47 protein-coding genes and 1 pseudogene are annotated in these 55031 nt (G+C 64.3%); 26 read left to right on the forward strand and 22 right to left on the reverse strand.

The window, feature by feature from the left end:
• The 3 genes from KAK09_RS14930 to KAK09_RS14940 form a co-directional block, all read left to right on the forward strand.
• Positions 1-2035 (forward strand): chromosome segregation SMC family protein (locus KAK09_RS14930; protein ID WP_418895540.1); only part of this gene is annotated, 2035 nt, incomplete at its 5' end.
• Between the two features lies 1 nt (position 2036).
• Positions 2037-2660, forward strand: coding sequence for a ribonuclease HII (locus KAK09_RS14935; RefSeq protein WP_210879783.1), 624 nt, complete (start codon positions 2037-2039; stop codon positions 2658-2660).
• 100 nt (positions 2661-2760) lie between these two features.
• Positions 2761-3876 carry a site-specific DNA-methyltransferase gene (locus KAK09_RS14940; RefSeq protein ID WP_210879743.1) on the forward strand — a complete coding sequence of 372 codons (1116 nt, stop codon included), beginning with the start codon at positions 2761-2763 and terminating at the stop codon, positions 3874-3876.
• A 538-nt stretch (positions 3877-4414) separates the two neighbouring features.
• Here the strand turns inward: KAK09_RS14940 and KAK09_RS19080 are convergent.
• The 9 genes from KAK09_RS19080 to KAK09_RS14985 all read right to left on the reverse strand — a co-directional run bounded on the left by KAK09_RS19080 (position 4415) and on the right by KAK09_RS14985 (position 20175).
• On the reverse strand, positions 4415-5686 hold the full coding sequence (locus KAK09_RS19080; RefSeq protein ID WP_210879744.1) for an ATP-binding protein: 1272 nt from the start codon (positions 5684-5686) through the stop codon (positions 4415-4417).
• Between the two features lie 4 nt (positions 5687-5690).
• Positions 5691-6386, reverse strand: a complete 696-nt coding sequence (locus KAK09_RS14950; RefSeq protein WP_210879745.1) for a response regulator transcription factor — start codon at positions 6384-6386, stop codon at positions 5691-5693.
• A 61-nt stretch (positions 6387-6447) separates the two neighbouring features.
• Entirely contained in the window at positions 6448-7953 is a 1506-nt protein-coding gene (locus KAK09_RS14955; protein WP_210879746.1) for a proton-conducting transporter transmembrane domain-containing protein, read from the reverse strand.
• 67 nt (positions 7954-8020) lie between these two features.
• Positions 8021-9595 carry a complex I subunit 4 family protein gene (locus KAK09_RS14960; RefSeq protein WP_210879747.1) on the reverse strand — a complete coding sequence of 525 codons (1575 nt, stop codon included), beginning with the start codon at positions 9593-9595 and terminating at the stop codon, positions 8021-8023.
• Positions 9596-9608: 13 nt separating this feature from the next.
• Positions 9609-11186, reverse strand: a complete 1578-nt coding sequence (locus KAK09_RS14965; protein ID WP_210879748.1) for a complex I subunit 4 family protein — start codon at positions 11184-11186, stop codon at positions 9609-9611.
• Position 11187: 1 nt separating this feature from the next.
• Positions 11188-13221 (reverse strand): proton-conducting transporter transmembrane domain-containing protein, encoded by a 2034-nt coding sequence (locus KAK09_RS14970; RefSeq protein WP_210879749.1) that lies wholly within the window; start codon positions 13219-13221, stop codon positions 11188-11190.
• An 11-nt stretch (positions 13222-13232) separates the two neighbouring features.
• Complete coding sequence (locus KAK09_RS14975) at positions 13233-17009, reverse strand: putative inorganic carbon transporter subunit DabA (protein ID WP_210879750.1); 3777 nt, start codon at positions 17007-17009, stop codon at positions 13233-13235.
• A gap of 85 nt (positions 17010-17094) precedes the next feature.
• A complete protein-coding gene (locus KAK09_RS14980; RefSeq protein WP_210879751.1) occupies positions 17095-18561 on the reverse strand; it encodes a complex I subunit 4 family protein in 1467 nt (488 codons plus the stop codon).
• 75 nt (positions 18562-18636) lie between these two features.
• Positions 18637-20175 (reverse strand): SulP family inorganic anion transporter, encoded by a 1539-nt coding sequence (locus KAK09_RS14985; protein WP_210879752.1) that lies wholly within the window; start codon positions 20173-20175, stop codon positions 18637-18639.
• Between the two features lie 248 nt (positions 20176-20423).
• On the opposite strand from KAK09_RS14985, the gene KAK09_RS14990 reads away from it, so the two are divergent.
• Positions 20424-20684 (forward strand): hypothetical protein, encoded by a 261-nt coding sequence (locus KAK09_RS14990; protein ID WP_210879753.1) that lies wholly within the window; start codon positions 20424-20426, stop codon positions 20682-20684.
• A 155-nt stretch (positions 20685-20839) separates the two neighbouring features.
• Here KAK09_RS14990 and KAK09_RS14995 read toward each other — a convergent pair whose 3' ends face one another.
• From KAK09_RS14995 to KAK09_RS15010, 4 genes are read right to left on the reverse strand one after another with little or no spacing between them, the layout of a single operon-like run.
• Entirely contained in the window at positions 20840-21892 is a 1053-nt protein-coding gene (locus KAK09_RS14995; RefSeq protein WP_336244468.1) for an MFS transporter, read from the reverse strand.
• Positions 21889-22896 carry an ArsJ-associated glyceraldehyde-3-phosphate dehydrogenase gene (locus tag KAK09_RS15000; protein WP_210879754.1) on the reverse strand — a complete coding sequence of 336 codons (1008 nt, stop codon included), beginning with the start codon at positions 22894-22896 and terminating at the stop codon, positions 21889-21891. The genes KAK09_RS14995 and KAK09_RS15000 overlap by 4 nt, the downstream gene beginning before the upstream one ends.
• A gap of 6 nt (positions 22897-22902) precedes the next feature.
• The gene (locus KAK09_RS15005; protein WP_210879755.1) at positions 22903-23745 is read right to left on the reverse strand and encodes a metalloregulator ArsR/SmtB family transcription factor; all 843 of its coding nucleotides are present in this window, start codon (positions 23743-23745) and stop codon (positions 22903-22905) included.
• 31 nt (positions 23746-23776) lie between these two features.
• A complete protein-coding gene (locus KAK09_RS15010; RefSeq protein ID WP_336244469.1) occupies positions 23777-24838 on the reverse strand; it encodes a LacI family DNA-binding transcriptional regulator in 1062 nt (353 codons plus the stop codon).
• Positions 24839-24950: 112 nt separating this feature from the next.
• Here KAK09_RS15010 and KAK09_RS15015 point away from each other — a divergent pair, with 112 nt between their 5' ends.
• From KAK09_RS15015 to rpsA, 8 genes are all read left to right on the forward strand, one after another.
• The gene (locus KAK09_RS15015) at positions 24951-25127 is read left to right on the forward strand and encodes a hypothetical protein (protein WP_210879756.1); all 177 of its coding nucleotides are present in this window, start codon (positions 24951-24953) and stop codon (positions 25125-25127) included.
• 24 nt (positions 25128-25151) lie between these two features.
• Positions 25152-26300 (forward strand): TRAP transporter substrate-binding protein, encoded by a 1149-nt coding sequence (locus tag KAK09_RS15020; RefSeq protein ID WP_210879757.1) that lies wholly within the window; start codon positions 25152-25154, stop codon positions 26298-26300.
• A gap of 110 nt (positions 26301-26410) precedes the next feature.
• Positions 26411-26917: a TRAP transporter small permease gene (locus KAK09_RS15025; protein WP_210879784.1), complete on the forward strand. Its 507-nt coding sequence runs from the start codon at positions 26411-26413 to the stop codon at positions 26915-26917.
• Positions 26918-26927: 10 nt separating this feature from the next.
• On the forward strand, positions 26928-28259 hold the full coding sequence (locus tag KAK09_RS15030) for a TRAP transporter large permease (protein ID WP_210879758.1): 1332 nt from the start codon (positions 26928-26930) through the stop codon (positions 28257-28259).
• A 9-nt stretch (positions 28260-28268) separates the two neighbouring features.
• Positions 28269-29576, forward strand: a complete 1308-nt coding sequence (hisD, locus tag KAK09_RS15035; protein ID WP_210879759.1) for a histidinol dehydrogenase — start codon at positions 28269-28271, stop codon at positions 29574-29576.
• 1 nt (position 29577) lies between these two features.
• A complete protein-coding gene (locus KAK09_RS15040) occupies positions 29578-30333 on the forward strand; it encodes an SDR family oxidoreductase (protein WP_210879760.1) in 756 nt (251 codons plus the stop codon).
• Positions 30330-31310, forward strand: a complete 981-nt coding sequence (locus KAK09_RS15045; protein WP_210879761.1) for a zinc-dependent alcohol dehydrogenase — start codon at positions 30330-30332, stop codon at positions 31308-31310. Before KAK09_RS15040 ends, KAK09_RS15045 begins: the two co-directional genes overlap by 4 nt.
• Before the next feature lie 221 nt (positions 31311-31531).
• On the forward strand, positions 31532-33211 hold the full coding sequence (rpsA, locus tag KAK09_RS15050) for a 30S ribosomal protein S1 (protein ID WP_210879762.1): 1680 nt from the start codon (positions 31532-31534) through the stop codon (positions 33209-33211).
• Between the two features lie 67 nt (positions 33212-33278).
• Here rpsA and KAK09_RS15055 read toward each other — a convergent pair whose 3' ends face one another.
• Positions 33279-34208 (reverse strand): FkbM family methyltransferase, encoded by a 930-nt coding sequence (locus tag KAK09_RS15055; RefSeq protein ID WP_210879763.1) that lies wholly within the window; start codon positions 34206-34208, stop codon positions 33279-33281.
• 154 nt (positions 34209-34362) lie between these two features.
• On the opposite strand from KAK09_RS15055, the gene KAK09_RS15060 reads away from it, so the two are divergent.
• The 3 genes from KAK09_RS15060 to KAK09_RS15070 all read left to right on the forward strand — a co-directional run bounded on the left by KAK09_RS15060 (position 34363) and on the right by KAK09_RS15070 (position 36664).
• Positions 34363-34677, forward strand: coding sequence for a hypothetical protein (locus KAK09_RS15060; protein WP_210879764.1), 315 nt, complete (start codon positions 34363-34365; stop codon positions 34675-34677).
• A gap of 70 nt (positions 34678-34747) precedes the next feature.
• Positions 34748-36142 carry an adenosylhomocysteinase gene (gene ahcY / locus KAK09_RS15065; protein WP_210879765.1) on the forward strand — a complete coding sequence of 465 codons (1395 nt, stop codon included), beginning with the start codon at positions 34748-34750 and terminating at the stop codon, positions 36140-36142.
• A gap of 180 nt (positions 36143-36322) precedes the next feature.
• On the forward strand, positions 36323-36664 hold the full coding sequence (locus KAK09_RS15070; RefSeq protein WP_210879766.1) for a DUF2853 family protein: 342 nt from the start codon (positions 36323-36325) through the stop codon (positions 36662-36664).
• 6 nt (positions 36665-36670) lie between these two features.
• On the opposite strand, the gene KAK09_RS15075 is transcribed toward KAK09_RS15070, so the two are convergent.
• Positions 36671-37147 carry a MarR family winged helix-turn-helix transcriptional regulator gene (locus KAK09_RS15075; RefSeq protein WP_210879767.1) on the reverse strand — a complete coding sequence of 159 codons (477 nt, stop codon included), beginning with the start codon at positions 37145-37147 and terminating at the stop codon, positions 36671-36673.
• A 232-nt stretch (positions 37148-37379) separates the two neighbouring features.
• Here KAK09_RS15075 and ectA point away from each other — a divergent pair, with 232 nt between their 5' ends.
• Genes ectA through KAK09_RS15095 form a run of 4 tightly spaced genes read left to right on the forward strand, consistent with a single transcriptional unit; the run spans position 37380 to position 41122 of the window.
• Positions 37380-37910 carry a diaminobutyrate acetyltransferase gene (ectA, locus tag KAK09_RS15080; protein ID WP_247651313.1) on the forward strand — a complete coding sequence of 177 codons (531 nt, stop codon included), beginning with the start codon at positions 37380-37382 and terminating at the stop codon, positions 37908-37910.
• A 48-nt stretch (positions 37911-37958) separates the two neighbouring features.
• Positions 37959-39251 carry a diaminobutyrate--2-oxoglutarate transaminase gene (gene ectB / locus KAK09_RS15085; RefSeq protein WP_210879768.1) on the forward strand — a complete coding sequence of 431 codons (1293 nt, stop codon included), beginning with the start codon at positions 37959-37961 and terminating at the stop codon, positions 39249-39251.
• Positions 39252-39256: 5 nt separating this feature from the next.
• A complete protein-coding gene (locus KAK09_RS15090) occupies positions 39257-39649 on the forward strand; it encodes an ectoine synthase (protein ID WP_210879769.1) in 393 nt (130 codons plus the stop codon).
• A 33-nt stretch (positions 39650-39682) separates the two neighbouring features.
• On the forward strand, positions 39683-41122 hold the full coding sequence (locus tag KAK09_RS15095) for an aspartate kinase (RefSeq protein ID WP_210879770.1): 1440 nt from the start codon (positions 39683-39685) through the stop codon (positions 41120-41122).
• A gap of 45 nt (positions 41123-41167) precedes the next feature.
• Here the strand turns inward: KAK09_RS15095 and KAK09_RS15100 are convergent, their stop codons facing one another.
• From KAK09_RS15100 to KAK09_RS15125, 6 genes are all read right to left on the reverse strand, one after another.
• The gene (locus tag KAK09_RS15100; RefSeq protein WP_210879771.1) at positions 41168-41638 is read right to left on the reverse strand and encodes an Hsp20 family protein; all 471 of its coding nucleotides are present in this window, start codon (positions 41636-41638) and stop codon (positions 41168-41170) included.
• Between the two features lie 135 nt (positions 41639-41773).
• On the reverse strand, positions 41774-42568 hold the full coding sequence (locus tag KAK09_RS15105; protein ID WP_210879772.1) for a trypsin-like serine peptidase: 795 nt from the start codon (positions 42566-42568) through the stop codon (positions 41774-41776).
• A complete protein-coding gene (locus KAK09_RS15110) occupies positions 42565-43362 on the reverse strand; it encodes a trypsin-like serine peptidase (RefSeq protein ID WP_210879773.1) in 798 nt (265 codons plus the stop codon). The genes KAK09_RS15105 and KAK09_RS15110 overlap by 4 nt, the downstream gene beginning before the upstream one ends.
• Positions 43363-43428: 66 nt before the next feature.
• Complete coding sequence (gene glcF / locus KAK09_RS15115) at positions 43429-44751, reverse strand: glycolate oxidase subunit GlcF (RefSeq protein ID WP_210879774.1); 1323 nt, start codon at positions 44749-44751, stop codon at positions 43429-43431.
• 10 nt (positions 44752-44761) lie between these two features.
• Positions 44762-45871, reverse strand: a complete 1110-nt coding sequence (glcE, locus tag KAK09_RS15120) for a glycolate oxidase subunit GlcE (RefSeq protein ID WP_210879775.1) — start codon at positions 45869-45871, stop codon at positions 44762-44764.
• A gap of 62 nt (positions 45872-45933) precedes the next feature.
• The gene (locus tag KAK09_RS15125; protein ID WP_210879776.1) at positions 45934-47367 is read right to left on the reverse strand and encodes an FAD-linked oxidase C-terminal domain-containing protein; all 1434 of its coding nucleotides are present in this window, start codon (positions 47365-47367) and stop codon (positions 45934-45936) included.
• 118 nt (positions 47368-47485) lie between these two features.
• Here KAK09_RS15125 and KAK09_RS15130 point away from each other — a divergent pair, with 118 nt between their 5' ends.
• The 7 genes and pseudogenes from KAK09_RS15130 to fdhF all read left to right on the forward strand — a co-directional run.
• Positions 47486-47896, forward strand: a complete 411-nt coding sequence (locus KAK09_RS15130; protein WP_210879777.1) for a CopD family protein — start codon at positions 47486-47488, stop codon at positions 47894-47896.
• A gap of 3 nt (positions 47897-47899) precedes the next feature.
• Positions 47900-48616 carry a DUF599 domain-containing protein gene (locus tag KAK09_RS15135; RefSeq protein ID WP_210879778.1) on the forward strand — a complete coding sequence of 239 codons (717 nt, stop codon included), beginning with the start codon at positions 47900-47902 and terminating at the stop codon, positions 48614-48616.
• A 47-nt stretch (positions 48617-48663) separates the two neighbouring features.
• Positions 48664-49011 (forward strand): hypothetical protein, encoded by a 348-nt coding sequence (locus KAK09_RS15140; RefSeq protein ID WP_418895541.1) that lies wholly within the window; start codon positions 48664-48666, stop codon positions 49009-49011.
• 80 nt (positions 49012-49091) lie between these two features.
• Complete coding sequence (locus KAK09_RS15145; protein WP_210879780.1) at positions 49092-49979, forward strand: LysR family transcriptional regulator; 888 nt, start codon at positions 49092-49094, stop codon at positions 49977-49979.
• A 91-nt stretch (positions 49980-50070) separates the two neighbouring features.
• Positions 50071-50535, forward strand: a complete 465-nt coding sequence (locus tag KAK09_RS15150; protein WP_210879781.1) for a formate dehydrogenase subunit gamma — start codon at positions 50071-50073, stop codon at positions 50533-50535.
• A complete protein-coding gene (locus tag KAK09_RS15155; protein WP_210879782.1) occupies positions 50532-52040 on the forward strand; it encodes an NADH-ubiquinone oxidoreductase-F iron-sulfur binding region domain-containing protein in 1509 nt (502 codons plus the stop codon). The genes KAK09_RS15150 and KAK09_RS15155 overlap by 4 nt, the downstream gene beginning before the upstream one ends.
• 100 nt (positions 52041-52140) lie before the next feature.
• Positions 52141-54903 (forward strand): annotated as a pseudogene (gene fdhF, locus KAK09_RS15160) (formate dehydrogenase subunit alpha); the annotation flags it as partial.
• A 30-nt stretch (positions 54904-54933) separates the two neighbouring features.
• Here fdhF and KAK09_RS19145 read toward each other — a convergent pair.
• A partial coding sequence (locus KAK09_RS19145; protein WP_210879786.1) for a transposase domain-containing protein occupies positions 54934-55031 on the reverse strand: 98 nt, incomplete at its 5' end.

A 55031-nucleotide genomic window follows, 5' to 3' on the forward strand; every position in this document is an offset into this window, starting at 1 on the left:
CGAGGCCGAGGCGCGCGCCGCGCGGTCCGAGGCCGAGGGCGAGACGGGTGCGCTGCGCGCCGAGGCTAACGCGCTTGCGCGCTTGGTGGACCGCGACACCGCCGAGGGCGGGCAGATCATGGATCGCCTTCAGGTGCAGCAAGGTTTCGAGAAGGCGCTTGGCGCGGCGCTGGCCGACGATCTGCGTGCGCCCGAGGTGGCGGCGGACGGGCCTTCGGGCTGGGCGCTTTTGCCCGGCTATGCCACGCCGCAACCGCTGCCTGAGGGGGTCACGGCATTGTCCAACCACGTCTCGGTGCCCGAGGTGCTGGCGCGGCGAATGACGCAGATCGGCCTTGTGGAGCCGGAAGATGCCCCCCGCCTGCAACATCTTCTGAGGCCCGGTCAGCGTCTGGTCAGCCGGGCAGGCGATCTGTGGCGCTGGGATGGATTCCGCGCCTGGGCCGAGGATGCGCCGTCGGCCGCCGCGCTGCGGCTTGAGCAACTCAACCGGCTGGAGGATCTCAAGCAGCAGCTCGAGCACGCCACGGCACGGGCCGATGGCGCGGCGCGCGCGCATGAGGCGCTGCGTGCCGATCTGGCGGCGTGCACCGAGGCTGACCGCGCCGCCCGCGAGGCACGTCGCGAGGCCGATGGCGCGGTCAACGCCGCGAGCCGCGCACTGAGCCGCGCCGAGGCCGACCGCAACCTTGCGGCGTCCAAGCTTGACTCCTCGGGCCTTGCCGTGACCCGCCACGAGGACGAGGCGATCGCCGCGCGCAAGGCATTGGCGGAGGCCGAGGCGGTGCTGGCGGGTCTGGGCGATCTGGCGGCAGCGCGCGCTGGTCTTGACGATATCCGCATCACCGTCGAGGCGGCGCGCATGACGATGATGACGCGACGCTCGGCGGCGGAGGAATTGCGCCGCGAGGGCGAGCGGCGCACCGCGCGCCGTCAGGAGATCGCGAAGGAGGTAAGCGGCTGGCGGCACCGGCTGGAGACGGCGGAGAAGCGGGCCGCCGAATTGGCTGGGCGCAAGGCGGACTCGGAAGCGGAGTTGAGCGAGGCGCGCGGGGCGCCCGAGTTGCTGGCCGCCAAGCGCGCGGAACTGTCCGACGAGATTGCCCGCGCCGATGCGCGCCGCGCGGCGGCGGCCGATGCGCTTTCGGCGGCTGAGGGCGCAGCGCGGCAGGCGGCGAGCGGTGAGCGCGAGGCCGAGCGGCTGGCATCGGAGGCACGCGAGGCCCGCGCGCGCGCCGAGGCCCGCGCCGAGGCCGCCCGAGAGACCCGCGATCTGGCGGCCGAGCGCATCGCCGAGGCGGTCGGGATTACCCCCGAGGCGCTGCTTGACAGCCTTGGGGCAGACCCTGACACGCTGCCCGCCTCCGACACGATCGAGGCCGATGTGGCGCGGCTGAAGCGGCAGCGCGAGGCGCTGGGCGCGGTCAACCTGCGCGCCGAGGAGGACGCGAAAGAGGTCGAGGCCGAACATGCCACGCTCGTCAAGGAAAAGACCGATCTGGAAGAGGCGATCCGCACCCTGCGCAGCGGCATCGCCAGCCTCAACCGCGAGGGGCGCGAGCGGCTTCTGACCGCGTTCGAGCAGGTTAATTCCAATTTCACGCTGCTGTTCCGGCACCTTTTCGGCGGGGGCGAGGCCAATCTGGTGCTGGTCGAAAGCGACGATCCGCTGGAGGCGGGGCTGGAGATCATGTGCCAGCCGCCGGGCAAGAAACTTTCGACGCTCTCGCTTCTGTCGGGGGGCGAGCAGACGCTGACGGCGCTGGCGCTGATTTTCGCGGTGTTTCTGGCCAACCCCGCGCCGATTTGCGTGCTCGACGAGGTGGACGCGCCGCTTGACGACGCCAATGTCACGCGGTTCTGCGATCTGCTCGACGAAATGTGCCGCCGCACCGCGACGCGGTTCCTGATCATCACCCACCACGCCGTGACCATGAGCCGGATGGACCGGCTGTTTGGTGTGACCATGGCCGAGCAGGGGGTGAGCCAGCTTGTCTCGGTCGATCTGCGCAAGGCGGAACAGATGGTTGCCTGAGGTGCCGCGCGCCCCGGACTTTACCCATGAGGCGGCGGCGCTGGCGCTTGGCCATACCCGCATCGCAGGCGTGGATGAGGTCGGGCGCGGGCCGCTGGCGGGGCCGGTAACGGCGGCGGCGGTGGTCCTAGATCCCGCGCATATCCCCGAGGGGCTGAACGATTCCAAGGCGTTGAGCGCGGCGCGGCGCACGGTGCTTGCCGCGCGGATCCGCGAGGTGGCGGAGGTTTCGGTCGCTCATGCCTCGGTCGAGGAGATCGACCTGCTCAACATCCTGCGCGCATCGCATCTGGCGATGGTGCGCGCGCTTCATGGTCTTTCGCGCCCTGCCGGTTTCGCGCTTATCGACGGCAATCGCTTGCCCGAGGGGCTGGCCATGCCCGGCCGCGCGGTGGTGCGCGGCGACGCGCTTTGTCTCTCGATCGCGGCGGCCTCTATCGTGGCCAAGGAGGTGCGCGACGCGCTGATGCGGGATTTGGCGCAACAGTTTCCCGGCTATGGCTGGGAACACAACGCCGGTTACCCGTCAAAGGCGCATAAACAGGCCCTTCTAGATTTGGGGATAAGCCCCCATCATAGGCGTTCGTTCCGCCCCATCCACAATATCTTGTATCAAGATAAATAACTAACCTAATGATTCAAAAAAGAAATTGACCGCGAATCGTGTTTGACTCATTCTCGGGGCCAACGACCAGAGCGCCAAAGCGCCGGGACAGAGGCAGAGAATGACGACAATGACCAAGACCAAGGGCGCAGCCGCGCTCCCTCTCAACACGATCATGGCTGGCGATTGCATCGAGGTGATGAATGGCCTTCCCGAGGCGAGCATTGACCTGATCTTTGCCGATCCACCCTATAATCTTCAGCTCAGGGGCGATCTGCACCGGCCTGACAACAGCGCCGTTGACGCGGTGGATGACGCCTGGGACCGGTTCGACAGTTTCGCCACCTATGACCGGTTCACGCGCGACTGGTTGGCAGCGGCGCGGCGGGTGCTCAAACCCAATGGCGCGCTCTGGGTCATCGGCTCTTATCACAACATCTTTCGGGTCGGTGCGGCGTTGCAGGATGCCGGGTTCTGGATCCTCAACGATGTGGTCTGGCGCAAGGCCAATCCGATGCCGAACTTTCGCGGCAAGCGGCTGACTAATGCCCATGAGACGCTGATCTGGGCCAGCCGCGAGGAAGGGGCGAAATATACCTTCAATTACGAGGCGCTGAAATCGCTTAACGAGGGCGTGCAGATGCGCTCTGACTGGGTGCTGCCGATCTGCACCGGGCATGAGCGGCTCAAGGATGCGAAAGGCGACAAGGCGCATCCGACGCAAAAGCCCGAGAGCCTGTTGCACAGGGTGATCGTGGGGACGACCAATCCGGGCGACGTGGTGCTTGATCCGTTCTTCGGCACCGGCACGACCGGGGCCGTGGCCAAGATGCTGGGGCGCGACTATATCGGGATCGAGCGCGAGGCGTCCTATCGCGTCGTGGCCGAGAAGCGGTTGGCAAGCGTGCGGCGCTATGACCGTGAGGCGCTGATGGTGTCGGCCTCGAAACGCGCGGAGCCGCGTGTGCCGTTCGGTACGCTGGTCGAGCGCGGGATGCTGCGGCCCGGCGAGGTGCTGACCTCGATCAACGGCAAGGCGGCGGCCAAGGTGCGCGCCGATGGCACGCTGGTGGCCGATGGCGTCAACGGCTCTATCCATCAGGTCGGCGCGCATCTCGAAGGCGCGCCCTCGTGCAATGGCTGGACCTACTGGTGCTTCAGGCGCGACGGCAAGAGCGTGCCCATCGACGTGCTGCGCCAGCAGATCCGTTCGGAAATGGGCGAGCGGCCCAACTGATCCGGAAACACTGCCGATGTCCGGGGCCTGACTTCCCGGGCATCGTCACCTCACCCCGTCGCGCCGGTCGTGACGGGGCTTTTTCGTGGCCTCAGACCGTGCTCAGCCGCCGCGCGGCAAGCCAGCTTGCCAGCGCCATGATCCCGGCGGTGGCAAGACGCGCGGGTTGAACCTAGAGGACACCCGGCTGCAGATCGCCGCAAGCTCAGCCTGCTGCTGGCCATCGCAGCCCTCGCCATCACCTGGACCAACAAGACCGCATCCGCGCTCATCGGCAGGGCAACGCTGAAACGCAAGACCCATGGTCATTACGCCAAGTCCTGGTTCCGGACCGGTTTCGACGAGGTTCGAAGGCTCCTGAGAAGCGACCCACTGGCCGCATTCGATCCATGGCCATCAATCCCAAAACGAAAGAGAGTCGTGTAGTGTGGTGAATGAATTAAGGGCTGCGCGACACCAGTCGAGCATGCAGAGCGTGCGTTCGATCCGACCGATTTCACCCAGAGCGAGGTACAACCGGTTTTGCAGGTCGCTACACCTACTTTCCAACAATCACACAAAACTGCGTGCCGCCACCTTCGCGGCTAGTGACGTCGATCTCCCATCCGCAGGCCTCGCAGACCCGTTTGACGATGGCAAGCCCCAGCCCAAGGCCAAATGTGCCCTCTTCGGCGGCACGCCCCGCACGAAAGAACGGCCGGAATATGCGTTGCTTATCTTCCATCGAGATGCCGGGACCACTGTCGGTGACGGTAATCCGGCCTGAAGTGTAGGAAAGTTCGATTACGCCCGGATGCCCGCCGTGGCGTATGGCGTTGCGCAAGAGGTTCGACACCACAATTCCTAAAGCTTCGCGTTGTGCCTCGACCGGAAGTTTATCGCATGAGCCCACAATGATCTCGACCCCACCTTCCATTGCTTCATGGCTGTGAAGGGCGATCATCTCGGCAAAAACCTCCGCGATCCGGACCTGCGTCATCGCGCCATAATCGCCCTCGCGCGCCAAAAGCAGAAAGCTGCCAATCGTCTCGTTCATATGGTCGAGTGCTGTGATCATCTGCGTCAGCCTGCGGGCGTGACGACTCTGCATTTCGGGCGCGGCGGCGATGACCTCGCATCCCGATCGCACCAGCGTCAGCGGGGTGCGCAGTTCATGCGCGATATTGGCGATGAATTCGCGCGAGCGTTCCGCGGGATCATAGAGCAGGCGCACATATTCGGTATAAGTGCGCGCCAGTGTCGAAATGGTGGCATCTTCGGTGCGAAAGGCTTCGCGCGTCGCATCGGTCATTTGCTGGCCGAAACGACGGCGCACAACCGGATCATGCCGCAACAACAGGCCTGCCCACCACGGTGACAGCGCGACCGTTGCCGCCACCAGCACAAGCGCGGCCCCGCCCAAAAGCCGCAAGAGCGTGCCGCGTTGTTCAACATGCGGGGCGCTGCCGTAAAGCACGATGGCGCGCCGGTCGCCGTCAAGGGGGCGCACAACGGCATGAACCGGACCATCCTCGCGCGTCAAAAGGTGATGACCGGGCTGCAACAGGACAAGTTGCGCGGGCGCGGGCGGGGTGGTTCCATCGCGCGGGGGCACCACCCAGGCGACGCCGTCGATCCGGTCAAGCCCACCAATCAGCGCGTCCATCAACGTGTCGGCCCGCCGTTCGGCCTTGCGGTATTCAAACGCCTGTTCCGAACGCAGAACCACCAGATAGGCCGTTGTCACCGATACCAGCACCGCAAAGACGACGAACAGTGTCAACTGCGTGGCCAGCCGCGAGCGTGGGATGGTCAGTGCCTTGCGATACACCGGCTCAGCCCTCTGGCCCGGCCATGAGGTCTGGCGAAAGCCGGTAACCCAGACCGTGCAATGTCTGGATCGCGGGTGGCCGGCCGTCCATGGTCAGGGCGCGGCGCAAGGTTGACATATGCGCGCGCACCGCCTCCGATCGCATCTCGTCATTGCCCCAAACGATGCGCTCTATCTCGGATCGGCTGAACGTTTTTTGCGGGCTTCGCAGCATTGCAATCAGGATCTGAAGGCACTTGGGTTGCAAGATCACCTCCTGTTGCAAGACCTGAACGGTTTGCGATTGCGGGTCATAGCGGATCGGCCCGGCGCACAAAGCGCGTTGGGTGACCGCTCCGATGCGTCGGTTGACAAGCGCTTGAAGCCGCGCCCACAGTTCCTCCAACGAGAACGGCTTGACCAGGTAATCATCGGCACCCGCGCCAAAACCGGTTACCTTGTCCGTCACGCTATCAAGAGCGGTCAACATCAGGATCGGCACGTCGACCTGACGTTCCCGCCGCAGAATCCGACAGACCTCAAGCCCGGACAGACGAGGTAACAGCAGGTCAAGCACGATGACGTCGAACTCCTCGGCCTCGCAGATGCCAAGTGCGGCATAGCCGTCTTGCACCCAGTCAACCTCATTGTCCTTCGCTTCCAGAAAGTCAAAAAGGTTCGTGGCGATGCCTTCGCTGTCTTCGACGATCAGGATCCTCATTTGGCGCGCTTTCCATACTCGTGACCTGTCTGCATACGCGGGTCAGGTCGGATGCCCCAGCCTAGCGCGCAAACACCGCCTCTGTCACCTGAGACAACAGCGGCAACGCCGCCTGTTCGGGCAGAATGCCAAGGCCCACGGTCGCCGCCGCACAGGCAAGCATGGGCCACAGGATCCGCCCGTCCACTTCGCGCCCAAGCGCCGGGGGTGGCACGAACCCTCCGGACGTCGCCCCGCACCGCCACCCCATGAACACCGCAAGGGTGCGCAGGTAATAGGTCGCCGCCAGCAAACTCGACAGGATAAGCGCGATCACCGCGACCAGACTGCCCGCACCCTGCGCGCCCGCGAAGAGATACCATTTGGAGATGAACCCCGCCGTCAGCGGTAATCCGATCATGCTGAAGGCGCCCACCGCGAAGGCCAGAACCGTCAGCGGCATTTCACGCACCAGCCCGTGCATTTCCGAGACGTATTTCTTGTGGGTGACCACATAGATCGCGCCCGCACACAGAAACAGCGTGATCTTGGATACCCCGTGATTGAGGATATGCAACATCCCGCCCATCGTGCCCTCGGCATTGGCAAGCGCACCGCCCAGCACGATATAGGCCAGTTGACCAATCGTCGAAAACGCCAGCAACGCCTTGAGATTATCAAGCCGCAGCGCATAAAGCGACGCCGCCACCACGGTGAACGATGCCAGCCAGATCCCGATCTGATCCAGTCCAAGCCCGGTCATCAGGCCCGGGCCGAACACATCGGTCATGACCCGCAGGATCCCGTAAGCCCCGGCATTGACTACCGCCACCGCGTGCAACAGCGCCGATACCGGAACCGGCGCCACCATCGCGGCCGGAAGCCAGCCATGCAACGGCATCAGCGCAACCTTGGCACTGCCCCCCAGAAACAACAGGAAAGTCACGATCAAAAGCGCGCGATGAGCTTTCATGTCCAGCCCGCCAAAAACCCCGCCGGGCACAAATTCCAGCGTTCCCGCCAGATGCCATGTCAGCCCGATCGCGGGCAGCAGGAAGGCAATCGAGGTGCCAAGATGATAGGCCAGATAGCGCCGCCCGCCGGCATGGGCCTCATCGGTGTCGTCATGGGTAACAAGGAAATAGGTCGCCACCGTCATTGCCTCGTAGAACAGATAAAGAGACAGCAGGTTGGCGGCAAAGGCCACCCCGACCGTAAAGGTGATGGTCAGCGCGAACAGGGCCTGGAACCGTGTCTGATTGGGCGAGGCCAGAACATCGAGATACCCGAACGAATAGATCGACGTGGCGAGCCACAGCACCGATGCAATCAGCGCGAATGTCAGCCCCAGCCCATCGACCCGAAAGGCAAGGCTGGCCTCGGGAAAGAAGGTGGAGACCTCGTAGATCATGACCTGCCCCGCCGCCACGGCGGGGATCATACTGGCCAGAACCAGCATTTGCACAATGGCCGAACCGATGATCAGCCCGTTGCGTAGGCGCGCGCCATTGCGGGCAAAACCCATGGCCGCAACCCCCCCAAGCGAGACGATCAAGGCCAGAAACGGCGAAAAGGATGCAGCGATCATTGGGGCGCACTCCGTTGCATTGGAAAACCGGGCGGAAAGGGATAGAAACCAGGAACTTGAAACATCGTCACATGTCCTCCCTTCCCGCCGCGGTCTCTGGCATCGCGGCAAGCATGATGGATGCTGCCTGCCGGTCTGCCAGAAGGGTTGTCTGCCGGTCGATCTGTGCGGCGACCGTGGCGCGGGTCAGACTTTCGGGCACGCCCGGAAACAGCCCGGTCCCGACGATCAATACTATGATGCCCGCGCCAAAGATGCGCTCTCGTCCTTGCAGATCGGGGGCGGCGGCAACCGCTGGCCGTGCCGCGACCCCAAGAAAGCCGCGCTGATAGGCCGTCAGAAAATACCCCGCCCCCAGCACAACGCCGCTGACCGCCAGCAGACCAAAGCCCCAGCCGGCATCGAACACGCCCTTGAGCGACAGGATCTCGCCGACAAAACCGCTGGTCCCCGGAACCCCGATAAGCGCAAGACCTGCAACGAACACCACCGCTGTCAACCGTGGCGCCGAGGCGATCAGCCCGCCCATGGCGCGCACATCGGCATGACCCAGCCGTCGCTCTATCATCCCGATACAAAGCGCAAGCCCGGCCGTGGCAATGCCCGCATTCAGCATCATCATGATCGCCCCGCGCCAGCCATCCGCCGTACCTGAAAACGCCGCCGCCGTCATCAGCCCGACATGGCCGATCGAGGAAAACACTAAAAGGCTGCGCAGGTCGCGACGACCAAGCGCGATGAGGCCCGCATAGAGAATGGCAACAACCTCAACGCCGATGACCCAAGGCGCATACTCCGCCGCCGCGCCGGGTGCCAACGGGATGACGAACCGCAAGAACCCGTAAGTGCCAAGCTTGACCCCCAGAAGCCAGGCCATCATCGACACCGGCGACGCCGCGACGCTTGCGCCAACCCACAGATGCAGCGGCAGCGCCGGGGCCTTGATGGCAAAGCCGAAAGCCAGAAAGGCAAAGACCGCCAGTTCGGCGCCCTCGGGTAGGGCAAACCGCGACAAGGCGGCCATGTCGAAGCTTAGCTGCCCTGTCACCTCAGCCGCGCCCAGCCCGGCCATCACCAGCCCGGCGAGTACCGGCAGCGACCCTAGGAGCATGACCACCATGTAATTACGGGCGGCGCGTGCCGGATCGGGTGCGGTGCCCGACAGCTTGATCAGGAAATACCCCGGCACCAGCGCCATCTCGAAAAACACAAAGAACAGAATCGCATCGGTTGCGGCAAATGCCCCAAGGGTGGCCGAGAGCAGGATCAACAGGTTTATGTCCACCCAGCGATTACGTTTCTGTGTCGCCTCGGGCGCGACCCACTGAATCGCCAGAAACACCAGCGCCGTCATCGGCAGGAACAACACGCTGATGCCGTCGATCCCCAGCGCATAGTCGATCCCGAGCGAGGGCAACCATGCCAGCCGCTCGGTCATCTGCATGCCCGCAAAATCCGCCCGAAAGGCCACCAGCGCTACAATCGACAACACAAGGCTTGTCGCCGCTCCGGCCTGTGTCGTCTTGCGCGCCTGACGCGGATCGCGCATCAGGGCTGCGGCCACGGCGGCAAGAAGCGGCGCGAGGATGATCAGGCTCAGGATCGGAAAGCCGGGCGCGCTTGAAAAGGTCATGTCCTGCATGGGTCCGGTTCCTTCAGTTGTCGGTTTCGGTTGTGGCGATGGACGCATGATCGAACGCACGCCCCGCCATGGCAGGGGCGTGCGGCACCTGCGGCACACGTTCGACGATGACGGTTACGCTGGCGCGGGTCAGGCCGATGAACGGGCCGGTGTAAAGCCCGACGATCAGCACCATCGCGGTCAGAGATCCGGCAATGGCGCGCTCGATTCCGGTCAGATCGTCAAAAGCGTGGTCCTTCGCCTCAGCCTGTGCGGGGTTCATGAAGGCGCGTTGGAAGAACCGCAGCAGATAGGCTGCCGTCAGAACCGTCGAGGCCCCCACAAGAAACGCGAAGCTCCAATGTGCCTCATAGGCGCCGATCACCACCAGATGCTCGCCATTGAACCCGGAGGTGCCTGGCATACCCACTGCCGCAAGCGCGATCAGAAGGAACGTCCCCGCCAGCCACGGCGCCCGCGACACCAGCGCGCCCATATGGCTGATGTCTGGGCGCGGCACCCGCGTGGCGATGAACGCCCCCAGGATGTAAAGCCCGGCCATCGCCATGCCGATCGACAGCATCTGCAACAATCCGCCCTCGATTCCATGCGCATTGAGCGAGAACAGCCCGATCACGATCACCCCCATATGGGCAATGCTGGCAAAGGCCAGCAGGCGGCGCAGATCGGTCTGAACAAGCGCCATCACGCCGCCATAGATTGCCCCGATCCCGCCAAGTGCCACCAGCACCCAGCCATGCGCTGCGGCCGCCTCGGGCAGGGGCGCGATGACAAAGCGCAAAAACCCGTAGGTGCCGATCTTGAGCCCGACCAAAAACACCCCCAAGCCCATGATCGGCCCGTTGTCCAATACCCTCGGCAACCAGCCATGCAGCGGAAACAGCGGCGCGCGAATGGCAAAGGCCAGTGCCAGCAGTACGAAGATCACGGTTTGCGCCGAGGCGGGCATAGACGCCTGCGCCAGCAGTTCCAGCCCCGCGCCGCCCAGATGCCCGATCAGCAATTCCAGCCCGATCAGCGACAGGCCTGCCGCCATGGCCATGATCACGGCAAAGTCACGCGCCACCCCGTTGCGCGACCGCCCGCAGTGACCAAAGCGGTGCAGCAGATACCAGGCCGGAACCCCCTCCAGCGACAGAAACACCCAAAACAGCCGGATATCAGCGGCGATGAATGCGCCCGTCAACCCCGCTGACAGCGCTAGCAGCGCCGCATAGTAATGGCGCTCGTCGCTGTCTTGCGGCACGCCCTCCTGCGCGCCGCGCCAGTCGCGCGGGCCAGAGGCAAGCAGGCAAAGCAGGGTCAGAATCGCCGTAAGCGGCAGGAAGAGCACACTGACCCCGTCAATGCCAAGGCGGTAGAGGCCCAGGCTTTCGACCATTTGCAAACCGTCATGCGCGCTTTCGAACGACAGCGCGATGGCGAAGGTTGCAAGCACCTGCACCGCCGCTGCGGCAAGGGCGAACTGGCGCACGACGACGCCCGCCCGCCCGGTCCAGAGCGCTAGCGCGGCCAGTGCCGGGGCCCAAAGTGCAAGCGAAAGCACCGGAAACCCGATCTGTTCCATTGCGAAAAGGTTGGTCATGTCCATCTCACGCTCCTGCCAGGGCGGCGAGCGCCACCAGAATGATCAACCCGATGCTGACGACCGGACGGCCAAGCGCGCGTTCCACGAGAATGGCCGCGTGACCCAGACGGGTGGCGGCACGGTCCACCGTCGCTTCAAATCCGGTGGTCGCTTGCGTCTCCACATGGCGCGTGGCCTCAGCCAGATGCAGCCCCATGGCACCGGGCAGCGCTTCCGCCGCGCGCCGCGGCACGGTATCAAGCCAGGCCACCGCATCGCCCGCGCGCGCCGCGCCATTCGCCGCGCCGCCCAGCGTGCCGCGCGAGAGCCGCAAATCAAGCCGCGCCAGACGCTCTGACAGATCAAACACAAACGGCAGAATGCGGGCCTGTATCACCGCGTCGATCCACAGCCGGTTCGAGGCCGCTGCATAAAGCGTGCGCAACAGCGGATGAGAGCCAAGCGCCGCCTCGGGTGCCGCGCGCGACAACAGCAGCGTCGAAAGCACCGAATGCGCTGCCAGAACCGCCAGCATCAGCGCCAGCAACACCGTCAGGCCAGGCGCGCCGCCCAGGGCCGCGCCCTGCGGCAGGCCCAGGAAGGCATGAAACCAACTGCCATCCGCGCCCCCCGGCAACAGTTGCAACAACGCCGCGCCCGCTGCCGCGATCAGCACCGTGATCACCGCGCCCCCCGCCGAACCGAGGCCGGTTGAGGCCTGCGCCTCCTGCGCGTGATCGTGCCCGCCTGCGTGATCCGCGAGCGCATCGTTCACCGACGAGATCGCCATCCACCCCAGCAACGTGACCGCTAGCAACGCCGCCCCGGCAAACACCGCAAGCGCTGCGCCCATCGTCAATTCAGCCCCCGCCAACGCCAGCACCGGTGGCGTCAAGACCAACGCGACCGCCACCAGCAATGCCACGCCGACACCGCTTGGCAAGGGCGCGGGATCGGTGCGGGTCTCGAAATCAAGCTTGCCGTGCAGGTGGTGCAGGATCGAGGGCGCGGTCAGGAACTGATAGGCTTTGTAGAATGCGTGGGCGACGATGTAGAACACCGCCACCCCATACGCCCCGAGGCCGCAGATGACGAACATCAGGCCAAGATGCATACTTGTTGAATTTGCCAGAACCCCCTTGATATCCGTGGCCGCCTGACCGCCAAGCGCGCCATAAAGAGCCGTCACCGCACCGATCAGACCGGCAAGGACAAGCACGGCCGGCGCCGCCTCGAAAACCGGGTGCGCGCGCACCACCAGATAAACGCCCGCCGTCACCATCGTTGCCGCATGGATCAGCGCCGATGAAGGGGTTGGCCCCTCCATCGCCTTGGCAAGCCAGCCGCCCAATGGAACCTGAGCCGATTTGCCAAGCGCCCCCACCAGAAGACAGGCCGCCGCAGCCGGGGCAACCCAAGCGTCCGCCGCCGCCATCGCCTCGGGCAGTTCGCTGAACCGCACGGTGCCCGCACCGGCATAAAGGACAAGGATGCCCAGGATCAGGCCGGCATCACCGACCCGGTTTGCCACGAACGCCTCGGTCGCCGCGCGCCCCGCCGCCGCGCGCTGCGTGTAATGCCCGATCAGAAGATAGGAACACAGGCCTACCCCTTCCCAGCCAAGGAACATCAACACAAGATTGTCCGCCAGCACCAGCACCAGCATCGCCGCGACAAACAGCACATAGGCGGCGAAATACCGGGTAAAGCCGATCTCGTTGTGCATGTAGTTGATTGAGAACCGGCAAATCACAAAGCCGAACACCGTCACCATTGCCGCCATCACCGCCGACAAGGGATCAAGTCGGAATGCCAGATCAACCGCTTGCCCGCCCATCTCGAACCAGGGCATGACCGTGACCGTACGCACGGCGGGCGTGGATATGGTTGCGACCAGCAGCCAAAGACCGGCAAAGGCTGCAACCCCGGTGGCGGCGAAGGAAATCGCCTGCACCTGACGCCAGGACAGCCATTTGTCACCGGCATAAAGACTGGCGGCAAGCAACCCGGCGGCCAGAAGCGGCGGCAGCAGCATCAATGCAATCAATACGTTATCCATCAAACTCTCCATCAGCTCCGCCCCGCATCCCAGCGGGCTTTTGGTTCACGAATGCGGGCGGGCGGCAAAAAGCAGTCATGCTTGCCACGGATCCACTCATAACTGTCATCGACCTCGGGCAGAGGCGTCAGGGGCTTGTCCCATTGCACAAAGCCTACGCCGGGGACAAAGCGATGAAACGTGCAGGTGTCGGGATCATGGGCAATCAGATGCACCCATTGCCCGTTGAGCAGTTCCTGAATTCCCGGCTGACGGCCATAGATCTCGCCCAGCACGGCAAGCGGTGCGTCAACGATCAGTTGCAGACGCATCGCTTCGTGCACCTCGGTCATTTGTCGTGGCAGTCCGGTGGCCAGATCGCCCTGCGCGCCGGGCATCACCCCAATCATGCTGACCACATTGTGCGGAACCTTGGTGCCCGATCCGTAGCCGTCGGGATTCACCGTCGAGAAATAGTATTCAAGATTGATCCCCGCCCCGACCGGCCCCACCGCCAGCAGGATCCGTTCAAGGATGGTGCCATCATCATCCTGCGTGGGATCGTAGGAGATGATGAACCCGCGCCGGTCGAAAAACAGCCCCTGCGTCACCGCTCGACGACCCACAAGAGCGAAGGCGTTGGTTGCGTGCCCCCATTCGGGCCGCACTTGGCTGAGATCCTGTGACCGGGCCTTGACATGTGCCCACGACCGCTCAGGGCTTGCATCCTTGGGCGCGGACCGGAAGCGGCGGCAGCGCTCGCGCGCGGCGCGGCGCGAAGTTTCGTCCAGGTCGCGGCGCACCATCGCCCAGTCCTGATGCAGGGCGGCGGGGATGTCCTCGATGTCGAAACACAGGAAATCGTCGTTGCAGGTATTGTGCTCGGCCCCCACGAACCAGGTGTCTTCGGGAATATCGATGCCTCGGGCGCGCAATTCGCCGCGCACCGCCGGATCATTGGCCAGCGCCGCGAAAAGCCGCGCATTGACACCACCGGGTTTGCCCGAACAGGCGCCGCAATCATGCGCGTTCTCATGGGGATTGTTGACGCTGAAGGACCGGTGCGAACAGGTGACGACGATGCGCGCGAAATTATGGGTCAGCCCCCAGTTCCGCAGCTGGGCCTCGATCCGGTCGGCCCCTTCCAACACGTCGAACCCGTAGGGAAGACCGGCCTCGTGGAGGCCGTAACGGTCCAGCTCCTGCGCCTCGATCCGCGCATGGGTCAGGCGCGTGGGCACATCGGGAACAACGCGCCCCACCGCCGTTTCCGCCATCCGGTGATACCCGAGCGGTGCGAAGATACGCCCCACCAGCGGCACCGCGTGGAAAAGCCCGGTAACCTGCGTAGTCAGGAACGCCACGACCGGATTGCGCTTGGTCTCCCACATGACCTGACCAAAGGCGTCGATCAGGCCGTTGCGCCGTCGCGCGATCGGCCACACCGTGTCCAGCGCGGCGTCACGCGGCACCTCGGCGGTGCGATGGCCCGGTGTCGCCACAGCGGGACACAGCGGTGTTATGTCGTGATCCCCCAGCCCGCTATGAGCAATCGCCACGCCAAAGAAGCCGGCAGCGCCAAGGGTCTCGTATTCGGGGTCGAGCTCTCCGAAATAGCGGTGGACGTTTTCTTCGCGCTCGTCGATGCACAGCACCAGCTGTGCGCGGGGGCGGCGGGTACGTCCGGCGATCCAGCGCCCGCGCCCGCTGTTTTGCGCCAGCGCATTGAGCACCTCATCACGATAATGCGCCTCGTAAGCCTCCAGCCAGATGCGGCTGATGGTGCGCGGCGTCAGGGCGTCGATCTCTGTCAGCAGCACCTGTGCAAGGCCGGGGTTCTCCGCAAAATCCGCAGGGCTAAGGCCCAGATGCACCGCCACCCGCGTGACGCGGTCTATGTCCTGCGCCGCAGCCTCGCGCGCCGCCTCGGCACTTGCAACCAGCCAGTGCCGCCGCGCAAGTGCTGCGATACGCTCGCGCTCTGCCCGTGTCGGCGGGCGCATCGACAAGACTAGCGATGCCGCCTCGGCCAGATCGGGAGCCAGCGTCCCGCGATGCAGCGCCAGACGCAAGAACACCTCTGGGGCATTGCGCCCCGACCAATCCGCCAACGCGGGCAGGTTCGCGCCTATGCCGCAGATCTCTTCAAGAATACGGTCGAGAACCGCCATTTCGGTGAAAAGCCTGATGGCAAGATACTGGATAGTATCCGCCGGCTGTTGTTTTTGCTTGTAATGCGCGGGATGAATTTCCATCCAGAACATCATCCCGGCCCAGCCCTTGAGCTGTGCAAGGCACCGCCCCAGATACACTTGCCAATCCTCATCGGGAATGCCCATCCGGTCAAGGATGGATACCAGCGCCTCGGCCGGATCTTCCGGCAGCGCGGCCAGCATGCCCTGCCAATTGCCGCCACCTTCAAGGCGCAACAGCGGATCACTCAGCACAGCCAGCCGCCACGCGGCAAACAACCCCTTGTGCCGACGCGGCATTCGTAGCGAAGCAAGCCCTTCATCGGTAAAAGCCGACAGGTGGCGGATCATCGCGGCATTAACCTTGGTCACGACGTTGATTCCCGTCAGATCCTGCACCACATCCGCAAGGTTGCGCCCGCCGCGCAAGGCGTCACCCAATCCGGTTGTCGCATCCGCACAGGCCGCGTCGAACGCGGTTTGCGCATCCCGCGCAAGCAATGTGCGCAGCGCGCGCCTGAGGTCGGTATCCTTGATGCCGTCGGCAAGCCCGCGCAGCGTGGGTACGATGGCCTCCGGAAGCGCCCCGCGCGACCGGGTCTCACGCAACCCGGTCAGAAGCTCGGGCGGCACCTTCGCGCCGAGCGTGTCCAGAACCCGGCCAATCGTAACGCGTTCGACCAGCCCGACCGGGATGGCATCCGCCACCTCCTCGCCGGGTGCGGGGCGCGCGGACATCGTGACCGGATCGAACGGCCCGAGCGGTTCGTCGAGCCGCAGATCGCGCCCGATTTCCGCTCGCAGGGCGCGCAGCCCCGTACCTGCGGGTTGAGCCGCGAGGCTAACCGATATTGAACCCAGATCACCGCGTCGGAAAATCAGGTGTTCGGCGATCCGGGAGACGATCCGCACCTCTATGCCAAGCGCCTCGTCGGCCTTGTCGCCCCAAAGCTGCGCGGCGCGCTCTCGATAATTGCTCCACCTTTCCGCCGGAATGCCCATGGCGGCCAGTGCCTGTTGTCCCTTGATCGCACCGGCGGGCAAGGTCTGACTGGCACAGGTATCCGAGATCACGCGCACTACGGGCAAGCCAAAATGCGCGCCGAGCCATTCCCCCAACGTCTGATCGCGTCCGACGCTTGCGCGCATACCCTCGATCACACCCTGCCCCATCGCGGCCAGTTCGGTGCGCAAACGCTCGGTTTCCGGCCCCAAATCAAGATTGCCCACCTCGGGATCGAAGGCGTTGTCAAGAACGGCCAGCGGGCGCCGTGGCGCGGCATCGCTGCGCAATATCGCCTTGAGTACGTCACCCCGGCTGATCTCGCGCATGCCCACCGTGGCAATCCCGGCCCCGATGCCAAGATCGGGTTGCATGGCCAGACTGTCATCAAGGTCGGCCTCGGTGATCCGCCCAGCGGCAAAGGCGGCCAGATACTGGTGATCAGGCAGGTAGCCATCAAGGCCAAGCGCATGACGCGATGTCTCTATCGCGTCGTGGAAATGCTGCTTTTGCAACCCCAGCAACGTATTGTTGTGCACGAAGGTGATGTTCATCGGCCCCTGCTCGCTCAGCATATGGGCGGTGTGGTGGATTGCGTGACGGAGATGAGTCACGCGATCCGCCTGTGTGATTTGCTCTTGCGTATCGGTTTTGCGCGCTTTGGCCTTTGTTGTAGTCGCCATCGTGTCCTCCGATCGTTCAGGGATGCAGGGCGGCAGCGATGTCCGCAGCCACAAGGGTGGAAATCAGGCCCGGAAAAAGCCCGAGTATGAGCATGAGTGCAGCAAGCGGCAGCACCGCGGCCAATTCGAGCGTGCCAAGATCGCGCAGCACTGCGCTATCACGCGGTACTGGCATGAGAACCATCCTGCGAAACACTCGCAGCGAAAACGCGGCCGTCAAAATCAGACCGATCCCGGCAAGCGCCGCCGTCAGACCCCACCGTTCAATCCCGCCCATGAACACCTGAAACTCGCCGACAAAACCCGAGAGGCCCGGCAGACCCATCGACGCCAACAGCGTCATGGTCAGCAGCACGCTGAAGCGCGGGGCATTGCGCGCCTGCCCCGTAGACCGGATCAGGCTGCGGCTGTGGGTCTGGGCATAAACAATCCCCACCAGCAGAAAAAGCGCCGCCGTCACCAACCCGTGGCTGAACATCTGCACCGCCGCGCCGCGCAATCCGATCTCGGTCAGCGAACCGATGCCCAGCACCACGAACCCCATATGGCTGACCGAGGAATAGGCGATCATCGCCTTGAGGTCGTCCTGGCGGAACGCCAGCACCGCGCCGTAGACGATGGTCAGCACACCAAGCGCCAGAATGATCGCCCCGAAGATCTCGAACGCGCCGGGCACCATATCGGCCAGCCGCAACAGGCCATAGCCGCCCATCTTCAACAAAATCCCAGACAGCATGATGGAGGCGGGCACCGGCGCCTCGACATGGGCGGTCGGCAACCAGCCATGCAGCGGCACAATCGGCACCTTCACCGCCATGCCCAACGCCACGCAGACGAAAACGAAGCTTTGCAGTTCAATGGGCGCGTTGCGCATTACCTCGGCGATCACCGTCATCTCGAAACCATGAACCGCGCCCTGCGCGACCGCCTCAACATAGGCCGCCATCAGGCCGATCAGCATCACCACCGATCCCGCCAGCGTATACATGAAAAACGAATACGCGGCCTGCGCCCGGCGAGTGCCGCCCCAGATGCCGATCAGGAAAAACATCGGAATGAGCGCGAGCTCCCAGAAGACATAGAACAGGAACCAGTCGCGCGCCGCGAACACTCCCATCACCGCAGCCTCAAGCAGCAGAAACCAGATCAGGAACGGGCGCTCGGCCCTGGTCATCGTTGCGGGAACCACCATCAGCGCGATCAGCGTCAACAGCCCAGTCAGAACCGCCAGTGCCAGCGCCACGCCATCAAGGCCAAGGTGAAACACCACGCCGATTTCCGGCACCCAGGGCAGTCGCGTGGTGAACTGTTCGCCCCCCGCCGTGTCGAACCGCAAGGCCAGCGCAAGCGTCAGGATCAGCGTCGCACCAGCCGCCCCGATGGCAACCTTGAGCGGCCCACGCCCGTCAGCCCCCGCCGGAACAAGCGCTGCGGCCAAAGCACCAAGCACCGGAAGAACGAGCAAAAGTGTCGAAGCGCCCATGTCGGCATTCCTTTTCGATGGTCGGATCAAGCCAAGGTCGTGCCGCAGGCCGAGGGCCCGCGGCACGCGCCGTGATCAGGATGTCGCGCGCAGCGCGGCGACATGGCTTTCGGCAAGGGATTTAAGCCGGTCCTTGCCAATCACCCGCACGCTGCCCCCGGTGCGGGCGTATTCGCCTTCGAAGTCATGCAATTGCTCATGCACCGTGTGATCGATGTAGCGCACCTCGGACAGATCGAGCGTCAGCGCCTTTCCAGGCGGCAGGTCATCCAGAACGCCGCGCAGCGACAGGAAGTTGAGGAACCCATGCGCGCCGCGCAGCTTCAACGTCACTTGCTCTCCGGCGTCAGTGATCTCGGTCGGGGCCTTAACCCCGCGAACCCCGCGCACGGCATTGATGACCAGTGCCAGTACAAAGCCCGCGATCACGCCGATCAGCAGGTCCTCGACCACCACCAGCACCGCCGTCACCGCCATGTAGAAAACCTCTTCGTTTCCGGTCTTGGCGGCGTGGATAAACTCTTTGGGGTGGGCCAGACGAAAGCCGATGAACACTAGCATCCCGGCAAGGGCCGCAAGCGGGATCATGTTGAGCAGCTGCGGAATGGCAACCACAGCCACGGCAAGAAACACCCCATGAAAGAAGTTGGCCCAACGGGTGCGCGCGCCGTTCATGATATTGGCGGAAGAGCGCACCACCTCGGCGATCATCGGCAAACCGCCGACAAAGGACGACAGCGTATTCGCGGCCCCCTTGCCGATCAGTTCGCGGTTCATGTCGGACCGACGTTTCCACGGGTCCATCTTGTCCATTGCCGCGGCGGTCAGAAGCGATTCGAGACTGGCCACGAACACATAGGTGACCACGAATTTCCAGAACAGCGGCGTCGCCACCTGGCTCCAGTCCGGTGAAAGATAGGCGTCGGCAATGTTGGTCGGCACGCTGACCAGAAATGCGTCGGGCACGGACAGCGCCTTGCTAAGCCCGATCGCCACGATGACAACCGCCAGCGGGGCCGGCACAAATTGCGCGATCCTGCCCAGCCGGGGCCACAGGATCATCAGTCCGAGGCTGATGCCACCGATCAAGGCTACCGAAGGCACCATATTGGCGAAACTTGCCGGAATTGCCGCGATCGTCGCAATCATTCCCCCCGAGAAATCCACGCCCACCGCAAGATGAACCTGCTTGGCCATGATGATGATGCCGATCCCCGCGAGCATCCCATGCACCACATTGAGCGGGAATATATTGGTCATCTTGCCAAGCTTCAGCAGTCCCATGCCGATCTGGATGATCCCGCACACGACCCCGACGGCAAGCGCCGCACGAAAGCCCCGGATCAGATCCACATCGCCAGTGGCCGGATCGAAACCCAGCCCGTTGACCGCACCGTAAACGATGGCAATCAGGCCCGCCGCCGCCCCGTTGATCGTCACATGCGATCCGCTGATCAGCGCGCCGATCACCCCGCCGATCACGGCGGTGATCACCCCGGCAATCGGTGGCGCACCCGATGCAATGGCAATGCCAAGGCTCAGCGGCAAGGCGATCAGGAAAAGAATGAATCCCGCCGGCAGATCGAATCGCAAATTCTCAATCAGGCCCGGCACCCAGTCTTTTGGGACCGGGCCCGGATTTTGCGGCGTGTCTGTTGCCTTTTCGGCCATGTTTGTTTCCTCCCTTAAGGTGTCTTGGGTCACGGTTTTGTGCAGGCCATGTGAAAAGTCATATGTGCGTCTGCGCAAATGCGACGGAATTATTCGTGAAAAAAACGCAATGCGCCCTGTTCTCCGACGAAGCCCCATGATAGGAAACGATCAGCCGGTTACCGCCGCACACCTTGCACAGATCATTCGTGATGAACGCCACAAAATCCGACACCGTGATATTTGCGCTTGTAATCGCCTTGGGCGGAACGCTGGCATTCATGTCGGCGATACTTATGAGAAGCACCTCAGTAGGACCTGAAGCCGCGTTTGACACCTTGGTAGGAGTAGGTCTGATCGCTTGGCTCTATGCCGCGATTACCGGGTTGGAAATGGTCAGTCGCCGTACATTTTTGCATGTCTGCACGGCCGCCTTCATCACTGTTCCGATAGCGGTATTGTTGTTTCTCTGATCTGACTTTCAAGAAGGAACTTCGGGGTCCGGTGCAATTACTGAGATGCCGTAATGGGCGAGTCGCTCCCGGGCCCGGCGTAGTGCTGCGTTGTTTTGTTGATTGTCACTGAGAACTGACCCGGCATTTTCATCGAGATCTGACCCACCCAGTCGTTATGATCTTCTGATGGCATTGATGATGTGACCGCCCCCCGACGGCATCAATGTGCCAGGGTGGGTCTGCGATGATCCACAAAGGAGGACGGTCATGTCGGAGATTATCACCCTTCGCGGTTTGGGCGAGCTGAAAACGTAGAGCCCCGCCCAAAGGATCGCGCGCGCGGTGATCGCGGATTCGGGCCGTGTTTGTGCCCCCAGAAGCCGTGGCGCGAGCGCCTGCACCGCGCCATAGGCGATGATCCAGAGCGCCATGAAGCCGCCCACCAGAAAGAACGCCTCTCGCCGCCCCGCATCGGTGCCGTCCGACAGAACCATCTGGAAATAGACCGGGATGCCCACTACAAACCACACGTCACGGGCACCGAACAGGAACATCCGTGAAAGGCTGAGCCGGTTGACGCGGGCATCGCGCGAGCGCCAGCCGCCCCAGGCCTCGGCGGGCTTCATGCGTCCCGGCAGTCCTGCGGGCAGGAACAGCACCACCGCCGCGAGAATAACCGCCAGCACCCCCGCCATGCTCCAGACCGCCGCGTGAAACCCCGCAAGGCCCAAAAGCGCCGCGCCGAGGAAGAAGCCCGCGCCCTTGACCGCGTTCTTGGAGCCGGTGAGGGTGGCGACCCAGCGGAAAAGTCCGCCAACCCCGGCGGGAGCGAGCAGCTTGACGGCGGATTTCGAGGACATCTTGGCCAGATCCTTGGCCACGCCCGACGCGCCCTGCACCGCCATCACGAAGGCGACCGAGGCGGGAATGCCCCACTCTGGGTCAAGCTGCGCCAGCGCCACAAGCGCCCCGATCTGAAGCGCGAGCCCGCCATAGAGCGTCGCGGCAAGCCCGAAGCGCGCGGCAAGCCAGCCGGCGGCGAGGTTGGTGACAATCCCCGCCACCTCATAGAGCAGGAAGAGCCACGCGAGTTGCACCGGCGAAAAGCCGAGCGTGTTGAAATGCAGCAAAACCAGCATCCGCAGCGCGCCATCCGACAGCATGAAGGCCCAATAGGCCGCCGTGACGGCACCGTAAGCGCGCAGCGGATTGACGGCTTCCGTCACAGCGAGGTCGCAACCATGCGGGCGATGTCGCCAAGCCGACAGGCATAGCCCCATTCGTTGTCGTACCAGGCGTAGACCTTTACCTGTGTGCCATTCACGACCATGGTCGAGAGCCCGTCCACGATCGAGGAGCGCGGATCGTTGGTATAATCGGACGAGACGAGCGGGCGCGTCTCGAACCCGAGGATGCCCGCAAGTGGGCCCTCGGAGGCGCCCTGGAAGAGCGCGTTGACCTCTTCGACACTGGTGGTGCGGTCCATCTCGAAGACGCAATCGGTGAGCGAGGCGTTGAGCAGCGGCACGCGCACCGCGTGACCGTTCAGCCGCCCGGTGAGTTCGGGATAGATCAGCGTGATCGCCGTGGCGCTGCCGGTCGTGGTGGGGATGAGGTTCGTCAACGCCGAGCGCGCGCGGCGCATGTCACGCGCGGGCCGGTCCACGATTGTCTGGGTATTGGTCACGTCGTGGATCGTGGTGATCGCGCCGTGGCGGATACCGATGGCCTCATGCAGCACCTTGACCACCGGCGCGAGGCAGTTGGTGGTGCACGAGGCGGCGGTGATGATGGTTTGCGAGCCGTCGTAGAGGTGATGGTTGACGCCATAGACAAGGTTGAGCGCGCCGCCATCCTTGACCGGGGCACTGACCACGACCTTGCGGACCCCGGCCTTGAGATAAGGCGCGATCTTGTCTGCGGTCTTGAACACGCCTGTGCAGTCGATCACCAGATCGACACCGAGTTCGGCAAGGGGCAGCGCGTCGATGGTTTTCTCATGGGTGAGACGGATAGCCTGGCCATTCAGCACCAGCGCGTCGGGCGCATGGTCCACGGGCGTTGGCCATCGGCCATGGACCGAGTCGAACTCCATCAGAAGCGCGTGCTGTTCGGCATCGCCGACGGGATCATTGAGCAGCACGATTTCGCCGTCGCTGCCGCTGTCGATGAGGTCGCGCAGCACGAGTTTTCCGATTCGGCCAAGGCCGTTGAGGGCAATCCGGGTCATGGTAGGTCAGGCTTTCTTTTCCGCGGCGGTGTCGGTGCCGATCTCGTCCACCCGCGCCTGAAGCGCGATGCGGCCGAGGCTCTCGAAGGGCAACTCGACGAAGGCGGCGATGCGGCGGCGCAGGGCGGCATAGGTCTGGGCAAAGACCAGTGCTTTTTCCGCCTCGGTGCCGGTGGCCTTGACCGGGTCAGGCAGGCCCCAATGGCCGGTGATCGGCTGGCCGGGCCAGGGCGGGCAGTCCTCTCCGGCGGCCGTGTCGCAGACGGTAAAGACGAAATCCATCACCGGCGCGTCCTCGTCCTGAAACTCCGACGTGTGTTTGGAATGCAGCATTTCGACTTCGTGCCCGTTTCGGCGCAGCAGGTCGAGCGCGAATGGATTCAGCGCGGAATTGGGCCGCGTGCCAGCGGAGAAGGCGTTGAACTTACCCTTGCCCAGATCGCGCAGCAACGCCTCGGCAAGGATCGAGCGGGCGGAATTGCCCGAGCAGATGAAAAGCACGTTGAAACCTGTATCAGCCATGGTCCTGTCCCTTGTGGCGAGGAGGGTGGCAACAAGATCGGGGCGCGCGCGCCCCACATCGAGCGCGAGGTAGCCGATCAGTGCCTCTGCGGCGTCGAGATCGACGGAATAAAGCAGCGCGCGCCCCTGCCGCTTGGCGCGGATCAACCCGCAAGCGGCGAGGTCGGAAAGGTGATGGGAAAGAGTGTTCTGTTTCAGGCCAAGCGTCGCCGCGATTTCGGTCGGGCGCTGGCCATGCGGCGCAAAGCGCATCAGAAGCCGGAAGACGGCGAGGCGGTCCGGATGACCGAGGGTTGAGAAGGCATGAGCGGCACAAACGATTTCCATATTTCCAGAATAATGGAAATATATGGCCGCCTCAAGTGAAGGTTTGGTGACAGGCCGTTCCCGGTGGTGGCCTGAGCGAGGTGCGGCAGGTGATGGTGGTCTCCAGTTTCACACTCGGCCCCGGATCGGCGCCCGCGCAGAGCGCCACAAGCATCTGCGCCGCGCGGCGGCCCATCTCTCGATGCGGCACATGCACCGTAGTGAGCGCGGGGGTGACGATTCCGGCCAGTTCGATATCGTCAAAGCCGGTGACAGACACATCGCCGGGCACGGAAAGACCCATCTCGCGGGCCGCCATGAGCGCGCCCGCTGCAAAGACATCGTTGCCGCAGAGCACAGCGGTGGGGCGAGGCGCGCGCGCCATCAGTCGCCGGAACGCCTCTGCGCCGTTCTCGATGGAATAGGCCATTTCCTCGACCTGCAAGCGCGCGGTATCCAGCCCCCTCGCGCGCATCGCCGCCTCTATCCCTTCAAAACGTGCGCGGGCGCGATCATTGTGCGCGCGCGGCGCGGTGATCGCGCCGAGGTGCCGGTGGCCCAGCCCCAGAACCTTGTCGGCAAGCGCCTGCATGGCGGCGCGGTTGTCAAAGCCGATGGAAAGGCGCACCGAGGCGGGATCGTGCACCCATGCCGCAAGGTAAGGGATGCGCCGCCGGTCCAGAAGCTCATAGGCTGCCTCGGTCCGGTCATGCCCGATGAGCAGGAGCGCATCGGCCCCGCGCGCGACGAGGGCGCGGATCTGCTCCTCTTCCAGGGCGGGATCATAGGATGAACTGGCCACCAGAAGGGTGATGCCATTGTGGCCAAGCTCTTCCTGAAACGCCTGAAGCCCGCGAGCAAAGATCGCGTTCTCCATCGTCGGGATGATCGCGCCAAAGGTGTTGGTGCGTTTGGCGGCCATGGCGCGGGCGCCGAAATTCGGCGCATAGCCAAGCGCCTCGACCGCTGCCATCACCCGTTCGCGCGTGGCGGCGCTCACCATGCTGGGGGTGTTGAGTGTGCGCGAAACGGTGGCGGTGGACACGCGCGCGCGCGCGGCGACATCTTCAAGTGTCGGCGCGGCGGTGGTCGGGACATCTCGCAGACGTGGCACCTTCTGTCATCCACTTTCAAGCCATTGTGTCGACTGTAATGTAAAAGCTTGCAGTATGCAATGTAAGCCATTACATTCATCGGGACTCATGTCTGCACTGGGAGGAGAAGACATGGCCCTTGTGATTGCCGCGCTGCTCTTTGCGGGCTTCGTGCTCGATGTGGCGCTTGGCGCGCTGGCGGGCGCGGCGTTCCTGAGCGACGTGCAGGCCATGCTGCTGTTGCTCGCGGCTTCCGTCGCCTTCGTCGCGGCCATCCTGCAACGTGAGGCCCAATCAAGAAAACAATGAATTCGCTCAACAGGGAGGAGCACCATGACACCGATCGAAAACGGGCTGGCGTCCGAGGAACGTCGGAATTTCCTGAAGTTGGCCACAAGCGGCGGCTTTACCGCCGCGATGGTGGCCGGGGCGGCGGGGGTTCTGTGGTCGTCCGAGGTGGCGGCGCAGACCCAGCAGGAGGAGCGCGCCCGCGAACAGGCCGCCGATCATGTGATGACGCTGGCCACGGCCTATGTCCTGGGGGCATCGCGCAGCTATCCGATCATGCAGCTCGACCTCAAGGAGAACATCCAGAACGCCACCAACGGCAAGGTCTATGTCAAGCTTGCTCCGGGCGGTCAGCTTGGCACGGGCGGCGCGCTGGTGCAGGCGGTGCAGGGTGGCACGATCCAGTGCGCGCAGCACTCGCTGTCCAACTTCGCGCCCTTTGCCAGCGCGGTCGATCTGATCAACCTGCCCTATTTCTGTGGTTCGAACCAGCGATTCACCAATCTGGTGAGTTCAGAGGCATGGAAGCGGGAGGTGCATCCCAAGATCGAGGCCGCAGGCTTCAAGGCTCTGTTCTATGTGGTGATCGACCCGCGCGTGGTGGCCGTGCGCAAGGGTGGCGCGGGCGCGGTGCTGACGCCGGGCGATCTGCGGGGCGTCAAGTTCCGCGTGCCCGGCTCGCAGATGCTCCAGCAGTATTACCGTATGGTCGGGGCGAACCCGACGCCGGTGGCCTGGGGCGAAACGCCCTCGGCGATCAAGCAGGGCGTGGCCGATGCGCTCGATCCGTCGGTGGGTGCCCTCTTTGTCTTTGGCTTCAAGGATATCCTGAGCCATGTGACCTTTACCCAGGCGGTGCCTGACAGTCAGGTTTATTCGATGAACCTCGAATGGTTCAACGGCCTGCCCGGCGACGTGCAGGAGGGGATCGAATGGGCGGGTGAGATGACTGCGCATCAGAACCTTGCCAAGGTGCCCTCGGCGCGCGCCTATGCCATGGCGGAACTCGACAAGGCAGGGGTGGAGTTCCACAGTCTCAGTGATGATCAGCTTGCCGAATGGCAGACGGCGGGTGGCTATCAGCGCAGTGAGTGGGACGCCTTCAAGGTTGATCTGGCCGGGTCGATGGAGACGTTCGCGCGGCTTGAGGCAGCGGCGGGCACGCAGGGCAGGCACATCGTTCACGACGCCTGAGGCCGGGGCGGGACCGGTGCGGACCGGCCCCGTCTTCCGACCGTGATCGACTGCAACCGACCGCCGGGGCATGGCCCCAAGCGCGGCTACAGGAGGAGCGTGCCGTGAAACTGCTCAAGGCCTTGGACCGCAACGCCGAACGCTGGGCGCTTCTGGTGTTCTATACCTTGCTGGTCGTCACGATGTTCATCGAGGTGCTGCGGCGCGAGCTTCTGTCATATTCCTCGATCTGGGGCGAGGAGATCGTTCGCTATGCCTTCATCTATCTCGCCTGGATCGGCGCGGCGGCGGCCGTGCGAGAGCGCGCCCATATCCGCATCGACGTGATCCTCGAATATGTCGGGCGGCGGGTGAAGGCGGCGCTCTACATCCTTGGCGATCTGGTGATGTTCGCGGTCGCCTGCGTGGCGTTCTACTGGTCGCTGGAGACGGTGCTCGTCTCGGCCAAGTTCGGCTCGGTCACGCATGGGCTGCGGATCAGCCAGGTCTGGTTTCTCTCGGCGGTGCCCATCGGGTTCGGCCTTGTGATGCTTCGTCTCGTGCAATCCTTCCTGCGCGACCTGCACGACCTTCGTCACGGGAATCCCGTCTACGAAGGCGGCAAGATGTTCGACTGAGGGGCGCGCCATGTTCTGGAACCAGATGCAGGAACAGACCATCGAGCTTGGCTGGGATTTCTACGGCCCGGTGATCCTGTTCGTTCTGCTGGTGGCGCTCGCCGTGCCGGTCTGGGCGGCGATCGGGGCGGCGGCTATCGTGATGCTTCTGGTCTCGGGGGCGCTGCCGCTCAGCCTGGTGGGCGAGAGCCTGTTTCACGGCATCGACCATTTCGCGCTGACCGCCGTGCCGCTCTTCATCCTGACCGGTGACGTGCTGGTGCGCACGGGACTGAGCCGCAAGTTCCTTGATGTGGCCGAGGCGCTGACGCAGTTCGCCAAGGGGGGCTTCGGCTCGGCCACGGTGCTGGTCTGCGGGATGTTTGCCGCCATCTCCGGCTCGGACGCGGCGGGGGCGGCGGCGGTGGGGCGCATGACCATCAACCGCCTTGTGGAATCGGGCTATCCGCGCCCCTATGCCTGTGCGCTGGTGGCGGCGGGGGCCTGCACCGGCATCCTCATTCCGCCCTCCATCGCCTATATCGTCATCGGCCTCGTGCTGGGCATCTCGGCCTCGACGCTGTTTCTGGCGGCGGTCATTCCCGGCCTCGCCATCCTGCTCTCGATTCTTGCGACCAATATCATCATGAACCGGCTTCATGGCTGGGAGGGCGGCGGCAACATGTCGTTTGCTGAATGGGCCACGCGGCTCTGGGCGGCGCTCAGGTCGGGCTGGTATGCGTTCATCGTGCCGGGGATCATCTTCTACGGTATCTTCTCGGGGCAGTTGACGCCGACCGAGGCGGGGGCGACGGCGGTGGTGGTGACGATCATCCTCGGTTTCATCCTCGGCACGCTGAAGCTTAGCGATTTCCCGTCGATGCTGATCTCTTCGGCCAAGGTCAACGGGGTGATCCTGCCGATCATCGCCTTCTCATTGCCGCTGGCGCAGGCGCTGGCGATCCTCGGCGTGCCGCAGGGCTTTGTTGCTGCCGCCACCTCGGTGAGCGAGGAGCCATGGGTGCTCATCCTGATGATGGTGCTGATCCTCATCGCGGCGGGGCTGGTGATGGAGACGACGCCGAATATCGTGATCCTCGCCCCGATCCTCAAGCCGCTCGCCGACAATATCGGCATGAACGAGATCCAGTTCTGCATCATGATGATCACCGCGCTTGGCGTGGGCTTCATCACGCCGCCCCTGGGTCTCAACCTTTTCGTTGTCGCGGGGCTGACGGGCGAATCGATCCTCAAGATCGCCTATCGCGCGATACCCTTCGTTCTCTTCATGCTCGTGGTGACGCTGTTCATCGCCTATGTGCCGGCGGTGTCCACCACGCTTCTTCCCGATATCTACAAATAGGACTGGACCATGCCGCGAGATTATCTCAAGAAAGCGACCCTTCATTCGCGCAGCGATTCCTCCGAGACGCGCAAGATCGTTCGCGCCATCCTCGACGATATCGAGGCGGGGGGTGACAAGGCGGCGCTCGACTATGCCGCCAAGTTCGACAAATACGAGGGCGAAATCCTGCTGACGCCCGAGGCCATAGCGGCTGCGACCGCGCAGGTGCCCGAAAAGTTGCGTCGCGATATCGCGTTCGCCCATGCCAATGTCAGGAAATTCGCCGAGGCGCAGAAATCTACCGTGGCCGATTTCGAGGTGGAGGTGGTGCCGGGGCTGATTGCCGGGCAAAAGTCGATCCCCGTGCATGCGGCGGGTTGTTACGTGCCCGGCGGGCGCTACAGCCATATCGCCAGCGCCATCATGACCGTTACCACCGCCAAGGTGGCGGGTTGCCAGAGCATCACCGCCTGTTCGCCGCCGCGCCCAGGCGTGGGCGTGGCTCCCGCGATCATCTATGCCGCCCATATCTGCGGCGCCGACCATATCCTTGCCATGGGTGGCGTGCAGGGGGTAGCGGCGATGACCTTCGGCCTGTTCGGCCTGCCAAAGGCCAACATTCTTGTCGGTCCCGGCAATCAGTTCGTGGCCGAAGCCAAGCGGATGCTGTTCGGGCGCGTGGGGATCGACATGATCGCGGGGCCGACCGACAGCCTGATCCTTGCCGATGCGGGTGCCGATCCGATGATCGTGGCGACCGATCTCGTGGGGCAGGCCGAGCATGGCTACAACTCGCCCGTCTGGCTGGTCACGGATGACCGGGCGCTGGCCGAGGAGGTGATGCGCCTCGTGCCGCTGCTCATTGACGATCTGCCCGAGGTGAACCGCGACAACGCTGCCGCCGCCTGGCGCGACTATGCCGAGGTGATCGTCTGCGCGGACCGCGAGGAAATGGCCGCCACCTCTGACGCCTATGCGCCCGAACACCTGACGGTGCAGGCCGCCGATCTTGACTGGTGGCTGGGGCGGCTGACCTGTTACGGCTCGCTGTTTCTGGGCGAAGAGACCACCGTGGCCTTTGGCGACAAGGCGTCGGGCACCAATCACGTGCTGCCCACCTCAGGGGCGGCGCATTATACCGGGGGGCTGAGTGTCCACAAATACATGAAGATCGTCACCTGGCAGCGCGCCACCCGCGAGGGGGCGAAACCGGTGGCCGAGGCGACCGCGCGGATCTCGCGGCTGGAGGGGATGGAGGGGCACGCGCGCACCGCCGATATCCGCCTGCGCAAGTATTTCCCCGGCGAGAATTTCGATCTCTCGGCAGAGGGCTGACGTGGCGGGCGATCTGTTTTCCGTCGCGGGGCGCGTGGCCTGCGTGACCGGCGCAAGCTCGGGCCTCGGTCGTCACGCGGCGCTGGTGCTGGCGCGCGCGGGGGCGCGGGTGGTGGGCGTGGCACGGCGGCGCGCGGCGCTGGAGGCGTGGCAGGAAGAGGCCGGGCCTGATGCCGTCGCAGTCGTGGGCGACGTGGCCCTGCGCGAAAGCCTGCCCGATCTGGCGCGCCAGATCGCCTCGCGCTTCGGCCCGCCCGATATCGTCGTCCATGCCGCCGGTCTAAACACGCGCGAGCCGGCGGATGAAGTGACGCCGGAGGGGTGGGAGGCGACGCTCAATGTCAATCTCACCGCGCCGTTCTTCCTGTCACAGGCACTGGTGCCCGCGATGCAGGCGCGGGGCTGGGGACGGATCGTCAATTTCGCCTCGCTGCAATCCTTTCGCGCCTTTCCCGGCGGCATCGCCTATGGTGCGTCCAAGGGCGGCGTGGCCCAGATGACCCGCGCCATGGCCGAGGCATGGTCAGCCTATGGCATCACCACCAATGCGCTTGGACCGGGGTTTTTCCCGACCGAACTGACGGCGGCGGTGTTCGGTGACCCCGCCCGCGCGGCGCGCAACGCGGCGCAGACCTGCATCGGGCGCAACGGGCGGATGCAGGATATCGACGGGCCGCTGCTGTTTTTGTGCTCGGATGCTTCGGCCTATGTCACGGGGCAGATCCTTATGGTGGATGGGGGGTTCACGGCACGATGAAGGCACTTGTCTATACTGGCATCGAATCGCTCGATTTCCGCGAGGCCCCCGATCCGCAGCCCGCCGCGGGCGAGGTACTGATCCGGGTCGAGAGTGTGGGCATCTGCGGCTCGGACATGCACGCCTATCTTGGCCACGACGCGCGCCGTCCCGCACCGCTGATCCTTGGGCACGAGGCCGCGGGCGTGATCGCCGCAGGGCCCCGCGCGGGCGAACGGGTGACCGTGAACCCGCTGGTGACATGCGGCGCCTGTCCGGCCTGCCGCTCGGGGCGCGAGAACCTCTGCCCCATGCGGCAGATCATCTCCATGCCGCCGCGTGAGGGGGCATTCGCCGAATTCGTGCGGATGCCCGAGCGCAATCTTGTCACCGTGCCCGATGCTGTGCCGCTCGACATCGCCGCGCTGGCCGAGCCGCTGGCGGTGAGCTGGCACGCAGCAAGGCTGGGGCTGGCGGCGCTGCACGGGGCGGATGCGCGCCGCGCGCTGGTGATCGGCGGTGGCGCGATCGGGTTGGCCGCGGCGCTGGCCCTCCGGGCAATGGGATGCCCCGAGGTCGTGGTGGTCGAACCGAACCCGGCGCGGCGCAGCTATCTTGCGCTGCGTTGCGAGGTGGCGGCAGTGGCCGCGCCCGAGGGCGACTGGCCGCTGGTGGTGGACGCCGTGGGCCTTGCCGCCACCCGCGCCACCGCCTCGGCTCTGACAGCCCCCGGTGGCGTGATCGTCCATATCGGGCTTGGCGAGGATGCGGGCGGGCTGGATATAAGGCGGATGACGCTTCAGGAAATTACCTTCATCGGCACCTATACCTATACGGCGCAGGATTTCCGCGATACCGCGAAGGCGATGTTTGCGGGCCGCCTAGGGCCGCTCGACTGGGCCGAGACGCGCCCGCTCTCCGAGGGCGCACGCGCCTTTGGCGATATGCGCGCAGGCCGCATTGCCGCGCCCAAGATCGTGCTCAAGCCGCAGAGGTGAAGGAGGGCAAGGCAAGAACACGCCTTCCCGCTTGATTTGCGCTGCGCCTCCGGCTATATGCCCCCTGTCAACAAGGCGGAACCGCCACGAAGCCAAGAGATCGAGCAGGGTCGGCAACACCGGCCCTCTTTGTTTTGTGCCCCGTCTGACCAATGAACCCCTCAAGACCGGCGGAGACAACCGCGCGGCCGGAAAACAGATGTAAAGGAAACAGACGCCACATGGCTCAGAACGCATCCATGGAGGAATTCGAGGCCCTCCTTAATGAAAGCCTCGAAATGGACACGCCCGACGAGGGCTCTGTCGTCAAGGGCCGGGTCATCGCCATCGAGGCGGGCCAGGCCATCATCGATGTCGGCTACAAGATGGAAGGCCGCGTCGATCTCAAGGAATTCGCAAATCCCGGCGAGCAGCCCGACATTGCCGTGGGCGATGAGGTCGAGGTGTTCCTGCGCTCGGCAGAGAACTCGCGCGGCGAAGCCGTAATCAGCCGCGAGATGGCCCGCCGCGAAGAGGCATGGGACCGTCTCGAGAAAGCCTATGCCGACGAGGAGCGCGTCGAAGGCGCGATCTTTGGCCGCGTCAAGGGCGGGTTCACCGTCGATCTCGGCGGGGCCGTGGCATTCCTGCCCGGCTCTCAGGTCGATGTGCGCCCCGTGCGCGACGCGGGGCCCCTGATGGGCCTCAAGCAGCCCTTCCAGATCCTCAAGATGGATCGTCGCCGCGGCAATATCGTCGTGTCGCGCCGCGCCATCCTGGAAGAAAGCCGCGCCGAACAGCGCGCCGAAGTCATCGCCAACCTCACCGAGGGGCAGAATGTCGATGGCGTGGTCAAGAACATCACCGAATACGGGGCCTTCGTGGACCTCGGCGGTGTCGATGGCCTCTTGCACGTCACCGACATGGCGTGGCGGCGTGTCAACCACCCGTCGGAAATCCTCTCGATCGGAGAGACCGTCAAGGTTCAGGTCATCAAGATCAACAAGGAAACCCACCGTATCAGCCTGGGCATGAAGCAGCTTCAGGAAGATCCGTGGGATGTGGTGGGCGCGAAGTATCCGCTCAGCTCGGTCCATACCGGCCGCGTCACCAACATCACCGATTACGGCGCCTTCGTGGAACTGGAACCGGGGGTCGAGGGGCTTGTGCACGTCTCGGAAATGTCCTGGACCAAGAAGAACGTGCATCCCGGCAAGATCGTCTCCACCTCTCAGGAGGTCGAGGTCATGGTGCTGGAGATCGACGGTGCGAAACGCCGCGTTTCGCTGGGCCTCAAGCAGTGCATGCGCAATCCCTGGGAAGTGTTCGCTGAACAGCACCCGCCGGGCACCGAGGTCGAGGGCGAGGTCAAGAACATTACCGAGTTCGGCCTTTTCATCGGCATGGATGGCGACATCGACGGCATGGTTCACCTCAGCGACCTCAGCTGGGACGAGCGTGGCGAGGATGCGATCCAGCACTACAAGAAAGGCGATGTTGTTCAGGCGGTTGTTTCCGAGGTCGACGTCGAGAAGGAGCGAATTTCGCTCTCGATCAAGTCGCTGGGCGGTGACAAGTTCGCCGAAGCCGTGGGCGGCGTGAAACGCGGTTCGATCATCACCGTCACCGTGACGGCGATCGAAGATGGCGGCATCGAGGTGGAGTATGAGGGCATGAAGTCCTTCATCCGCCGCTCCGACCTGTCGCGCGACCGTGCCGAACAGCGGCCCGAACGCTTCTCGGTTGGCGATAAGGTTGATGTGCGCGTGACCAACGTGGACAGCAAGACCCGCCGTCTGGGCCTGTCGATCAAGGCCCGCGAGATCGCCGAGGAACAGGAAGCCGTGGCGCAATATGGCTCGTCGGATTCGGGCGCATCGTTGGGCGACATTCTTGGTGCGGCGCTCAAGGGCGACAAGTAAACGAGAAGATCCTGTCAGGATCGATGAGCGGCCCCGCCTTGTGCGGGGCCGTTCTGCTTTGTCCCGCTCACCCCGTCGCGACGAGTCCGCTTCGTCCTGCCGGCTGCGGCCAGCGGGCCTCGAACGTGGCCAGAAGTGGCGATGCGGTGCGTATGGCGAGAAAATTGTAGCCTTTGAAAGGGTCGGTCTTGCGGCTGCGGATACTGGCCAGATCGGGCATGGGGACAAGCCCGCTATCAATGGAATAAAGTCGTATCTCGGGGTCGGACAGCAGGTGCGCGCTTACCGTGCAGGCGGGATCATTGCCGTGATCCTCGTAGATCAGCGCCCCCCCCTGCGCCAGCGTGCGTGCAGCCCCCGCGATAGCGGCGATCTCGGCGCCTTCCACATCAAGCTTGATCAGCGCGGCGACACCCTCGGGCACCAGATCGTCTATCGCTAGCGTCGTCACGGTTTCGGTGTGGTCCTGCGCACCCGCCGGCGCGTCGCCCATGAGACGGGCGGAGGCGTGGCTGAGATGGGTGTTGACGAAGCGCAGCGTCTCGCCCGAGTGCGCGTGGATGGCGGCATGATGCAGGTTGACGTTGGGCAGATCGCGCGCGTTCTCCTGCAACTCCTCGAAGGTGGCCGCCGACGCTTCGACCGCGATCACGCGTTCGAACAACGGCGCGGCGCGGGTGGTCCAGTAACCCTTGTTCGCGCCGAGATCGCAGAAGATGGGCGTGGCGCCGGCGGCGGCGCGCAGGATGGCGGCGACCTCGGGCTCGTAGGGTGGGCGGTAGAGCGCGAATCGGGTCCAGTAGCCGTCATTCAGGGTGATGCGGAAGGGCGGCGCGCCGTCCTCGTGCAGAAACACCGCGTTGCCCGCGGGAAAGAGCCGCGCAAGGCCGCGGGCGAAACGACCATAAAGGGCGCGTGTCACGGCAAGCCGGAACAGCCCCATCAGCAAGTGAAACTGAAGCCGCGCCGAGGGTGAGGAGAAGGTGAGCCGTGCCATGAGACCAGAGGTAACGCGTCGCCCCTCCCGGCGCTAGCGGCACACATGGGCCACACGCGCTTGTGCGCCGAGTTTTAGTGAAAAACTGCCCCCGCATTCCCAGACTTGAAGCATGAAACCGGCGCATCCCGCGCCAGCACGAAAGGAGAACCCCATGTTCAAACGTCTTTGTTCCACCGCAATCATCTTTGGCGCCGCCGCGCTTGCCCCGCCCACAATGGTGCAGGCGCAGGCGACGACCTGTCTGCCGCGAACGGCGCTCGTCGAGCGGCTCGAGGGGCGCTACAAGGAGCATCTCGCTGGGGGCGGGCTGCAGAACCCGCAACAATTGCTTGAGGTATGGGCCTCGGACGAGACCGGCAGCTTCACCGTCTTCGTCACCCGTCCCGACGGGATCAGCTGTGTCGTGGCGACCGGGCAGCACTGGAACAGCGTCACCACAAGCCGCCCGGCCGGGGTGGCGGGATAAGGCGCATTGCCCATCGGGGGGGTGGGTGCTATCTGCCTTGCAAGTTGAAAATGCAAGGAGCCGCCCCTCGATGGCACAGGATTACATCGTCAAGGATATTGACCTAGCCGCCTATGGGCGCAAGGAACTGGATATAGCCGAAACCGAAATGCCGGGCCTTATGGCGCTGCGCGCGGAATACTTAGAGGCACAGCCGCTCAAGGGGGCGCGGATTGCCGGCAGCCTGCACATGACGATCCAGACCGCCGTTCTGATCGAGACGCTGGTGGCGCTCGGCGCCGAGGTCCGTTGGGCAAGCTGCAACATCTTCTCCACGCAGGATCACGCGGCGGCGGCGATCGCAGCGGGCGGGACGCCGGTTTTCGCGATCAAGGGCGAGACGCTGGAGGAATACTGGGATTACGCCGACCGGATATTTCAGTTCCCCGAAGGCGGAGCGAACCTGATCCTGGATGATGGCGGCGATGCCACGCTCTACATCCTCATGGGTGCGCGGGTCGAGGAAGGCGAGGAAGAGCTGATCGCCGTGCCCCAATCGGAGGAGGAGGAGGCGCTCTTTGCGCAGATTCGCAAGCGCATGACGGCGAGTCCGGGCTGGTTCGTGAAACAACGCCACATGATCAAGGGGGTTTCCGAAGAGACCACGACCGGCGTGCACCGTCTCTACAAGATGATGGAAAAGGGCCATCTTCCCTTTCCGGCGATCAACGTGAATGACAGCGTGACCAAGTCGAAATTCGACAACAAGTATGGCTGCAAGGAAAGCCTTGTGGACGGTATCCGCCGTGCTACCGACACGATGATGGCGGGCAAGGTCGCGGTGGTCTGTGGCTATGGTGATGTGGGCAAGGGCTCTGCCGCGTCGCTGCGGGGGGCGGGCGCGCGCGTCAAGGTCACCGAGGTCGATCCGATCTGCGCGCTTCAGGCGGCGATGGACGGGTTCGAGGTGGTGCTGCTTGAGGATGTGGTCGCGACAGCGGATATCTTCATCACCACCACAGGCAACAAGGATGTCATTCGCATCGAGCACATGCGCGAGATGAAGGACATGGCGATTGTCGGCAATATCGGCCATTTCGACAATGAAATTCAGGTGGCCGCGCTCAAGAACCACAAATGGACCAACATCAAGGAACAGGTGGACATGATCGAGATGCCCTCGGGCAATCGCATCATCCTGCTTTCCGAGGGGCGTCTGCTGAACCTTGGCAATGCCACCGGCCATCCGAGTTTCGTGATGTCGGCGTCGTTTACCAATCAGGTGCTGGCACAGATCGAACTCTGGACCAGGGGCGGCGAGTATGGCAACGAGGTCTATGTGTTGCCCAAGCATCTTGATGAAAAGGTTGCGCGGCTGCATCTTGAGCGGATCGGCGTGAAATTGACCCAGCTCAGCCCGGACCAGGCAGCCTATATCGGGGTGCCACCCGAGGGCCCGTTCAAGCCCGATCAATACCGCTATTGAGCGGCCTTCACGCGTGACATGCGCCTGCTGACCGCTGGTCGGCGGGCGTTTTGCATGCGCGCAGGCTGCGGCGATTTCCGCTTTGTGCATCCCAAGTCAGCCGCTATCGTCGGGGCAGCCCGTTTGGGGTCTTTTCGAAACCGGAATCGGGCCATGCGGTCGAGTCAAGGGAGTGATTACATGGGAAAACGTGACGATCTGATTGCGCGCTATGCGGATGACCTTCGCAACAAATGCGGGATGGAGCCGGATATGGACCTGCTCGGCAAGGTGACGATCGGCTGCGGCCCGGCGATTTACAACGCCGATGCCTCGACCGTGGCGGCGGGGCAGCCGGCCGAGATTGAGACGGTCAAGAACAATTTCCTGATCAAGAAGCTGGGCCTTGCCGACAGTCCCGCGTTGACCGACGCGATCAATCAGGTGCTTGAGACCTATGGCCGGTCGGAGCGCAACAAGTATCGTGCGGTTGTTTATTACATGCTGACCAAGCATTTCGGCAAGGAAGCGGTTTACGGCTGAGGCGCGTCAGGACGCGTCGCGCAGATCGCCCGTGTCGAGCACGGGTGAGGCGTCAAGCGCGTCCGCGTCGAGCATCGCCGCGATACGTTCGAGCGAGGCGACAAGCTGCGCCTGCTCCCAATCGGCGAGCGCCTCGAATTTCCGCACATAGCGTTGTTGCAGCGCGTCGGGCGCGCGGCGGATCGTGTCGCGCCCGCGCTGCGTGATGACTATGTTCGTCTGACGGCGGTCGGCGGCGGACTTTTCTCGCGTAACCATGCCGTGTTTCACAAGCTTGTCCACAAGCGATGTCACCGTCGCCTGGCTTACCCGCATGCGGCGGGCGATGTCGGTGGCGGTGGTCTGGCCGCGTTCGGCCACGATTTGCAGAACCCGGAACTGCACGGCCGTCAGCCCCGCCGCATTGGCGAGCTTTTGCCCGTAGATCTCGGTTGCGCGCAGGATGCGGCGCAGCGCGATCAGGCTCTGGTCGGTGCGATCCATTCGGCCTCCTTTGGTGATCGAAGCAATGGTCGCAAAGCTTTCACTCAATTGCAATCTCGGCCTCCTGTGGTCATTCATTCATAATATAAAATAAATATTATATATAAAATGGACTATTTTCCACATTTTGAGTGATTTATGACGCTTAATTGAGATTATTGGATCGAGTGTTGATTTTGTAGGCTAAGTATTATATTTAGGCATTCAAAGCAACAATAGAGGCCGTGCATTCATGCGACATGCGATGGAACTGTTTCGAAAGACCTTGCCCGCCCTGCGCAAGCCGGGGGCGGAGGATGGGGCTGCGATCTGGCGGCTGATCCGGGAGTGCAAGCCGCTCGATGAGAATTCCATGTATTGCAACCTGATTCAGTGCGATCATTTCCGCGACACCTGCATCGTCGCCGAGATCGACGGCGAGATTGTGGGCTGGGTTTCGGGCCATATCCTGCCGGACGACCCCGAGACGCTCTTTGTCTGGCAGGTGGCCGTGTCGGAAAAGGCGCGCGGCACCGGCCTTGGCACGTTGATGCTGCGCGGGCTTCTGTCGCGCGATGTGTGCGAGGATGTGACGCGGGTGCAAACCACGATCACCCGCGACAATGCCGCAAGCTGGGCGCTGTTCCGCAAGTTTACCAACATCAAGGACGCCGCCCTGTCGAGCGCGCCCTATTTCACGAAATCCCAGCATTTCGACGATCTGCACGACACCGAATACATGGTCACGATCACCATGAAAGAGCGGATGAAGAAGGCGGCCTGAGCCTCGGGCCCCTCTCCGCCATCCCCCAATCACATGAAGGAACATGCCATGCCGACTGAGCAATCAGCCGATCTTGAAATTTTTGCCCGCCGCGAGAGCCAGGCGCGCAGCTATTGCCGCAGCTTTCCCAAGTCCTTCGTCAAGGCGCAGGGATCGGAGCTGACCGATGCGTCAGGGCGCACCTATATCGACTTTCTCGCCGGGTGCTCATCGCTCAACTACGGCCACAATGACCCCGACATGAAGGCCGCGCTGATCGCGCATATCACCGCCGACGGGATCACCCATGGCCTTGACATGCATACAGACGCCAAGGCCGATTTCCTGCGCGCCTTCGAGGAAATCATCCTGCAACCGCGCGGCATGGATCACAAGGTGATGATGACCGGCCCGACCGGCACCAACGCGGTCGAGGCAGCGATGAAGCTGGCGCGCAAACTCACCGGGCGGCGCAACATCATCGCCTTTACCAACGGGTTCCACGGCATGACCATGGGCGCACTGTCATGCACCGGCAACGCGGGCAAGCGCGCGGGCGCGGGCGGCGGGCCGCTCTGCGGGACCACCCACATGCCGTTTGAAGGCGCCTTCGGTGAGGGCGTGGACAGCCTGCATATCATCGAGGAAATGCTCGCCAACCCGTCGAGCGGCGTCGATGCCCCCGCCGCCTTCATCATCGAGCCGGTGCAGGGCGAGGGCGGCCTCAATGCGGCCTCCACCGCCTTCATGCAGGGGATTGCCCGGCTGGCCAAGGCGCATGGCGCGCTGCTCATTGTCGATGACATTCAGGCGGGATGCGGGCGCACCGGCACGTTCTTCAGCTTCGAGGGAATGGGCATCGAGCCGGATCTCATCCCGCTGGCCAAGAGCTTTTCCGGCATGGGCCTGCCCTTTGCCGCGCTGCTGATCAAGCCCGAGCATGATATCTGGGGCCCGGCCGAGCATAACGGCACCTTCCGGGGCAACACCCATGCCTTTGTCACCGCGCGGGTGGCGCTGGAGAAGTTCTGGCGCGACGATGCCTTTCAGCGCGACATCGCGGCCAAGGCCGGGATCGTGCGCGAGGGGCTGCAAGCGATTGCCGATAGGGTGCCCGGCGCGCGCCTCAAGGGGCGCGGCATGATGCAGGGCGTGGATGTGGGCAGCGGCGATCTGGCGGGTGATATCTGCGCGCGGGCGTTTGAAAAGGGTCTGGTGATCGAGACCTCTGGCGCGCATGATGAGGTGGTCAAGGTGCTCGCGCCGCTGACCACGCCCGATGCGCTGTTGCGCAAGGGGCTGGAAATCTTGCAGGCGGCCGCGCGCGAGGCAGTCAACACAACCAGAATGGCAGCGGAGTAACGCGGATGATCGTGAGGGATTTTAACAAGATCGTGGCAAGCGAGCGCGAGCGCGTCGTCTCGGACGCGCAATGGTCAAGCGTGCGGATGCTTCTGGCCGATGACGGGATGGGGTTTTCGTTCCACATCACCTTCCTTGAGCCGGGATCGGAGCACACGTTCGAATACAAGAACCATTTCGAGAGCGTCTATTGCATGCAGGGCACCGGCTCGATCACCGATCTGGCCACCGGCGAGACGCATGAGATCAAGCCCGGTGTCATGTATGCGCTGGACAAGCATGATCGCCACACGCTGCGCGCCACGGAAGAGCTTGTGATGGCCTGCTGCTTCAATCCGCCCGTGACCGGCAAGGAAGTGCATCAGGCCGATGGCTCTTACGCGCTTGAAACAAGCTGAGAGGGTCGGGGCAATGACCCCGGCAAGAGGAATATGACCTTACCAACCCATACCGTCGAGAAGATCGGCGGCACGTCGATGAGCCGTGTCGCCGAATTGCTCGACACGCTCTTTATCGGGGATCGCACGGGCGCGGCGCTTTATGGGCGCGTGTTCGTGGTCTCGGCCTTTGGCGGGATCACCAACCTGCTCTTGGAGCACAAGAAATCCGGGCAGCCGGGGGTCTATGCGCGCTTTGCCAACAATGACGACGATCACGGCTGGCTTGATGCGCTGACCGAGGTGGGGCGCGCCATGCGCGCGGCGCATGGCGACATCCTCGACAACCCCGGAGACCGCAGCATGGCGGACGAATTCGTGCGCGAGCGGATCGAGGGGGCGCGGTCCTGCCTCTTTGATCTTCAACGGCTGTGCTCTTACGGGCATTTCCGGCTTGGCGATCACATGATGGTCATCCGCGAATTGCTCTCGGGTCTGGGCGAGGCGCATTCGGCCTTTGCCACCACCCTGCTGTTGCAGCGGGCCGGCGTGAATGCGCGGTTCATCGACCTCAGCGGCTGGCGCGACGAGAGCGAGCACTCGCTTTCCGAACGGATCGCGGCGGGGCTGCGGGATGTGGACCTGAGCACCGAGATGCCGATCGTCACCGGCTATGCGCAATGCTCCGAAGGGTTGATGCGAGAGTTCGACCGGGGCTATTCCGAGGTGACATTCGCCCGCATCGCCGCCCATACCGGCGCGCGCGAGGCGATCATCCACAAGGAATTTCACCTGTCCTCGGCCGATCCGAAACTGGTGGGTGAGGGTGCCGTGCGCAAGCTGGGGCACACGAATTACGATGTGGCCGATCAGCTCTCGAATCTGGGGATGGAGGCGATCCACCCCAAGGCGGCCAAGACGCTGCGTCAGGCCGAGGTGCCGTTGCGGGTGACGAATGCGTTCGATCCCGGCGATCCCGGCACGCTGATCGACGACCAGCCGACAGAGACACCGGCGGTGGAGATCGTGACCGGCCTCAAGGTGGTGGCGCTGGAGCTGTTCGAGCAGGACATGGTGGGCGTCAAGGGTTATGACGCGGCCATTCTGGACGCCCTCAAGCGGCACAATGTCTGGATCGTCTCCAAGACCTCGAACGCCAATACGATCACCCATTACGTGCAGGCCTCGCTCAAGACGGTGCGGCGGGTGGCGCGGGATCTGGAGGCGCTCTATCCAGCGTCGCAGGTTTCGGCGCGGACCCTGGCGCTGGTGTCGCCTATCGGGCGCGACCTCAAGGGCCTGAGGGTGCTGAGCCGGGGCCTGAGCGCGCTGGAAGAGGCGGATATCGAGGTGGTCGCCGCCCATCAGACGCCGCGCGGCGTGGACGTGCAATTCGTCATCGCGGCAGAGGCATTGGACGCCGGAATCGCCGCTTTGCACCGCGCCTTGATCGAGGAAGCGCCGCCCGTGACAGGGGTAGCCAAAGCCGCATAAGGACATAAGGCCCGGTCGGTCCGACCGGGCCTTGTTTTTGCGCGATCAGTTCACCTTTTCGGCGTCGATCACGTCCTTGTCGGATGCCGTTCCGGTGCTGGCGATGGCGATGCGGCGGGGTTTGAGGGCCTCGGGCACCTCGCGGGCAAGCTCGATATGGAGCATCCCGTCGGCATGGCTCGCCCCGGTCACGCGGACATGATCGGCAAGCTGAAAGCGCCGCTCGAAGGCGCGGGTGGCGATGCCGCGATGCAGGTAGGTGCGGCCCTCGTCCTCGTCGCGCTTGCGCGCGGAGACCACAAGCGCGCCCTCCTTCACCTCGACCGAGAGATCCTCGGCGGCAAAGCCCGCCACGGCGATCGAGATGCGATAGGCATCGTCGGCGGTCTTTTCGATGTTGTAGGGCGGATAAGTGGGTTGGGTCACGTCGCTGGCCATCACCCGGTCGAGCAGATCGGCGATCTGGTCGAAACCGACAGTGGCCCTGTAGAGCGGTGCAAGATCGAAGTTACGCATGGTCATCCTCCTTGAAGCGATAACAAATTTGCCTTCCCCTGCGGGGACAGGCGCATGTGTCCGGCCCTTGAAGGCACCGGAACGGCTATGATGTGGGAAGGGGCAGCAGGGCTGTCAAGACCCCGGAAAGGGGTCTCAGGGTCGGGCGAAGCGCGCGCCCGAAGCGCGGCCCTCTCCGACCGTGGCGCGCTTGAAACCAGGGGTGGCGGGGGTGGCGCCGATGGTGCGCAGGTCGCGTTTCAGGTCTTCGACAAGTGCGGGCAGGTCCATGCCGAAGGCCACCTGACGGCCCTCGGTGGTGCCGCCGCTCACCAGCGAGAGGATGCGTGCGCGACTGCCAGAGCGGGCAAAGACCGGCGCGCCCGATGAGCCGAATATCACGTCGCAGTCAAACGCCATCAACCCCTCCTGCCGCCAGAGCAGCCCGCAATCGCGCTGCCAGGACGGGGCCTCGTCGCGGTCGCTGCCATAGGACACGAGGCTGACCCGCTGTCCCGGCGCGGGCGCGCCATGAAGTGCGAAAGGTGCGGCTGTGGCGCTCGGGATCGGGGTGACGAGGCGCAAAAGTGCTGCGTCGCGTCGCACGTTCTGCGCGGTCATCCCGCGCGCCGGATCATAGCCCGCGGCCACGGCATAGCCGCTCACCCCGCTTTCGGCGATCGCCAGCCCGTCGCGCAGCCCTGCGCGAAAGCGCAGGTCGTCGGCAGGCACGGGCGCGCGGGCGGCATCAAAAAGGCAATGCGCCGCCGTCAGCACCTGGTCGGGGGCGATAAGCACGCCGGTGCAATAGCCCGCGCGCCCGATGTCAAGGCGACCCACCGCCTCCCAGCCGAAAAGCTGGTCGCGTTGGGTCAGTCGGTCAAGCCCGCTTTGCGCGAGCGCGGAGCCACCAACCATCACCGTCAAGGCGAAAGCAATCAGCGCCCTCATGGCCGGGAGAACTTGGCCCCGGTGTCGCGGCGCGTCCCCGAGGACAGCATTTTCGGCGCGGCCTCCTGAAACACGCCCTGGCCTGCGTCAAGCGCCGCGCGCAGCGTGTCGAGCGGTTCCAGCAATTGCGTGCCAAGCGCGACCTTGCGCCCGTCCACCTCGGCCATGGCCGAGACCACCGAGACGATGCGCGCCTGCCCGCCCTCGAACGAAAACACCGGCGCGCCGGATGAGCCGAAATTCACGTCGCAGGACATGACCAGAACCCCGCCCTGCCGCGCCAGCACCTCGCAGACCTCTTGCAGGGACGGGGCTTCGGAGCGGTCGCGCGCATAGCTGACCACGCCGATCTTCTGGCCCTCACGCGGGCGCTGATCGGTCTCGAACGGGGTGACGTGGGTGTTGCGGATCGGGTGGTAAAGCTCCAGCAACGCGACATCGTTGCGAACCCGTTCGGGTGTGACAGCGGCCGCGAAATCATAGTCGGGATGGGTGACGGCGCGGCGCACCGAGCGATAGGCGGCGGCCCGACCGTTGCGCCAGCCGGCCATGAACTCGATCCGCGCGGGATCGAGCCGCGCGCCCGTCACCTTGTCATAGAGGCAATGCGCCGCCGTCAGCACCAGATCGGGCGCGACAAGCGCCCCGGTGCAGAACCCGCGCCCGCCCAGTTCCAGCCGCCCCACCGCCTCCCATGCGCGGGCGGAGTCGCCCATGTCCAGCCGTTCAAGGCGGCTGTCCTGTGCGGCAAGCGGCGTGGCAAGGCAGGCAAGAAGGGCAAGCGCGCGCAGCATGGTCTCTCCGGGTCCCTGAACACACTCACCGGTTAGCAAGGGTTTCGGGCCAGAATATGACCATGTTCAACGCAGGATGGGAACCCCGCCGTGCCCTTCGGCGGCGCGCAGCATCGCGGGCGGCTGCGGCCCGCCGGTGGCCCAGTCCAGCAACTCGACGGTGTGGACCACCGGAACGGGCGTGCCAGAGCCGATCTGCATCATGCAGCCGATATTGCCGGCGGCGATCACATCGGGCTTGACCGCCTCCAGCGTGCGCAGCTTGCGGTCCTTCAACTGTTTCGAGATCGCGGGCTGCATCAGGTTGTAGGTGCCCGCCGAGCCGCAGCACAGATGGCTGTCGGCGGGCTCGGCCACGGTAAAACCGGCGCGGCGCAGCAGATCCTTGGGAAAGCTCTTGATCTTCTGCCCGTGTTGCAGCGAGCAGGCGGCGTGATAGGCGACGGTGAGGCCCTTGTCGCCCCCCTCCGGCAGGTCGAGCTTCATCAGCACTTCGCTCACATCCATGGCGATGGCGCTGACGCGCGCGGCGTCATCCGCCAGCGGCTCGAGGCGGAACATGTGGCCGTAATCCTTGACCGTGGTGCCGCAGCCGGAGGTGTTGATCACGATGGCGTCAAGACCGTCCCCATCCATCTCGCGCGCCCAGGCGCGGATGTTTCCGGCCGCCGTCGCGTGGCTTTCGGCGGTTTTGCCCATGTGATGCGTCAGTGCCCCGCAACAGCCCGCGCCACGGGCTACCACCACCTCGCAGCCGAGCCGCGTCAGCAGCCGGATGGTGGCATCGTTGATGTCGGTGTTGAGCGCGCGCTGCGCACAGCCGGTCATAAGCGCCACCCGCATCCTGCGCGCCCCCTTGGGGGCGAAGGTCTGCGGGTCGTCGTTGCGGCTGACGGGGGGGATGTGTTTCGGGGCCATCTCCAGCATCGCGCGCAGGCGGGCATCGGGAACGAGCCGGGCGAAGGGCCGCCCGATCCTGGCCCCCAGAAGCGCCACGCGGAACCGCATCGGATAGGGCAGGATCCGCGCGAGGATCCAGCGAATCATACGGTCGCCCAAGGGGCGCTGATACCGCTCCTCGATATATTCGCGTGCCTGATCGACCAGGTGCATGTAGTGCACGCCCGAGGGGCAGGTGGTCATGCAGGCCAGGCACGACAGGCAGCGGTCGATATGCTTGACGGTCTTTTCATCCGGCACGCGGTCGTTTTCCAGCATGTCCTTGATAAGATAGATGCGGCCTCGCGGGCTGTCCAACTCGTCGCCCAGAACCTGATAGGTCGGGCAGGTCGCGGTGCAGAAACCGCAATGCACGCAGGCGCGCAGGATCTCGTTGGCGCGGGCGATTTTCGGATCGGCCAGTTGCTCTGCCGTGAACTCGGTTTTCATGTGCTCTTCCTCACACGCGGGCCATCAGGCCGGGATTGAGCAGGCCACGCGGATCGAACCGCTGCCGCAGACCGGCCTGAAGGGCGGCCACCGGTTTGGGCAGCGGGTGAAAGGCATCGGTCCCTTCGCCGCGCACCCGCGTGGCATGGCCGCCTTTCGCGTCCACGCCGGCGCGGATCGTGTTCGCGCGTCCTTCGGGCGCAAGCAGCCAGACAAGACCCCCGCCCCAATCGTAAAGCGCCTCGACCCCGCGCAGCCCGGCCACGATCCCCGGCGCATCCGATGGCTTGACCGAGAGCCGCCACACATCGCCTGCGCGCCCGTGGAAGGTGGCCACGTCGCGAATGCCGCGCCACATGGCGGCGACCGCTTCGGCGTCGGTCTCGACCGCGACCGCGCCGAACGGGGCCAGCAGCGTGGCAAGGCGCTCTGCCCGATAGGCGACCGAGCCGGCAAAGCCCTCGATCCGCAGAAGCGTCGCCTTGCCCGGAAGATGCGCCGCGCCCGAGACCTCGAAGGGCGAGGCGAGCGCGCGGGAAAGCGCCGTGATCGCCTGTGTGTCATCCAGCCCGTTCAAGGCAAGCGTCGCCGCCGCTTGCGGCGCGGGCAGCACCTTGAGCGCCACCTCGGTCAGCACGCCCAAGGTGCCATGGCTGCCCGCCATCAGCTTGACCAGATCATAGCCGGTGACGTTCTTCATCACGCGCCCGCCATTCTTGACGATTCGCCCGGTGCCATCGACAAAGCGCACACCCAGAAGGAAATCGCGACAGGCCCCGGCCTGCACGCGGCGCGGCCCGCTCACATTGGCGGCGACCACCCCGCCGATGGTGGGCGTGCCGGTCGTTTCCAGCAACCCGCGATGATCCATCGGCTCGAATGCGAGGCGCTGCCCCTCGTTCGCCAGGGCCGCCTCCACCTCTTCCAGCGGTGTGCCCGCGCGCGCCACCAGCGTCAGGGCGCCCGGCTCGTAAAGCTCGATCCCGCGCATGGCCGCGATCGAGACCCGCGCGCCGTTGGTCTGCCCGCCGATAGGCCGCGTCCCACCGCCTTCTATGCGCAATGGCGCGTCGGCCGCTTTGATGATCTCGGCGAGTTCCGGCTCTGTCTGGGGTGTCATGCTGCTTCTTCTGGCTGAAAATATCCCGGGGGTCCGGGGGCAGCGCCCCCGGTGCGACAGTGTCAGGCCGCGCGCCGCGCCTCGGACGCCTCAAGCGGGAAGACCTTGGCAGGGTTCAAAAGCCAGGCCGGATCGAACACGTCCTTGACATCCATCTGCGCGGCCAGATCGTCGGGGGCGTATTGATGGGCCATCAGGTCGCGCTTTTCGATGCCCACGCCATGCTCGCCGGTCAGACAGCCGCCCACTTCGACGCAGAGCTTGAGGATTTCCGCGCCGAACGCCTCGCACAGTTCCAGATCGCCGGGCTTGTTGGCGTCAAACAGAATGAGCGGGTGCATGTTGCCATCGCCCGCATGGAACACATTGGCCACGTCGAGGCCGAATTCCTTCGACATCTCGTCGATGCGACGCAGCACGAGCGGCAGCGCGCTGACCGGGATGGTGCCGTCTAGGCACATGTAATCGTTGATCTGTCCCATGGCCCCGAAGGCGGATTTGCGGCCCAGCCAGATCTTGGCGCTCTCCTCGGCCGATTTGCTCTGGCGCAGTTCCACCGGGTCATGGCAGCGGGCGATGTCCTCGATCAGCGCCAGTTGCGCGTCGATCTCGGCCTCGGACCCTTCCACCTCGACAATCAGCAGCGCCTCGCAATCGGGATAGCCCGCATGGGCGAAATCCTCGGTGGCGCGAATGCAGGGGCGGTCCATGAACTCGATCGCTACGGGCAGCACGCCCGCCTTGATGATGTCTGAGACGCAGGCCCCGGCGACCTCGTTGCTGTCGAACCCGATCAGCACGGGCCGCGCGCCCTCGGGTTTGCGCAGGATGCGCAGGGTGGCCTCGGTCACAACCCCCAATTGCCCCTCGGAGCCGCAGACAAGGCCCAGAAGATCATAGCCCGCCGCATCGAGATATGCGCCGCCCAACTCGATCACGGTGCCATCCATCAGCACCATGGTCACGCCCATCAGGTTGTTGGTGGTCACGCCGTATTTCAGGCAATGCGCACCGCCCGAATTCATCGCGATATTGCCGGCGATGGCGCAGGCAAGCTGCGATGAGGGGTCGGGGGCGTAGAAGAAACCGTGCTCCTCCACCGCACCGGTGACGGAAAGATTGGTGCGCCCGGTCTGCACGCGAATGAAGCGGTTTTCATAGTCGGTTTCGAGCACCGCGTTCATGCGCGCCACGCCGAGGATCACGCTATCAGCCGTGGGCAGCGCGCCGCCTGCAAGCGAGGTACCCGAGCCGCGCGGCACCACCGGCACACCCATGTCGTGACAGATACGCAGCGCATCCGACACTTCCCGTGTCGAGGCGGGCAGGATCGCGGCCATGGGCGGGCATTTGTAGGCGGTGAGCGCGTCGCATTCATAGGCGCGGGTTTCCGCCGGGTCCGAAATCACCGCGTCGGTGGGCAGGACCGTGCGCAGGCGCGCAACCAGATCGGCCTTGCGCGAGAGGATCGCGGGGTTCGGCTCGGGCATCTGCATGATCATACCTCCCTGAATTGGTAAATCTATATAACCAATTCTGGCGCTGCGCGAGTCTTTTTTCCCGTGCCGCGTGCGAAGGCTTGCGCGTTGGCGTGCGCTCGGGCAGTCATCGCACATGGACTGGGTCAAGATCATTCACATTCTTTGTGTCATGGGCTGGATGACGTCGATTTTCGCCGTGCCACGCGCGCTCATCTACTGGCATCGCGAATGGGACAGGCTGGGCGAATTCGGCCCCCTTGGTGATCTCACGATCCGACTTTACCGCTTTTCGCTGGGGCTGGGTGTCATCGCCATCGCCTCCGGGCTTTATCTTGCCCATGCGCTCGGCTGGCCGGTCTGGACGCATCTCAAGCTGGCGCTCGTTCTGGCGCTCGCCGTGCATTACGGTTGGACCGGACGGCTGGTTCTGCGGGCGCGGCGCGGCGTCTTTACCGAGAGCGACCGATACTTGCGCGTCTTCAATGAAATCAGCGTCCTGGGGGCGATTGCCGTGCTCTGGGTCGTTGTCGTGCGCCCGTTCTGAGTGATGGAGCAACTGACACGGGCGCTCGGGCATTTCACCGCGCTGGACCTCTGGGCTGTGGCGGCGCTCATCGCGGGATGGGCGGGCGTCACGCTCCTGATCGAGCACGCGCCCGCGCGCTTTCCCTCTACCTCGAACCTGATGGCGCAGTATCGTCGCGAATGGATGGTGCAGTTCGTCGCCCGCGACCCGCGCATCTTTGATTCGCAGGTCATCGGGCAGTTGCGGCAGGGCACATCGTTCTTTGCCTCGGCCACGCTTATTGCCATAGGTGGCGCGCTGGCGCTTCTGGGGGATGTGGAGCGGCTGATCGGGATTGCCGATGATCTGACCACGGGCAACGATCCCGTGATCGTCTGGGAGGTGAAGATCCTCACCGTGATCATCTTCCTGACCAATGCGTTCCTGAAATTCGTCTGGTCGAACCGGCTTTTCGGCTATTGCGCCGTGGTCATGGCGGCGGTGCCGAATGACCCGGCTGACCCGGCGGCGCTGCCGCGCGCGCAGAAAGCGGGCGAGATCAACATCACCGCAGCGCGCGGCTTCAATCGCGGCTTGCGGGCGCTTTATTTCGCGTTGGCGGGGGCGGCTTGGTTGCTGGGCGCATGGGCGCTTCTGCTGGCCGTGGCGCTTACGCTCGGGGTGCTGTTGCGGCGCGAGTTCGCCTCTGAATCGCGTGCCGTGCTGATGCGCGCCGACGATGTGCGCACGGATATGTGAGTTTGAATCGCCGCGCACGGCGCTATGTCTTGCGCATGAGATGGATCGTGCCCGCCCTGACTGCTTGTCTTGTCGCCTCACCCGTTGCGGCGGCAGAGCCCGATATCCTGGACGCTGCGGTCAGAAAGTCGGGCATGTCGCACCGGGTGGATGTGACGCTTGCCCATCCCGATACCGGCTGGGATCATTACGCGGACGGCTGGGAGGTGCTTGATGCGAAAGGCAACCGGCTTGGCTATCGTGTGCTGCTCCATCCGCATGTGACCGAGCAACCGTTCACGCGCGCCCTGAACAATCTCGACCTGCCTGATGGCACGCGCGAGATCTTTGTCCGCGCGCATTGCTCGGTGGACGGGTGGGGAAAGAGCACCCGCCGGGTCACGCTTGATCCGTGATTTTGCGCATCGGCGCTTGATCGGCGGCTTTATTGCTGTTTTTCTATTGTGAATCAGTCATCCAATAGAAGTGGCCTGTCATGCTCGACAAGCTGGAGATGTTCATCGCGGTGGCGAAGGAAGGGCATTTCGGGCGCGCAGCGCTCAGCATCGGAATTACGCAACCGTCGCTTTCGGCCGGGATCAAGCAGCTTGAGGAACAGTTGGGCGTCCAGCTCATCTTTCGTGGCTCGCGCTATGGCGGGCTGACGCCAGAGGGGCAAGCGGCGCTGGTCTGGGCGCGCAAGATCGTGGGGGATGCGCGGCAGTTGCGCGAGGAGATGCGCGCCAAGCGGCATGGCCTGTCGGGGCAGGTCCGCATTGCGGCGATCCCGACGGCGCTGACATGGGCGGCGCGGCTGTGTCACCGCTTCACCGCCAGACACCCCAATGTGCGTTTCACCATCCTGTCGCGCACTTCGGTCGAGATCCTGTCCATGCTCGACAATCTCGATATCGACGCAGGTATCTCGTATCTCGACAACGAACCGATGGGCCGCGTGAGCACCGAGCCGCTTTATGCCGAACGCTACATGCTGGTTTGCGGTGAAGGTTCGCGCCTTGCCGGGCGGTCCTCGGTGGGGTGGGAGGAACTGGCGCAAGAGCGGCTGTGCTTGCTGACACCCGACATGCAGAACCGCCGGATCATCAACCGCAACTTCGCCGCGGTCGATGTGACCCCAGAGCCGCGCATCGAGTCGAATTCTACCGTGGTGCTGATGTCCACGGTGGAAAGCGGTGACTGGGTGACGGTCCTGCCCGAGGATGCGGCGCGGTTCCACGCTGTCGGCAAGGCGGTGCGGCTGGTGCCGCTGTCTGGGTCGGAACCGGCCCATCTGGTCGGGCTTGTCGCGCCATGGCGCGAGCCGCATACGCCCGTGCTGCAAAGTCTTCTGCGCGAGGCGCGCAAGCTGGCAGGCACGGATTGATAGGCTGCGTCTATCAAATAACCGAATAGCGATATTGATCACGGATTAATGCCTGTGATTGACTGGTCTCAGCAACTGCAAGAGGCCAGCCATGACCGAACCCGCCGCTGACGAGATAGACGCCATCCTGCGCGCGCATCTTCACCTTGAGGGGCCGCTTTTGCCGATCCTGCACGCGATGCAGGAGGCCTGCGGCCATATCCCCGAGGCGGCGCATCGCCCGATCGCCGAGGCGCTCAATATCAGCCGTGCGGAACTGCATGGCGTGATCAGCTTTTACCACGATTTCCGCGCCAAGCCCGCCGGGCGGCATGTGCTCAGGATTTGCCGGGCCGAGGCCTGTCAGGCGGTGGGTGGTGCGGCGTTGGCCGAGGCGACGCTGGCGAAACTGGGCCTTGAATGGCGCGGCACCACCGCGAATGGCGCGGTGACGGTGGAGCCGGTCTATTGCCTGGGCCTGTGCGCCTGTGCGCCTGCGGCGATGCTGGACGGGCGGGTGGTGGGCCGGGTGGACAGCGCCCGGATGGATGCCCTTCTGGCGGAGGCGGGGGCATGAAGATTTACATTCCCATGGACAGCGCCGCCAAGGCACTTGGCGTCGAAGAGGTGGCCACCGCGATCCGCACCGCCGCGCCCGAGGCTGAGATCATCCGCACCGGCACGCGTGGCATGATCTGGCTGGAACCGCTGGTGGAGGTCGAGATCGACGGGGAGCGCCATGGTTATGGCCCGGCGACGGTGGGCGATGTGGCGGGCATTCTCGACGGCAGCAGCGTCAAGGCGCTTGGCCCGGTCGCGGATCTGGACTGGATGAGGCGGCAGACGCGGCTGACATTCGCCCGCGTCGGCGTGATCGACCCGCTCAGCCTTGCCGATTACGAGGCGCATGGCGGGCTGGCCGGTCTGCGCCGCGCGCTTGGCATGGACGGAGCCGGGATCGTCGCCGAGGTCACCCGATCGGGGCTGCGCGGGCGCGGCGGCGCGGGCTTCCCGACCGGCATCAAGTGGAAGACGGTACAGGAGGCGCAAGCGCCGCAGAAATACATCGTCTGCAATGCCGATGAGGGCGACAGTGGCACATTCGCCGACCGGATGATCATGGAGGGCGACCCCTTTACCCTGATCGAAGGCATGGCGATTGCCGGTCTCGGGGTGGGGGCGACGCGCGGCTATGTCTATCTGCGCTCGGAATATCCCGATGCTATCGCAGTGATGCGCCGCGCGGTTGAAATCGCGCGCGGGGCGGGGGTTCTGGGTGCGGATGTGCTGGGCTCGGGGCGTGCGTTCGACATGGAAATCCGCGTGGGGGCCGGGGCCTATGTCTGTGGCGAGGAAACCTCGCTTCTCAACAGCCTTGAAGGCAAGCGCGGCGTGGTGCGCGCCAAGCCGCCGCTGCCCGCCTTGGAGGGGTTCCTCGGGCGGCCCACGGTGGTCAACAATGTGATTTCGCTGGCGACGGTGCCGGTGATCTTCGAGAAGGGCGCGGCATATTATGCCGATTTCGGCCTTGGCCGGTCGCGCGGCACCGTGACCTTGCAGATCGCGGGCAATGTGGCGCGCGGCGGCCTGTTCGAGACCGCCTTTGGCATCACCTTGGGCGAGGTGGTCAATGACCTTGGCGGCGGAACCCTCACAGGCCGCCCGGTCAAGGCGGTGCAGGTGGGTGGGCCGCTCGGGGCCTATATTCCGGTCGGTAATTTCGACGCGGCCCTTGGCTATGAGGAGCTTGACGCCAAGGGTGGGCTGTTGGGCCATGCCGGTCTGGTGGTGTTTGACGACGGCGCCGACATGCTGGGGATGGCGCGCTTCGCGATGGAATTCTGCGCCGTGGAAAGCTGTGGCAAATGCACGCCCTGCCGGATCGGGGCCGTTCGGGGCGTCGAGACCATCGACCGGATCGCGGCAGGCGACGGGGCGGCGATCCCGCTTCTGACCGATCTGTGCGAGACCATGAAGGACGGCTCGCTCTGCGCGCTTGGCGGGTTGACGCCGTTGCCGGTCATGTCCGCGCTAACGCATTTTCCCGACGATTTCGCCACCCGGCGCGAGGCCGCTGAGTGATCGGGATCGCGGCATGAAAAATGCCGCGACCGGAGCGGGGGGGCCGCCCCCCGCACCCCCCGGAGTATTTCCGGAACGATGAAGGGCTGAGGAGACGGACATGAAGGATTTCATCATTCCCACTGAGCGCGACATGGGCACGCCCGCCAAAGTAGGCGCGCCGGTGACGCTGGAGATCGACGGCGTGGCCGTGACCGTGCCCGAGGGCACATCGGTGCTGCGTGCGGCGGCCGAGGCGGGGATTCCCATTCCCAAGCTTTGCGCGTCGGACAATCTGGAGGCGTTCGGCTCTTGCCGCCTTTGCGTGGTGGAAATCGAGGGGCGGCGCGGCACGCCCGCGTCCTGCACCACGCCTGTCACCCCCGGCATGGTGGTGCATACCGGATCGGCCAAGGTGCGCAAGATCCGCCGCGGCGTGATGGAGCTTTACATTTCTGACCACCCGCTTGATTGCCTGACCTGTTCAGCCAATGGCGATTGCGAGTTGCAGGATATGGCGGGCGCCGTCGGCCTGCGCGATGTGCGCTACGAGGCGCCAAACAATGGCGGCATGGTCAACCATTTCGCGCCCCGCACCACCAGCGGCGAGGCCAACCCGGAATGGTTGCCGAAAGACGACAGCAATCCCTATTTCAGCTATGACCCCAGCAAATGCATCGTCTGCAACCGCTGTGTGCGCGCCTGCGAAGAGGTGCAGGGCACATTCGCGCTGACGATTGCGGGGCGTGGCTTTGACAGCCGGGTCAAGGCGGGCGGCGCGGGTGACGATTTCCTTGCCTCGGATTGCGTCAGCTGCGGTGCCTGCGTGCAGGCCTGCCCGACAGCGGCCTTGCAGGAGAAATCCATCATCGAGATAGGCACGCCCGACCGCGCGGTGATCACCACCTGCGCCTATTGCGGCGTGGGCTGTTCGTTCAGGGCAGAGATGAACGGCGACACATTGGTGCGCATGGTGCCCTACAAACACGGCAAGGCCAATCGCGGGCATAGCTGCGTCAAGGGCCGGTTCGCCTATGGCTATGCCCATCACAAGGACCGCATCCTGAAGCCGATGACCCGCGAGCGGATCAGCGATCCGTGGCGCGAGGTCTCTTGGGATGAGGCCTTGAGTTTTGCCGCCACCCGGATGCGCAGCCTTCAGGCGCAATATGGCAGGAAATCCATCGGCGTGATCACGTCCTCGCGCTGCACCAACGAAGAGACCTATCTGGTGCAGAAACTGGCGCGCGCGGTCTTTGGCAACAACAACACCGATACCTGCGCACGCGTCTGTCATTCGCCCACGGGCTACGGGCTGGGCCAGACCTTTGGCACTTCGGCGGGCACGCAGGATTTCGACAGCGTGGAGCAGACCGATGTGGTCATCGTCATTGGCGCCAATCCCACCGATGGCCACCCGGTCTTTGCCTCGCGGCTGAAAAAGCGGTTGCGCGCGGGCGCGAAGCTGATCGTGGTCGATCCGCGCCGGATCGATCTGGTGAAATCGCCGCATATTGCGGCGGCGCATCACCTGCCGCTGCGTCCCGGCACGAATGTCGCCGTGGTCAGCGCGCTGGCGCATGTGATCGTGACCGAGGGGTTGATGGATGAGGCGTTCATCCGAGCCCGCTGTGATTGGGACGAGTTCCAGCATTACGCCGAGTTCATCAGCAACCCGCGCCATTCGCCAGAGGCGACGGCGCTGCTGACCGGGGTCGATCCGGTCGAGTTGCGCGCGGCGGCCCGCCTCTTTGCCACGAGCGGCAATGGCGCGATCTATTACGGGCTTGGCGTGACCGAACATTCCCAAGGCTCGACCACCGTCATGGGCATCGCCAACCTTGCCATGCTGACCGGCAATATCGGGCGACCCGGTGTGGGGGTGAACCCGTTGCGCGGTCAGAACAACGTGCAGGGGGCCTGCGACATGGGCTCGTTCCCGCATGAACTGCCCGGCTATCGCCACATCAAAGGGCCGGAGGTGCGGGCGATCTTCGAAGAGGCGTGGGGCGTCCAGATCGACGCGGAGCCGGGCTTGCGCATCCCCAACATGCTTGACGCCGCCGTCGATGGCACCTTCAAGGGACTCTATTGTCAGGGTGAGGACATCCTGTAATCGGACCCTGATACCAAACATGTGGCGGCGGGTCTGGCGGCGATGGACTGCGTCATCGTGCATGATCTCTTTCTCAACGAAACTGCCAATTACGCGCATGTCTTCCTGCCCGGATCGACCTTTCTGGAAAAGGACGGGACGTTCACCAATGCCGAGCGGCGCATCAACCGCGTGCGCAAGGTGATCCCGCCGCTCAACGGCTATGCCGATTGGGAGATTACCCAGATGCTGGCCAATGCCATGGGCGCGGGCTGGAGCTATGCCCATCCGGCCCGGATCATGGAGGAGATCGCTGCCACAACGCCCAGCTTTGCCGGGGTGGATTATGCCCTGCTGGAGGAGAAAGGCAGCGTGCAATGGCCCTGCAACGAGACGAACCCTGAGGGCACGCCGCTCATGCATGTGGACGGGTTCATGCGCGGCAAGGGGCGGTTCATCGTCACCGAATATGTGGCGACCGATGAGAAAACCGGCCCGCGTTTCCCGCTGCTGCTGACCACCGGGCGGATTCTGAGCCAGTATAACGTGGGCGCGCAGACCCGGCGCACCGCCAATGTGGTTTGGCACGAGGAGGATGTGCTGGAAATCCATCCGCATGACGCCGAGGTGCGCGGGGTGAAAGAGGGCGATTGGGTGCGGCTGGCCAGCCGCGCGGGCGAGACCACGCTGCGCGCCAGGCTGACCGATCGCGTCAGCCCCGGCGTGGTCTATACCACCTTCCACCACCCCGACACGCAGGCCAATGTGATCACCACCGACTATTCCGACTGTAAGCGTTAGCTGGACATCACGTGCAGCTTAGCTTGACGTCTTGAAGTTCCACGGCAGCAGGTCGTCGATGCCGCTTTGCGGATGGCCATTGGCGATCGCTGTCAGTGTTGCGTTGAGATAGGCGA

Origin of the sequence: Roseovarius autotrophicus, assembly GCF_018069895.1 — a bacterium.
Classification (GTDB): Bacteria; Pseudomonadota; Alphaproteobacteria; order Rhodobacterales; family Rhodobacteraceae; genus Roseovarius; species Roseovarius autotrophicus.

Coding starts and splice junctions, on each gene's coding strand:
- KAK09_RS14940 (WP_210879743.1), top strand. CDS start 2,761: ATGACGACAATGACCAAGACCAAGGGCGCAGCCGCGCTCCCTCTCAAC.
- KAK09_RS14950 (WP_210879745.1), bottom strand. CDS start 6,386: ATGAGGATCCTGATCGTCGAAGACAGCGAAGGCATCGCCACGAACCTT.
- KAK09_RS14955 (WP_210879746.1), bottom strand. CDS start 7,953: ATGATCGCTGCATCCTTTTCGCCGTTTCTGGCCTTGATCGTCTCGCTT.
- KAK09_RS14960 (WP_210879747.1), bottom strand. CDS start 9,595: ATGCAGGACATGACCTTTTCAAGCGCGCCCGGCTTTCCGATCCTGAGC.
- KAK09_RS14965 (WP_210879748.1), bottom strand. CDS start 11,186: ATGGACATGACCAACCTTTTCGCAATGGAACAGATCGGGTTTCCGGTG.
- KAK09_RS14970 (WP_210879749.1), bottom strand. CDS start 13,221: ATGGATAACGTATTGATTGCATTGATGCTGCTGCCGCCGCTTCTGGCC.
- KAK09_RS14980 (WP_210879751.1), bottom strand. CDS start 18,561: ATGGGCGCTTCGACACTTTTGCTCGTTCTTCCGGTGCTTGGTGCTTTG.
- KAK09_RS14990 (WP_210879753.1), top strand. CDS start 20,424: ATGAACGCCACAAAATCCGACACCGTGATATTTGCGCTTGTAATCGCC.
- KAK09_RS15000 (WP_210879754.1), bottom strand. CDS start 22,896: ATGACCCGGATTGCCCTCAACGGCCTTGGCCGAATCGGAAAACTCGTG.
- KAK09_RS15005 (WP_210879755.1), bottom strand. CDS start 23,745: ATGGAAATCGTTTGTGCCGCTCATGCCTTCTCAACCCTCGGTCATCCG.
- KAK09_RS15015 (WP_210879756.1), top strand. CDS start 24,951: ATGGCCCTTGTGATTGCCGCGCTGCTCTTTGCGGGCTTCGTGCTCGAT.
- KAK09_RS15020 (WP_210879757.1), top strand. CDS start 25,152: ATGACACCGATCGAAAACGGGCTGGCGTCCGAGGAACGTCGGAATTTC.
- KAK09_RS15030 (WP_210879758.1), top strand. CDS start 26,928: ATGTTCTGGAACCAGATGCAGGAACAGACCATCGAGCTTGGCTGGGAT.
- hisD (WP_210879759.1), top strand. CDS start 28,269: ATGCCGCGAGATTATCTCAAGAAAGCGACCCTTCATTCGCGCAGCGAT.
- KAK09_RS15045 (WP_210879761.1), top strand. CDS start 30,330: ATGAAGGCACTTGTCTATACTGGCATCGAATCGCTCGATTTCCGCGAG.
- rpsA (WP_210879762.1), top strand. CDS start 31,532: ATGGCTCAGAACGCATCCATGGAGGAATTCGAGGCCCTCCTTAATGAA.
- KAK09_RS15055 (WP_210879763.1), bottom strand. CDS start 34,208: ATGGCACGGCTCACCTTCTCCTCACCCTCGGCGCGGCTTCAGTTTCAC.
- KAK09_RS15060 (WP_210879764.1), top strand. CDS start 34,363: ATGTTCAAACGTCTTTGTTCCACCGCAATCATCTTTGGCGCCGCCGCG.
- ahcY (WP_210879765.1), top strand. CDS start 34,748: ATGGCACAGGATTACATCGTCAAGGATATTGACCTAGCCGCCTATGGG.
- KAK09_RS15070 (WP_210879766.1), top strand. CDS start 36,323: ATGGGAAAACGTGACGATCTGATTGCGCGCTATGCGGATGACCTTCGC.
- KAK09_RS15075 (WP_210879767.1), bottom strand. CDS start 37,147: ATGGATCGCACCGACCAGAGCCTGATCGCGCTGCGCCGCATCCTGCGC.
- ectA (WP_247651313.1), top strand. CDS start 37,380: ATGCGACATGCGATGGAACTGTTTCGAAAGACCTTGCCCGCCCTGCGC.
- ectB (WP_210879768.1), top strand. CDS start 37,959: ATGCCGACTGAGCAATCAGCCGATCTTGAAATTTTTGCCCGCCGCGAG.
- KAK09_RS15090 (WP_210879769.1), top strand. CDS start 39,257: ATGATCGTGAGGGATTTTAACAAGATCGTGGCAAGCGAGCGCGAGCGC.
- KAK09_RS15095 (WP_210879770.1), top strand. CDS start 39,683: ATGACCTTACCAACCCATACCGTCGAGAAGATCGGCGGCACGTCGATG.
- KAK09_RS15100 (WP_210879771.1), bottom strand. CDS start 41,638: ATGCGTAACTTCGATCTTGCACCGCTCTACAGGGCCACTGTCGGTTTC.
- KAK09_RS15105 (WP_210879772.1), bottom strand. CDS start 42,568: ATGAGGGCGCTGATTGCTTTCGCCTTGACGGTGATGGTTGGTGGCTCC.
- KAK09_RS15110 (WP_210879773.1), bottom strand. CDS start 43,362: ATGCTGCGCGCGCTTGCCCTTCTTGCCTGCCTTGCCACGCCGCTTGCC.
- glcF (WP_210879774.1), bottom strand. CDS start 44,751: ATGAAAACCGAGTTCACGGCAGAGCAACTGGCCGATCCGAAAATCGCC.
- glcE (WP_210879775.1), bottom strand. CDS start 45,871: ATGACACCCCAGACAGAGCCGGAACTCGCCGAGATCATCAAAGCGGCC.
- KAK09_RS15125 (WP_210879776.1), bottom strand. CDS start 47,367: ATGCAGATGCCCGAGCCGAACCCCGCGATCCTCTCGCGCAAGGCCGAT.
- KAK09_RS15130 (WP_210879777.1), top strand. CDS start 47,486: ATGGACTGGGTCAAGATCATTCACATTCTTTGTGTCATGGGCTGGATG.
- KAK09_RS15135 (WP_210879778.1), top strand. CDS start 47,900: ATGGAGCAACTGACACGGGCGCTCGGGCATTTCACCGCGCTGGACCTC.
- KAK09_RS15145 (WP_210879780.1), top strand. CDS start 49,092: ATGCTCGACAAGCTGGAGATGTTCATCGCGGTGGCGAAGGAAGGGCAT.
- KAK09_RS15150 (WP_210879781.1), top strand. CDS start 50,071: ATGACCGAACCCGCCGCTGACGAGATAGACGCCATCCTGCGCGCGCAT.
- KAK09_RS15155 (WP_210879782.1), top strand. CDS start 50,532: ATGAAGATTTACATTCCCATGGACAGCGCCGCCAAGGCACTTGGCGTC.